This window comes from Pirellulales bacterium (genome assembly GCA_019694455.1).
Lineage (GTDB): Bacteria > Planctomycetota > Planctomycetia > Pirellulales > JAEUIK01 > JAIBBY01.
The window spans coordinates 1-50,355 of record JAIBBY010000037.1 but is presented as its reverse complement, the minus strand read 5'-3'; the positions used below and the strand labels follow the sequence as shown (position 1 = coordinate 50,355).

At 60.0% G+C, this 50,355-nt stretch carries 35 protein-coding genes; 26 read left to right on the top strand and 9 right to left on the bottom strand.

Annotated features, from left to right (window positions below; translation table 11 throughout):
* The coding region (locus tag K1X71_14845; GenBank protein MBX7074421.1) for a sigma-70 family RNA polymerase sigma factor at positions 1-641 on the bottom strand (641 nt) is incomplete at its 3' end.
* A 798-nt stretch (positions 642-1,439) separates the two neighbouring features.
* Here K1X71_14845 and K1X71_14840 point away from each other — a divergent pair.
* The 3 genes from K1X71_14840 (at position 1,440) to K1X71_14830 (ending at position 8,126) form a co-directional block, all read left to right on the top strand.
* The gene (locus K1X71_14840; GenBank protein MBX7074420.1) at positions 1,440-4,925 is read left to right on the top strand and encodes a PEP-CTERM sorting domain-containing protein; all 3,486 of its coding nucleotides are present in this window, start codon (positions 1,440-1,442) and stop codon (positions 4,923-4,925) included.
* Positions 4,926-5,322: 397 nt separating this feature from the next.
* Entirely contained in the window at positions 5,323-6,204 is an 882-nt protein-coding gene (locus K1X71_14835; GenBank protein MBX7074419.1) for a hypothetical protein, read from the top strand.
* Between the two features lie 113 nt (positions 6,205-6,317).
* Positions 6,318-8,126: a redoxin family protein gene (locus K1X71_14830; protein ID MBX7074418.1), complete on the top strand. Its 1,809-nt coding sequence runs from the start codon at positions 6,318-6,320 to the stop codon at positions 8,124-8,126.
* A 15-nt stretch (positions 8,127-8,141) separates the two neighbouring features.
* Here K1X71_14830 and K1X71_14825 read toward each other — a convergent pair whose 3' ends face one another.
* The 4 genes from K1X71_14825 to K1X71_14810 form a co-directional block, all read right to left on the bottom strand.
* Positions 8,142-10,250, bottom strand: coding sequence for a hypothetical protein (locus tag K1X71_14825; GenBank protein ID MBX7074417.1), 2,109 nt, complete (start codon positions 10,248-10,250; stop codon positions 8,142-8,144).
* Positions 10,251-10,324: 74 nt separating this feature from the next.
* Positions 10,325-11,836 (bottom strand): hypothetical protein, encoded by a 1,512-nt coding sequence (locus K1X71_14820; protein ID MBX7074416.1) that lies wholly within the window; start codon positions 11,834-11,836, stop codon positions 10,325-10,327.
* 58 nt (positions 11,837-11,894) lie between these two features.
* Positions 11,895-12,725, bottom strand: coding sequence for an endonuclease/exonuclease/phosphatase family protein (locus tag K1X71_14815; protein MBX7074415.1), 831 nt, complete (start codon positions 12,723-12,725; stop codon positions 11,895-11,897).
* A gap of 59 nt (positions 12,726-12,784) precedes the next feature.
* Complete coding sequence (locus tag K1X71_14810) at positions 12,785-13,786, bottom strand: sugar phosphate isomerase/epimerase (GenBank protein ID MBX7074414.1); 1,002 nt, start codon at positions 13,784-13,786, stop codon at positions 12,785-12,787.
* A 94-nt stretch (positions 13,787-13,880) separates the two neighbouring features.
* Between K1X71_14810 and K1X71_14805 the strand changes: the two genes are divergently transcribed.
* Positions 13,881-14,729, top strand: a complete 849-nt coding sequence (locus tag K1X71_14805; GenBank protein MBX7074413.1) for a class I SAM-dependent methyltransferase — start codon at positions 13,881-13,883, stop codon at positions 14,727-14,729.
* A gap of 2 nt (positions 14,730-14,731) precedes the next feature.
* Here K1X71_14805 and K1X71_14800 read toward each other — a convergent pair whose 3' ends face one another.
* The 3 genes from K1X71_14800 to K1X71_14790 form a co-directional block, all read right to left on the bottom strand.
* Positions 14,732-16,048 (bottom strand): PQQ-like beta-propeller repeat protein, encoded by a 1,317-nt coding sequence (locus K1X71_14800; GenBank protein MBX7074412.1) that lies wholly within the window; start codon positions 16,046-16,048, stop codon positions 14,732-14,734.
* 65 nt (positions 16,049-16,113) lie between these two features.
* Positions 16,114-17,787: an AMP-binding protein gene (locus K1X71_14795; GenBank protein ID MBX7074411.1), complete on the bottom strand. Its 1,674-nt coding sequence runs from the start codon at positions 17,785-17,787 to the stop codon at positions 16,114-16,116.
* A 158-nt stretch (positions 17,788-17,945) separates the two neighbouring features.
* Positions 17,946-19,079, bottom strand: coding sequence for an LptF/LptG family permease (locus K1X71_14790; protein ID MBX7074410.1), 1,134 nt, complete (start codon positions 19,077-19,079; stop codon positions 17,946-17,948).
* 86 nt (positions 19,080-19,165) lie between these two features.
* Here K1X71_14790 and K1X71_14785 point away from each other — a divergent pair, with 86 nt between their 5' ends.
* The 22 genes from K1X71_14785 (at position 19,166) to K1X71_14680 (ending at position 49,648) form a co-directional block, all read left to right on the top strand.
* Positions 19,166-19,963, top strand: coding sequence for a ComF family protein (locus K1X71_14785; GenBank protein MBX7074409.1), 798 nt, complete (start codon positions 19,166-19,168; stop codon positions 19,961-19,963).
* 60 nt (positions 19,964-20,023) lie between these two features.
* Entirely contained in the window at positions 20,024-20,980 is a 957-nt protein-coding gene (hemC, locus tag K1X71_14780) for a hydroxymethylbilane synthase (GenBank protein ID MBX7074408.1), read from the top strand.
* 228 nt (positions 20,981-21,208) lie between these two features.
* Entirely contained in the window at positions 21,209-21,964 is a 756-nt protein-coding gene (locus K1X71_14775; GenBank protein MBX7074407.1) for a flagellar hook-basal body protein, read from the top strand.
* Positions 21,965-21,985: 21 nt separating this feature from the next.
* Positions 21,986-22,795, top strand: coding sequence for a flagellar basal-body rod protein FlgG (gene flgG, locus K1X71_14770; GenBank protein MBX7074406.1), 810 nt, complete (start codon positions 21,986-21,988; stop codon positions 22,793-22,795).
* A 30-nt stretch (positions 22,796-22,825) separates the two neighbouring features.
* The gene (flgA, locus tag K1X71_14765) at positions 22,826-23,902 is read left to right on the top strand and encodes a flagellar basal body P-ring formation chaperone FlgA (GenBank protein ID MBX7074405.1); all 1,077 of its coding nucleotides are present in this window, start codon (positions 22,826-22,828) and stop codon (positions 23,900-23,902) included.
* A gap of 17 nt (positions 23,903-23,919) precedes the next feature.
* On the top strand, positions 23,920-24,600 hold the full coding sequence (locus K1X71_14760; GenBank protein ID MBX7074404.1) for a flagellar basal body L-ring protein FlgH: 681 nt from the start codon (positions 23,920-23,922) through the stop codon (positions 24,598-24,600).
* Positions 24,601-24,622: 22 nt separating this feature from the next.
* A complete protein-coding gene (locus tag K1X71_14755) occupies positions 24,623-25,687 on the top strand; it encodes a flagellar basal body P-ring protein FlgI (GenBank protein ID MBX7074403.1) in 1,065 nt (354 codons plus the stop codon).
* 27 nt (positions 25,688-25,714) lie between these two features.
* Entirely contained in the window at positions 25,715-26,023 is a 309-nt protein-coding gene (locus tag K1X71_14750) for a rod-binding protein (protein ID MBX7074402.1), read from the top strand.
* Between the two features lie 51 nt (positions 26,024-26,074).
* The gene (locus K1X71_14745) at positions 26,075-26,560 is read left to right on the top strand and encodes a flagellar protein FlgN (GenBank protein MBX7074401.1); all 486 of its coding nucleotides are present in this window, start codon (positions 26,075-26,077) and stop codon (positions 26,558-26,560) included.
* 40 nt (positions 26,561-26,600) lie between these two features.
* Positions 26,601-28,298 carry a flagellar hook-associated protein FlgK gene (gene flgK, locus K1X71_14740; protein ID MBX7074400.1) on the top strand — a complete coding sequence of 566 codons (1,698 nt, stop codon included), beginning with the start codon at positions 26,601-26,603 and terminating at the stop codon, positions 28,296-28,298.
* A gap of 31 nt (positions 28,299-28,329) precedes the next feature.
* Positions 28,330-30,975 carry a flagellar hook-associated protein FlgL gene (flgL, locus tag K1X71_14735; GenBank protein MBX7074399.1) on the top strand — a complete coding sequence of 882 codons (2,646 nt, stop codon included), beginning with the start codon at positions 28,330-28,332 and terminating at the stop codon, positions 30,973-30,975.
* 252 nt (positions 30,976-31,227) lie between these two features.
* Positions 31,228-31,668: a flagellar assembly protein FliW gene (gene fliW / locus K1X71_14730; GenBank protein MBX7074398.1), complete on the top strand. Its 441-nt coding sequence runs from the start codon at positions 31,228-31,230 to the stop codon at positions 31,666-31,668.
* A gap of 56 nt (positions 31,669-31,724) precedes the next feature.
* The gene (csrA, locus tag K1X71_14725; GenBank protein ID MBX7074397.1) at positions 31,725-31,976 is read left to right on the top strand and encodes a carbon storage regulator CsrA; all 252 of its coding nucleotides are present in this window, start codon (positions 31,725-31,727) and stop codon (positions 31,974-31,976) included.
* A gap of 632 nt (positions 31,977-32,608) precedes the next feature.
* Positions 32,609-35,023: a flagellin gene (locus K1X71_14720; protein MBX7074396.1), complete on the top strand. Its 2,415-nt coding sequence runs from the start codon at positions 32,609-32,611 to the stop codon at positions 35,021-35,023.
* A gap of 204 nt (positions 35,024-35,227) precedes the next feature.
* Positions 35,228-40,321: a tetratricopeptide repeat protein gene (locus K1X71_14715; GenBank protein MBX7074395.1), complete on the top strand. Its 5,094-nt coding sequence runs from the start codon at positions 35,228-35,230 to the stop codon at positions 40,319-40,321.
* Positions 40,318-42,210: a tetratricopeptide repeat protein gene (locus K1X71_14710; GenBank protein ID MBX7074394.1), complete on the top strand. Its 1,893-nt coding sequence runs from the start codon at positions 40,318-40,320 to the stop codon at positions 42,208-42,210. The genes K1X71_14715 and K1X71_14710 overlap by 4 nt, the downstream gene beginning before the upstream one ends.
* 170 nt (positions 42,211-42,380) lie before the next feature.
* The gene (gene fliD / locus K1X71_14705; GenBank protein MBX7074393.1) at positions 42,381-45,836 is read left to right on the top strand and encodes a flagellar filament capping protein FliD; all 3,456 of its coding nucleotides are present in this window, start codon (positions 42,381-42,383) and stop codon (positions 45,834-45,836) included.
* Positions 45,837-45,867: 31 nt separating this feature from the next.
* The gene (gene fliS / locus K1X71_14700) at positions 45,868-46,296 is read left to right on the top strand and encodes a flagellar export chaperone FliS (GenBank protein ID MBX7074392.1); all 429 of its coding nucleotides are present in this window, start codon (positions 45,868-45,870) and stop codon (positions 46,294-46,296) included.
* A gap of 36 nt (positions 46,297-46,332) precedes the next feature.
* On the top strand, positions 46,333-47,082 hold the full coding sequence (locus K1X71_14695) for a glycosyltransferase (GenBank protein ID MBX7074391.1): 750 nt from the start codon (positions 46,333-46,335) through the stop codon (positions 47,080-47,082).
* A gap of 210 nt (positions 47,083-47,292) precedes the next feature.
* Complete coding sequence (locus K1X71_14690; protein MBX7074390.1) at positions 47,293-48,162, top strand: ABC transporter substrate-binding protein; 870 nt, start codon at positions 47,293-47,295, stop codon at positions 48,160-48,162.
* A gap of 27 nt (positions 48,163-48,189) precedes the next feature.
* On the top strand, positions 48,190-48,450 hold the full coding sequence (locus K1X71_14685) for a hypothetical protein (protein MBX7074389.1): 261 nt from the start codon (positions 48,190-48,192) through the stop codon (positions 48,448-48,450).
* Entirely contained in the window at positions 48,440-49,648 is a 1,209-nt protein-coding gene (locus K1X71_14680) for an amidohydrolase (protein MBX7074388.1), read from the top strand. Before K1X71_14685 ends, K1X71_14680 begins: the two co-directional genes overlap by 11 nt.
* A 37-nt stretch (positions 49,649-49,685) precedes the next feature.
* Here K1X71_14680 and K1X71_14675 read toward each other — a convergent pair.
* A partial coding sequence (locus K1X71_14675) for an NAD(P)-dependent oxidoreductase (protein ID MBX7074387.1) occupies positions 49,686-50,355 on the bottom strand: 670 nt, incomplete at its 5' end.

Genomic DNA, 50,355 nt, shown 5'->3' with positions numbered 1-50,355 from the left:
ACATCGTTGTTGCCCCGTTCCAGTTCCTTGGCTAGGCGTCGCAACGCGCGGACCCACAACATGCGTATGGCGTCGGGCGAACGGTTCAACCGTTGAGCGATCTCCGTAAACTTGCGATTCTGCCGGTGATGCAGCTCAATGATCAGTCGATGCCCCTCGGATAATCGCGCCAGGGCAGCTTCAATGCGCTTAACAGATTCCGGCCGATCGAGGTCCGCACCGAGGGACTCGCCCGCTTGCGCCGCAAGCTCGAACAGCATCTGCTTCGATTCAAACTCGTAGAGCGAAACTTCTTTTGCAATGTCGCGTTTTGTCCCACGTCCATACCGGCGCTGCGTCGCGCGGATTTTGTTCTTCAGTAACTTCCGCAACCAGGTGCGGAGTTCTGCTTCCACAATGATGTTCTGGGCCGCGAACTTTCGGAATGCGAGCGTAAGCGTTTCCTGCACCAAATCCGACGGGGCACACTTTGGCTGAAGCCTCTGGTCTAAACTGCGTCGGGCTATTGCCGTCAGGTAGGCCCGGTAGTAGTCGAACAGCTTCTCCAGCGCGGATTGGCGGCCGCCCCTCGCAGCCGCGAGATACCGGTCGACGGATTGGGCCGTGACCCGAGCTGGCAGAGGCGATGGTGGTCGAGACATGTTTCTCGGCGATTCTAAAGGGCCCATTCCCCCATTGTGCGGGGCGCCCAGTGCCAGAACACTACTGGAGTACTCTAACCCAATGGTCGTACAGGACATAGGGAATCGAGGCACGGCAAAATTTGGCCGCCCCCAAGTTCTTTGAAATTCTGCGTTCGGTTGCCAAGAAAAATGACCCCTAGATGATCAGAGGGCTTTTGGCACTCACTGAACCGATCTTTTGCCTTTGACTCGGAGCAGCTACTGACGCTCTGGCCTCTGTTCGTCGATGGGGGCACCAGTTCCTGGTGAAACCCTCGATCTCGTAACGTCAGATTCCTCGGTTCCTTCGCTGCTCGCCATCATCCGCTGGTTCTCAAGCCAGATTCTCGGATGGGTAAACCTGCCTTGACGGAACCGTTCGTAGGCAGGTTCCTGCAATCTGCCCGGGTTTCTGCATGTCGAGCAATGTTCGCGACGAATTGGGCCGGGACGTGGATTCTCGCAACATTTGAGGTGCTCTTCATGAGATTTTCGCGCATAGCGTCCTTGTTGGTATGGCTCGCCGGAGTGACAGGCGCAAGGTCGCGATCGCAAGCCGCCGACGTTCGTTGGTCAGGTATGATTGAGATTGCTCTGCCCGGTGCAACAGGAAGAAGTACTCGTTGGTTCGCTGAACAGCGGTGTGGTTGCAGCCAGGTACGATATGCTGCCTCCTCCTCTCCGCCCTGCGCATTCTTCTTTCCATTCGTCAGACGCATACTTCGTGCCATCACAGCGATACTTATTTGTGCGACTGTCGAGTCCCACGCATTTGCAGTGGAGCCCAATCCGCACGTCGTGGTGTCATGGGACGTTCCGGCGGGCGGGGTCTTCGATTTCGCTGCTAATTGGGACGGGCAGGTGCCGGACTACAACGATTTCGCGTTTTTTGGGGACCGTCTTGCAACGACCGTTGCCGATCAATTCGTTCTATTCCTCTCAAACAATGCTACTGAAGAGGCGACCGTTGTCAGCGGCAATTACGAATTCCGTTTTGGAAATCCTGGAATCACCTACAACGCTGGCAACATTGTTCGCATTGGTGTTCCGACATCGGTTGCTGGGCTTCCGGATACCGCCCAGCTAACGGTGGATGTGGCGCCCTTTTCTTTCCCGGGAACGGTAGTCTCAAACAATCTATTCATTGGTTGGCCAACGCTTGTTACAGAGGCGCCACGGCATGGTTCGGTGACCCTGACGGACGTAGGCACAGTTTGGGCGAGTTCCAACGTGAATGTTGGGTCGGGTGGGACGTCAGGCAATCTAACAGTCAAGGACGGCGCCACACTCATCGTCGACCAGTTCGCAATTAGCAGTGGGTTTCGAAGCACGCTTCCCGGTGAAGTTCCGTCCATCGATAGTCTCGGCGGTACTGTCGTTGTTACGGGTGACAATGCGCAAGTGGATGCCGGTGCTGTTTATGTAGGCGTTTCTGGACCTGCACTGCTGAGCGTAGAGTCCGGTGGGCAATTGACCGCGGGTCGTATCCAAGTGGGATATCGCTACGATGGATCGCTCGGTGGACCTGCGGTGGAAGGGCACGGTCGCATTGAAGTAGGCGGTGCCGCCAGCATGAACATCGCGAGGATCGACGCCGCGGAACTTGTTTTTGATCGACATGCCGGTGGGCAACTGAATTTGTCAGGCAATGGCGCTGCGGTCATCGCTGATTCTGACCAGCGCCCCGCGGCCATCGCCGGGACGCTATCGATCGGGGATGGCGGGGTCGTCCATAGTTTGCCATTTGGCACCGGTACATTTACCACGACGCCGTACGAAATCCAGGGAGATGTGGTCATCCATCCGGGCGGTACTTTGCGGGGACCGTTGGAGATTACCGGTAGCCTCGAAAACAGCGGACACGTAGCGCAAGTAGGCGGACACCTCTTCGGACACGTCTTTGGACACTTTAATCAAGGCCCTCTGGGAACAATATCGTTATTAGTCAACCCTTCGGTGCCCGCGGGAGATGGAGGCGAATCATTACTCACGCTTGCCGCTGCCCTTACGGATGGCATTGATGCGGCACCGTTGGTGATCGATGGAGACATGACACTGCAAGGAATTGTGGAACTGTCCCTTGCCAGTGGCGTCGACCTCCATGTTGGTGACGACATTCACCTGTTTCGGATTGGGGGTTCCTTTGATGCTATTCAGGCGGTGTTCAACTGGATGAACGGACCCGCCGGTCTAGAATACGAAGCGACCTTCGCCCATGGCGATTATTCTCTGCGCGTCACCGCGGTACCGGAACCCAGCACGCTGGCATTGGCTACACTTGGAGGCATTGGCATCCTGGTCGCAATGCGTCGTAGGAATCCATGGCGTAATCGCCAAGTCGGGCACGGCAGCTGCTGTATTTTGCTTTTCTTACAAGTGGTCTTGTGCAGCGTGGGAAGCTTGCATGCAGACGACGTCCGGTGGTTCGGCAACCAGGGTGGGCAAGTAGCCGTCGGTGGCGTCGGCAGCTTCCACGACGGCATCAACTGGGACGGCTTCGCTCCGCCGGATAGCGACGACCTGGCTCTGCTGGGAACGGGTTCAGCCCCCGTGCTGCCGGGCACACCCCCCAGGTACATCTTTTTCGGCGATGCCACGCTGAATTATCCCTTGGCAGGAGGCGAACATTTCGTCGCCGGTGGCGCCGCCGAAGTTGGTGGAGTGGATGTGCAGAGCGGTGATTGGACACTCAACTTCAACTCTTGGAATACGCCAAACGGTGACACGGGGTCACTCGGGGTGATTAATCATGCTTTCGTTGGCACACCAATGACAGATTTCGGCATGGCGCCGGGAACCGCTGATCTCGTTGTACGGGGCGACGGAGTGTTCACCATTGGAGCGTCGCTTGGAGTAGGTCAGGGAGGGAATGGGGCGTTTACTGTCACAGATAGTGCTGAGGTGGTTCCAGGCTGGGTTGAAGTTGGGTACGACCAGAATAGCACGGGAGCACTCACTGTCACTGGAAGTGGTGCGCTACTTCATGCCAATCTCTACTTGCGAATCGGAGATCAAGGCAACGGACAATTGACCGTGTCGAACGGGGGAGAAGTGCGTGTAAACGATCGATTGCGAGTCGCATCAGGCGGTGTGTCAAACGTCGGGCACGGCGAAGTTGTTGTGGAGAACAACGCGACGTTGCTTGTCGGCGGCCCGCTCACGATCGGTGACGTCAGCTCAGCGTCCCTGACTGCGCGGTCTGGCTCGACAATCCAGGCAGGTTGGACCGACATCGCTTCCACAGAAGCGTCGGGTGTAGCGGAGGTTCTGATCGACGGGCTGGGCACACGTATGCAATCGAGCTTCATTGCTGTTGGACATGCCGGAGAGGGTGTGCTGACCGTGGCCAACGACGCAGTCATCGAATTGAGCGAGAATCTACGCGCAGCCGCCGGAGGCATATCGGGACTTGGCCACGGTCAGATTGTGGTGCGAGATGGCGGCGAGATTTCAGCCGGCCAGAGTTTTTCGATTGGGCGGACAAGCCGCGGAGAAATGTCTGTTCTCAGTGGAGGTAACGCAATTGCTGATACCATCGAGATTGGCTACGAGAACGCCGGAAAAGGAGAGGTGATTGTGCGCGGCGGTGGCTCCACGCTGGCGGCCAATACTCAGCTTGATGTAGGTCACGCTGGTGAGGGACTTCTTGAAGTAACGAATAACGGTTCCGCCGTGGTCGGAAACCAGCTATCCATCGGGGCCTTGGGCAGAGTCGAACTTGCGACGGGCGGAAAGATCAACGTCGGAGCGGGCACATTGGCGGACGTGCCTCTCGATACCCTGCGAGTTGGCCCCGGCGGCACCCTAGGCGGCACGGGCACGATTCTCGGTGACGTGTTGGTCGACGGTGGCTCGGTCTCGCCCGGTTTTTCACCAGGCACCCTGCATATCGACGGCATTTTTCAACAGGGGGCCTTGGGCAGCCTCTTCATGGAGATCGGAGGGGCCCTTCCTGGTGAATACGACCAGCTAGACGTTAGCGGTGATTTGTTCCTCGCAGGGACGGTGCGCCTGACGTTTATTGACGGGTTTGTCCCCCGCTTCGGAGACCAGTTCGAATTGTTTCGCGTCGGCGGAGATTTCGACGCTTCCGGCGCAAGCGTCGTTTCAGACCGCCTCAGTTACGACGCAGCCTTTATGGATGGCGTCTATACGATCACGGTTGTGCCCGAGCCGGGCACATTTCTGATGGCAGCGATTGGGGCGCTGGCGTTGGCGGCAGTTGTTTGGCGCCGGTCATCTGACAGGTCTACGAGCGTATAGGTCTGGGGCGCGCTATTCGGGCAGCCAGAATAGAAATGACAGCCCTGGTTATGGCGAATTCTGTATCAGCGCCGAAAGGCGCGACACCTGAATGCGGACCGAAAAGCGACACCAGCCGAAGGTCATTGATTTATGCCGCTGTGATACGGAATCTGGTGCAGAAACGCTGGTAATCGCCGGGAGATCGCGTAAAATTCGGACAACCGAGCACGCCTGTCGGTCTTGCGTTTTTCGTCGCAACTCGACTCCGAATCGCGAGTTGTGAAGTTGCCGAAGCCCTCGTTTCCCTGCCGGATCGCCGCCTCCGGAGCCGAAGGTTAGTGGTTCGAGCCCACTCGGGGATACTGATCGAACTGCGGTAGGGCGACCAGATTCTCTGTCATCCTGTCCTCGCCCCGTGCCAGAACTGCCAGATATCGCCGTTTATCTCGAAGCGCTCGAGAAGCGCATTCTCGGCCAAAAACTGACTCGCGTGCGGGTCGGCAGCCCATTCCTGCTACGCACGTTTGAACCGCCGCTCGAAGCGGTTCGCGCCAGGCAAGTCGTCGCCCTCCGCCGTATCGGCAAGCGTATCGCCATCGGCCTCGATGGCGACCTGTGGCTAGTGCTCCACCTGATGATCGCCGGTCGCTTGCATTGGAAGATCGCCGGCGCCCGGCTCGCCGGCAAGCAGAGCCTCGCCGCGTTCGATTTTCCACTCGGCACATTGATCCTCACCGAAGCCGGCGCCAAACGTCGCGCGTCGCTGTTTCTTGTGCAAGGCCAAGGCGCCCTCGCCGAACACGATCCCGGCGGCATCGAACCGCTGGCCGCCACGCTCGCCGAGTTCGCCGCCGTGCTGCGCCGCGAGAATCACACGATCAAACGAACGCTCACCGATCCGCGCTTGATTAGCGGAATTGGCAACGCCTTCAGCGACGAAATCCTGCATCGCGCCCGCCTCTCGCCCCTTGCCTTGACGAGTCGGCTAGACGATGAACAGATTGCGCGGCTGTTTGCCGCCGTGCAGGGCTCCCTCGGCGAGTGGATTGCGCGGCTTCGACAACAAGTGGGCGTCGGTTTTCCCGATCAAGTGACCGCCTTTCGGCCCGAGATGGCGGTGCATGGCCGCTTCAACAAGCCATGTCCCGTGTGCGGCGCCCCGGTGCAGCGCATTCGTTACGCCGAGAACGAAACCAACTATTGCGCCCGCTGCCAGACCGATGGCAAGATTCTCGCCGATCGCTCGCTCTCACGGCTACTGAAAGACGATTGGCCTCGCAGCCTCGATGAGTTGTAAACCGCCTACATGAGTTCAAAAATCAGCGTTGCAATTACCCACGCGGGCTGATGCAATAGAGGGTAGTTCCTGAGCCACTTTGAGCGGCGCGAACGTAACCGGAAGACCAAGCTATGCGGATATTCAAATCGTTGGCGGTATTGACAGTTCTTGGCTCCTTGGCGGCTTCTAGCGCGATGGCGGCAGCCCAGATTGGCGATGTGGTCGCCGATCTGCATTTCAAAGACATTCGCTACCTGGAACGCACGCTTGGCGAGTTGGGCGAGCACAAAGGCTACGCGCTGGTCTTCTTGAATTCCGACTGCCCAATCGCCCAGCGATTTGCCCCGCGGCTCAAGGAGCTGGACGCCAAATTTAGCGGGCAAGGTATTCAGTTCGTCGGCGTGTATTGCTCGCCCGGCGAGACGATCATGGAAATGGCCTCGCACGCGCTCGAAAATGGCTTCAAGTTTCCAGTTGTCCGCGACGAGGATCACTCGGTTTGCCAAGAACTCGGCGTTGAGCGCGTGCCGCAGGTCGCGCTTTTGGACGCGCAGCGAAAGCTCGTCTATCGCGGTCGCATTAACGACCAGTACCGCACTGGCGGCGCGCAGCCGACCGCCAGCCGCGAAGATCTGGAAGTCGCCATCGGCGAGTTGCTCGCAGGCAAACCCATCTCCGTTGCAGAGACCCCCGTCGATGGCTGCCGTATCACGCCGCCGCGCGCCGCCACCACGACACTGCCGGTCACTTTTCATGAACAGATTGCCGGCATCATGCAGCGGCATTGCCAAGGTTGCCATCACGCCGGCACCCCGGCGCCGTTCGCCCTCATGACCTATGAAGATGTCGCCGACCATGCCGAAATGGTGGCCGAGGTCGTCGCCGATCACCGCATGCCGCCCTGGTACGCCAGCGCCAAGTATGGCCACTTCACCAACGACCCGGGCATGACCAGCGACGAACGCGATCTGGTTCTGGCCTGGGTCAAGGCCGGCACACCGGCCGGCGACCCTGCCAAGTCGCCGCAGCCATTAGTCTTCGAAGAGTCGAAATGGCGGATCGGCGAGCCCGATCTGGTCGTCACCATGAAGGACACGCACGACGTGCAGGCCGAAGGCTTCGTGCCGTATCAATACGTGTTCCTGCCGTATCTCTTCAAGGAAGACACCTACGTGCAGGCGATCGAAATATTGCCGCACAATCGCAACGTCGTGCATCACTGCAACATGGCCTATGCCAATCTGGCGGCCGGCAAGGCAGGCGCCGAGACCTTCATCACCGGTTACGTGCCGGGCGGCATGCCCATGGATCTGCGGTCAGACGATCCCACCGCGCCGCAGGTGGCCTACAAGATTCTCAAAGGCTCTGCGCTAGTGCTGCAAATTCATTACACCACCACCGGTAAGCCCGAAAAGTCACAAATCTCCGTTGGCTTTCGCTTTGCCAAAGAGCGCGTTGACAAGACCACCAAGTTCTTTGTCTTGGACCCGCGCGGCTGGTCGATCACCCCGGGCGACGGCATGTTCGAGATTGCGGAATCTCGCGAGATCAAAGACGACGCGACGCTGCTGGGGCTCTTCTCGCACATGCACGTGCGCGGTCGCGATATGACCTTCAAGGCGCACTATCCCGACGGCAAGACCGAAACGCTGTTGCAAATTCCCAACTACAATTTTGAGTGGCAATTGGGATATGTCTGCCACGATAAAATTCCGGCAGGCACCAAGATCGAGGCGATCGCTCACTTCGACAACTCAAAGTTCAATCCGTATAACCCTGATCCTGCCCGCGCCGTGCCGTATGGAGACCAGACCTACGACGAGATGTTCAATGGCTTCGTGTTCTGGATCAACGACAACGAGAATCTGAATCTCAAGATCGATCCCAAAACCGGCACGGCCTTGAAAGAACAAGTAACCAAGAAGGTCGCTCAAGACTGATTCGTGGCGCACGCCTCACATCTGCGTGAGGTCATAAACTCGAAAGCCGCGTGATTCAAACATTGGCCGCGACAGCAACTCGCTCGGCCATTGCACATCGTCGCCGGCATGCAGTAAGAACCAGCGAGCGCCGCTTTCTTTGGCGATGCGCCGCACGTTCTCACTGGCGCTTGCCTGCTTGAAAGCTTCTGTCAGCGCGCCCCGCTCGCGATGAATCGCGCTCAGCGCGCCGCTGCCAGGATACGTGTCGGTGGGCGAAATGCTCACCATCGCCCGTCGCTCGGTCAGCGCCGCGGTCAAGAGCGTCGGATCGTTCCGCGAATCCCAAACGACGTCCAGCGGATTGCTCTCGCGATGGATATACCGCGCGCAGTCCGCAAGTCCGGTTTTCACCGGGGAGGACCGGTCAATGAATGTTTGCGTTCCCAACACCAGCGGCACGGCCAATAGTGGCAGTGCGGCCAGGTATCCGGTGCGCCATTTCGGCGGTGTCCATCGATTCCAAAAGGTCACCAGCACGCCTGTCGTCCAAACCACCGCCAACAAGTACACCCACGCAAACGCGCGGTGCTGAAGTTCAAACGGATCGCCGTTGGCGTTGGGCGGCAACAGTATCGCTGATGCCAGATAAAGCCCCAGCGCGATGAGCAGCGCCAACAGCAGCCAGGCGCGCCGGCGATCGATCGCCAATGCAATCATCGCTGCCGCAAGCAACAATAAGCCCCCTTGAAACGTGACGAGTATCACAAATCCGAGACGCGCCAGCGCGCCGCTGGCGCCGCTTTGCATGACGTAAGGCCGCAGTCGCTGCGCCGCCGAATCGGCCGGTGTCTGCGCTGCCAAGATATGATCCGCGAATGCGCTGCCCAGTTCGGGGTCGATGCCAACCGATGGCGCCGAACGCAATTGAGTTAGCCCTACAATTCCGGCCAGGCCCAGCGCCCCGAGCGCCACGGCCGACGGCCACATCCGCTGTGTTCCAAAGCGACGCCATGCCAAGAGGAACAATAGGCAGCCCAGCGGCACAACCGCCACAAACACATTCGCCTTGAAAAAGATCGTCGACGCGGCGATCGCCAACGAAAACCAAACCAGCAGTATCCGCCGACGGCGAATCGCGATTGCCAAAATCCCCAGCGCGACTGCCGCCGCCGACACCGCGTAAGCAAGCGCCGGCATCGCTTCGAGAAAAATGTTGAAGGAATAGAGGTCGATGCCAAATCCCCAAATCGAGGGATCGGGCAGTAGCCGCAAGGCAATCGCGCACCAGAAGCCAGCCCGCGGTCCAAACCACTGGCTCCCCAGAAAGTACGCAGCTAGTCCGGCGAGGAAAGTTCCCAGCGGGTACCACAATGATGTCAGCGCCTCATAGGCCCCGCTGCCGCCCAAGTCGGCCAGTAGCGCCGGATAGGCGAGACTGGCGTAGTGATAAAAAGCCAGCGGCACCCCCGCGAATTGAATCGAGCCGTTGCCAACCGCGCTGCCGGGCAGTAGCAGCGGCGTCACATGCGTCGCGTGGAAGAAGTACTCGACAAATGGCCGGTACACCGTCCAATCTTCCGCTGTCTCCGCGACGGGGCAAAGGTGCCGCAGCCAGAACGTTGAAGCCAACAAACTGGTGAGCGTCACGATAAAGCTGGGCCACTCCGCGCGTCGGCCAGGGTTCCAGTCGCCAATGCGGCGCGCTAGCGTCGCGTACAGCGTTAGTCCGACAATCGCCTGTGCTGTATACAGGTTGGCTAGGTTCATCGGCGTTAGCATGCGCAGCGCCGCCAGCGTCAGTCCCAGCCAGAGCATCCCCACTAAGAGCGCGTGCGAGAACAGCCGCGGCACAAACTGATTCAGACCCGCCAGCGCGAAAATCACTCGTCCCCAAACCAGTGCGCAGATCGTCAGTGACGCCAAAATGCCGATCTGCGGCAAGCTGATCGTGCGGGTGGTCGCCACTGTCCACAGACAAAAGCAGACGCAGCAAGCGATCAGCGATGCAATGTCCGCCGCGCGCAGATGGCGTGTCAAACGGCCGGGGAGGCGATTGCTCGGCTCTAGTCCCGTCGATGGATGCGCCGCCAACCCGGCAGGCTTGTCACCGATATCGCGCGCCTTGGCGGTCGAAGCTGGCATGGCCCAGGTCGTGTCGCAGTGGATTGGAGGTCAGCAGCGCCCCTGCCCATCGTAGTCGGCCGTCGCTGGCTCGCCTATTTCGCGGCCGCTTCAATGGGCAATTGTTCCAAAAACTCGCGATATTCTCGGTCCAACTCGGAGTAGCTCTTGCCTGTCAACTCCGCCAGCGTGCCAGGCCGATCGACGCCAGAGTAGACCGCCGAGATGTAGCCCAACAGCGCGTCGCGATAGAGGCCGTCGTGAAAGTGCATCAGAAAGTGCGTTAACCCCGCCGATTGACTGTACAACTTGGCGATTCGCGGATCGCGTTGCAGTTGCGACATTCCCAAAAGCGTGAGTTGTTCCAGCGGCACATAGAATTGATCCGCCAGCGCGCGGTGTCGCGCTGCGGCTAGTCGCGGCGCGCGTGTGCCGCCGAGTGTGTCGAATCCCCCGTGCTGTGACAGCGATTCCATGTAGCAAGCGATCCCCTCCAAGATCCAAAAGTTCGCTCGCAGTCCAATGTTTGCCACCACGTCGCGCGTCTCGCTGAACAATTGGTGGCTGGCCTCGTGATACAGGGTGCTGTGGTCCTCGTCGTCCGTGGCAAAAAAGTAAGCGGTGCGCATATCGCCCAGATAAATCCCCGTTGTGGCCACATCGCGTGGAATATGTCCCTCCAGCGCGCGATTGTACTCCTCTCGATTGCGGAAATGCGTCACCAGATGGCGTGGGCCTTGATCGCCCCGCCCTGCGCCTCGGCCTTCAAAGAGTCGGAGCAGTTGTTCCGGCGAGGCATAGTATGCGGCGAACGTTTGCTGCCATGCGCGGTATAGCCGCTCCAGTCGCTGTCCCAGCTTTACGCCAGCTTCCAAACTGTGGTTGGTTCGAATCGAGTAATGCTCGGTCTCGACATGCCACGCCCGGCTCATGTCGCTGCGTAGTCGCGTCTCCTCTTCGCGGCTGATCCAGCGCCCATTACAGTAGCGCTCTCCTGCCTCATAGCGCGACACATAGCCGGCCGGCAGCCAGCCAAACTGATCATGCCACACCTGCCCCTTGCGCAACTTCTCCACTTCAAACGGTGTGTGCCAACGGCCCTTGTACCGAATGAAACCCAGTAGCTTGCGCCCCTGCTCGTTGTCGGGATCGACGCGCAACATGGCCAGCACCAACTCGTACCCCAGCGAGGCGTGCTTGGCCCGCATCGCCTGCCGCGCCAGCTCCAACAACCCGGCGGCATGCGCTTCTCCGAGCTTGCGCAATTCGGCTTCCCATTGGCGCGCCGCCGGCGCAGAGGAATCTGATGTCAAGTCTTCGTCGACGTCGCCAGACAACGTGACGACATACAAGGTCCACGGATCGCGCGGGCGGGTGAGCTGCCGAGTCTTGCGGGCTTCGTCGGTCAATCCCTGCGCTTCGCACGTTGCAGCCAGCCGCTCTAGCTGCGCGGCGAATTCCGACTCCAGCCGGGCCCGATCTTGCTGAATGACCTCAAGTGCCCCGGCAGCCGCTTGCGATCCAGAGGCCCAAAGACCGGCGCACGCAATGACCGCGCACACAATCAGCTTGAAGTTCCAGGCGCGCTGCGTACCAATCCACCACATCAAAGCGGGCCTCTTGCCGCGAGATACAACGTCAATTCCCGATCCAGAAGCTGCGGCTCTATTCCAGTCTAAACTCAGCCAGCACCGGATAGTGATCCGAAAGCGGCTTATTCGGATCGGGATATTCCAATCGCCGCCACTTCAGCGGCTTCCAGCCGTCGCCATGATAGAAGATATGATCGATGCGACCGGCCCCTTCCAGCATGGTGCGCACATTGTCGTCTCGCCCGCCGGGCGACGCTTTTTCACATACGGTGTAAGAATCCTTCCAGCCGCCGCTGGTCAGCTTGGGATAATCGCCGCGTTCTTGCTCGGTGTTGAAATCGCCGACAAACAGCATCGGCAGTCCCTCGGCGACAAAGGGCGCAAACTTTTGCTGGCACAATTCCGCCATCCGCACCTGGCTCGGCATGCTGTTGTCGAAGTGCGTGTTGAAGAAATAAAGTTCGCGGCCGCTCGCCTTATGCCGTAGTTTGGCCCACACCACCAATCGCGGCAGCGCGTTTCCAAACCCAATTGACACCCGATCTGGCGTTGGCGACAGCCACCATTCGCCCCTCCCCAGCTCTTCGAATGTGTCGCGCTGATAGAGCAACATGGCGTCGGGATAGCCCTTGTGGAACAGCGCCTCGTATCCCGGCAGCGCCTTCACCAGGTAGGCTGCCTGAGCCGGCGTTGGCTCTTGCAGTCCAATCAAGTCCGCCTTGGTGTCAAGTATCAGCTTCGCGCTCGCCTCACGCCGCTCCTTCCATCGTGGCGCCGGTGGATGGTCGCCAATTTCGACCAGGATATTGAAGGTCAATACTGTGAGGTCAATCGGCTCGGCGGCGCGAATTGCCGCTGCCTGCCAAGCCAATGCCGCCATTGCAAGTAAAACGATGCGCTGCATGAACTAGCTCAATTCAGTGTTTAGGAAGAGTGCCCCCGAACTCGCGATCGATGCCAGTTTCATTGTTGCTTCTGGAACGACGCGTCGAAAGTGACCGCGCTCGGCGCAAAATCGAGCCGCCGCACGAACTCAGCGGCTTCCCGCGCCCCGTGCTCGCGATCCATTCCAGAATCCTCCCATTCCACCGACAATGGCCCCTGATAGCCAATTTGGTTCAGCGCGCGAATAATCTCCTCGAAGTTCACACCCCCTCGACCGGGTGAGCGAAAATCCCAGCCGCGCCGAGGGTCGCCAAAGTTCAAGTGACTCCCCAAGATTCCCGATCGGCCGTTCAACGTCACCGCCGCGTCCTTGATGTGAACGTGATAAATTCGGTCCGCGAACGCCCGCACAAACTCCACGGGGTCGATGCCTTGCCAGTGCAAATGGCTGGGGTCGAAATTGAAGCCAAACTCTTCTCGGCGTCCCACCGCTTCGAGCGCGCGCTGCGCCGTGGGGATGTCGAATGCGATCTCCGTGGGATGGACCTCCAGGGCGAAGCGGACTCCACACTCGCCAAAGACATCAAGAATCGGCTGAAAGCGTTCGGCGAATAGCTCGTAACCCGCGTCAATCGTCGAATCTGGCACGGGTGGAAACGAGTACAAGTACGGCCAGATGCTTGATCCGGTAAAGCCATTCACCACGCTCACACCCATGCGCTGCGCGGCTCGAGCCGTGTTCTTCAGTTCCTCAGCCGCGCGGCGGTTTACCCCTTCGGGCTTTCCGTCCCCCCAAACCGCCGGCGGCAAAATGCTCTGGTGGCGAGCATCGACCGTATCAAGCACTGCCTGGCCCACCAAGTGCGCGCTAATCGCATGGATCTGCAACTCATGGCGTTCCAGCAGATCGCGCCGATTGGCGCAGTATCCAGGCTCATTGAGCGCGCGATCGACTTCAAAATGATCTCCCCAGCACGCCAACTCCAGCCCGTCGTAGCCAAACTCGCGCGCGCGGCGAGCTAGGTCTTCGAGCTTCATGTCGGCCCACTGGCCCGTGAACAACGTGACTGGCCGTGGCAATGGACGCTCCTTCCTTGTGCGAATTTGTTGGGAACATTCTGACAGAATGCGCCCCGGTCGCAACGGATTGCCCAGGCAGCTATTCTGTTTCGCTATGACGCAAGCACTGGCGCAAGGTGATTACGAATTGCTCGATTTTGGCGACAGTCGCAAGCTGGAGCGATTCGGCCAGGTAATCGTCGATCGCCCCGCGCCTGCTGCATCGGTCCCGCGGCGCGATGAACATCTCTGGACCTATGCGAACTTGGTCTACTCTCGCGAAAGCGCTAGTCAAGGCAAATGGAACATCCATACTCCGTCCCCTGATCCGTGGATCTGGCAGTACCAGACGATGCGGCTCGAACTTAAGCCTACCGCCTCGGGACAGATTGGAGTTTTTCCCGAGCAGCGCGACAACTGGGATTGGATCAGTCAGCAATCGCGCCGCGTGTCGTCCGGCTGCGCCGTCTTGAATCTTTTCGCCTACACCGGCGCCAGCACGATTGCAGCGGCGAGCGCCGGGGTAACCGTCACGCATGTCGATGCCGCGCGCTCCGCCGTCGGCTGGGCTCGCGATAACGCTCGACTGAGCGGTTTGGCGGATTGTCCGATTCGCTGGATCGTCGACGACGCGCTCGGTTTTGTGCGACGCGAACAGAAGCGGGGACGGCGGTATCGCGGCCTGGTGCTCGATCCTCCCAGTTACGGACATGGCGCCGGTGGAAGCGCTTGGAAATTGGAGCGCGACCTTGAGCCGCTCCTTCAGTTGTGCGCGTCGCTGTGGGAATCACCCGGATTCATGCTGCTTTCTTGCCACACGCCTGGCTGGAATGCTGATCGTCTGGCGATGCTAGTTGCCAGGTATTTCCGGTCCCCTGCAATGGAAGCAGACGAGTCTTGGCTGACAGCCAACGATGGGCGGCGTCTGCCGACCGGCCACTACGTCCGCTGGACCGCTGAATAGAGCTATTTGGCGCTCAAATCGGCACACACAATCTCTTCGTCGCTGCGGGCGAAGACATGGCGATTCGCGTACGCAGGGTGCGCCCAGCATACCCCCTTGCCGCGCCGATTTAGCTGCAACACCGTCGGTTCAATCAACTTGGCGCGGCTGATCTCGTGGAATCCATCAGGGGCGAGTCGTGCGATGACGATCTCCCCTTGTTCGTTGACCATGAAGTACCGATCGCCATGCTTGACGGTGTGGATGGTGGCCCAGCGATTCTTCGGCACCGCCTCCAGGCTCTCCCAAATGCGCTCGCCCGTCTTCGCGTCCAGGCACCGCAATTCACCGTAGCTATCAACGCCGTACACATGATCGCCATCAAGAACCGGGGTGCTGATGATCGAATGCAGGCTTACGGTATGCTGCTCGTCCTTACCCAGCTTTCGCCAGATTGGCTCAACGGCGAGACGATCGGGATCAACCCGCAACATTAGTGAGCCGTCGTAAAACGAAGATACGAATAGCCGATTGTCGTTGAAAACCGGCGTGGTGATGCCGATCACCATCCGTGTCGGCTTGAATTCGTGTTGCCAATATAAGTCGCCGGTCTTTGGATCGAGGCCCGCCACGTGATCGCCCGTCCAAACTACCAGCACATCCTTTCTGGCCTGTTGAATTAAAATCGGCGCCGAATACGACGCTCGGTCGGCTAGCGCCTTCCATCGTCCAACGCCTGTTGCCTTGTCGAGCGCCACGACGCACGCGCCTTCGCCGCCAATTTGCGTGATGATCAAATCGCCATAGATCAGGGGCGAGGCGGCGATTCCCCAGATCGGCATCTCAATTTTGAAATCCGCGTTCAAGTCACGCTGCCAAATCACACTCCCCGACTTGGCGTCGAAGCAGTGCAAGTGCCCCATGGCGCCCAGTGAGTACGCCTTGTCTTCGTCAATCGAGACAGAAGCTCGCGGTCCCGCGTCGTAGCCCACTCCCACATAGGTGCAGTCGTAATTGTGCGACCAAACCTCAGAGCCGGTCTCCGCGTCGAAGCAATGCACACGCTCGATTTGCTTCGGCTCCGTCATACGGTCGGTGACGTACACCAGTCCGTGCGCCACCGTCGGGCCGCTATAGCCGCCTGCGATCTTTGCGCGCCACTTGATGGCAAGTTGTGGTGACTCAAACTTGTCGACAATGCCCTTCTCACTCCACACGCCGTCGCGGCCGGGCCCTCGCCACTGCGGCCAGTCGTCGGCCGTAGCGGAGCGAAGCACACCAAACCAAAGTCCCAACAGGCCCCAAACTACCCAACGCTGCTTGCTCTTGCCGTGTTTCATCTTATGCCTCGATCGGTGTTCGCGCCGTTAGCGGTGGTAGTCCCTGGTGGAGTCGATTGTCGCCATTACGCCGTTTTGGGCTGCACCAGGTTCAACTCGGCGATCATCAATTCGCGAATTTTGAACTTCTGTATCTTGCCGGTGACCGTCTGCGGGAACTCGTCCACAAAGCGCACATACCGCGGCACCTTGTAGTGCGCCAATCGCGATCGGCAGAACGCCAACAATTCGGCCTCGGTCACGGTTGAGCCGCGCTGTAGCTTAACCCAAGCGCAAAGTTCCTCGCCGTACTTTGGGTCGGGAACGCCCACGACAGACGCCTGTTCCACCGCGACATGCGTGAACAAGAACTCTTCAATCTCGCGTGGATAGACATTCTCGCCGCCGCGAATCACCAGGTCTTTGATCCGCCCGGTGATGCGATAATAGCCCCCCTCTTGACGCAGCGCGATGTCGCCAGAGTGCAGCCAGCCATCCGTGTCGATCATCTTCGCGGTCGCCACAGGGTCGTTGTAATATCCCAACATGACGCCGTGACCTCGCGTGCAAAGTTCTCCTTGTTCCATGTCCCCCAATTCAGCCCCGGTCCCCGGATCGACGATCTTGACTTCCAAGCCGGGCAACGGCCTGCCGACAGTCTCCACGCGCAGTTCCAAGGGATCGTCGGCAGTTGTCTGCGTGATCACTGGCGATGCTTCAGTCAGACCATACGCAATCGTCACCTCCCGCGCTCCCATGCGGTCCACTACCTGCCGCATCACTTCAATTGGGCAAGGGCTGCCCGCCATGATGCCGGTTCGCAAGCTGCTTAGATCGCGCCCTTCCAACGAACTGTCCTGCAACTGGGCGATAAACATCGTCGGCACACCATAGATCGACGTCGCGCGCTCCCGCTCAATGGTGTCCAGCGTGGCGGTCGGCTGAAACGACTCCGCGGGCACAACCATCGCCGCGCCATGCACCACCGAGCAGAGCACCCCCATCACACAGCCAAAGCAGTGATAAAACGGCACGGGAACGCAAATCCGGTCCGCTTCGGTAATGCGCTGGCACTGGCCTACGTAATAGGCGTTGTACAGCAAATTCCGATGCGACAGCGTTGCTGCCTTCGGGAATCCCGTCGTTCCCGAGGTGTATTGGATGTTGATCGCGTCGCCCGGAGATAGTCCCATTTCGCGTTCGGCCAGGGTTTGATCAGAAATAGCGACGCCTTCTTCGATCATCGCATCCCACGACAAAGCGCCAGCCGGCGTAGCGCCGCTCAACGAGACGACGGCGCGAAGGCGCGGAAATTTGTCGGTATGCAACCGGTTCGGCGTGGCGGCGGACAACTCCGGGCAGACTTCGCCCAGCATGGCGAAGTAATCCGACGTTTTGAAGCGATCGACCAGAAACAGCGCCACGGCGTCGCTTTGCCGGAGCACGTATTCCAGCTCAAAGGCGCGATATGCGGGGTTGATCGTCACCAGCACTGCCCCGATTCGCGCTGTGGCAAGTTGCAGTAGCGGCCATTGCGGCACATTGGTCGCCCAAATGGCCACATGCTGCCCTCGTTCGATGCCCAGCGCGACGAGTCCCTTCGCGCAGCGACTCACCTCGGCCTCCAACTCGCGATAAGTGCGGCGATAGCCGCTTGCCGCAAACACGAGCGCTTCACGATCCGGAAAGCGCTGGCTAGTTTTTCGCAGCGCTTGTCCGATGGTGAGGCCATCAACCCAAGGTGATTCGACGTGAGGCATCGTGATTGTGTCCGTCCGCGAGAAGTTGTGTTAGTTGACAGATTGTTAATCGCCGACGCGCATGTAGCAAGCAATCTCACGCAATGAGCTGATCACACTGCGATCTGCGGTACTGGGTCGACCGTGGACACGCGGACGAACGCGCCAGAAAGGCGTCGTCAACGCAGTAGTGGGTCGGCGGTCACAGCCGCCCAAGGGACAAAGATCACCAGCGGCGCCCAGGCGGCCAGTGCCGGGCTGATGAAATAGATGGCCCCCAAATACTGGCAGGCCAGCACGATCAGCATAAAAACGGTGACAATCGCGATGCACAGACCGATCGCCACGAAGATATTGCGGTTTTCACGCCCTACGATCAATGGCAGCCCTAACAGCAAAAGTGTCGCGTCCAGAAATGGCTGAACAAGTCGGGCATGTATCGCCACGCGCACGTCGGCGCCATAATCCAGGCTCGGGTTGCGTAAGCCACGAATCAATTGCCACGTTGACGCGAACTGGCGACTCTTTTGCCCGCTGGTGAGCTGCCGAAAGTCCATGTTGCTCACCACAAAGCACTCGCCTACTTCAAGCCAGCGCGCGTCCTTGGGAGTGATCAGCACCAATCGGCTGCCACGTTTGAGCGAATCAAGCTCGCCGATGTGGGACGGCTGCTCGACGCCTTTCAGCAAATATCCGCCCGGATGCTCCTGGTTGGCGGGCTGATAGTAGGCGTCTTTCGCCGAGAGTTGCTTGCCATAGGTGTCCAGGCCGGCCGGCAAGAGAAAGCTCGGCTGAATGATCTTGCGATCCTTGAAGACAGTTTCTTGGCCGCGAAATAGCACATCGGTTTCCAAATCGTAACGCGGTTGCAGTTCCGTCGCTTTGTCGCCACTCAGATTCTTGGGATCGCGGCTCAGTTGCGTGCTCAACTGCGGAATCACCACTTCGCGACTAATAGCCGCCACAACGCTGATCGCAAGCGCGGCGACAATGACCGGCCGGATGACGCGGCTCGTGGCGATGCCGGCGGCCGATAGCGCGGTCAGCTCATTATTTCGCTGGATCCACGTCACCGTGAACATGGCCGAAATCAACGCCAAAATGCCGCAAGTGCGGTCGAAGAAAAACACGCTGCGGTAAGCGTAGAATGTCCCCAGTAGCGACAAGAGATTGCCCTCCTTCTCAGCCGCTTTGGCGAATTCGTCCAAATTGCTGAAGGCGTCAAAAACGATGTACAGCCCGGTCAGACTCGTAAAGCAAATGATGAACACCTGCACGAATTGACGGAGCAAATAACGATCGATAATGCGCATCTGAGCTAGCCAAGAACGCTGGCGCCAACGGAAATGCAGCGGATACTAGGGAAGTGAAAAAGTTCGGTCAAGACGAGCATCGCGCCATGAAACCCGCTCAGGTAGCTCCGAAAGCCACTCCGATGCGGATGCTGCCGCGATGGCTCCGCGGCTTGGGCAACCGTACGGGCGATTTGCTGTTTCCGCCGCTCTGCTCGTTTTGCGGGGTGGATTTGCAGCATGCGACCGATCGGCTGGGGCTCTGCGAGACGTGCATCGCTGCCATGCTGCCGCCGCCGCGCATTGTTTGTCCCCGCTGTGGCAGCGTGCTCGGAGTGGTTGGCCAAACTTGTCTCGCGTGCGCCGAACGCCGCATGCGCGTCGACGCGGTGATCACGCTGGGCGATTATCACGCGGAACTGCGCGAGGCAGTGCTCAGAGCAAAGTGCGCGCGCGATTTTGTTTTGGCTCGTTCTCTTGCTCGGCTCCTGTGGCGACAGCATGGCCCCGAGCTGGCGGCTTGGCGCGCCGACGTGGTGGTTCCTGTTCCAATGCACTGGCTCCGGCGCGCCTGGCGCGGCGTAAATAACCCCGAGGCGATGGCAACCATTCTCGCCAACCAACTTTCCGTGCCCGCCACTAATCTGTTGAGGCGGCAGCGCCGCACCCCTGCGCTGGGGCCGCTCAGCGCTCCGCGTCGCCGCCTGGCGATGCGCGGCGCATTCCGCCTGCTACATCCAAGCGACTTTCGCGGCGCCAGAGTGCTCCTGATCGACGATGTCGTCACCTCGGGCGCCACCACTAGCGCGATCGCTCAGCAGTTTCGCAAAGCGCGCGCGGAGTTTGTCGCCGTCGCTGCAATTTGTCGCACGCAAACCCCCGCTTCGCAGGCGACTAGTGTTTGACCTAGTAGTCGCGTCGCATCGGCGCGCCCGCTGCTAGACGGCGATGCGGCGAAATGTTCAATTAGCCTTCAGCGCACAACCCATCATACTGAGACAATCGTGAAGCTTCGGATCGGCACTCGCGGAAGTCTGCTGGCGCGCTGGCAAGCCGATTGGGTGGCCAGTCAGTTGCGCACACTGGCCGGCGCCGAGGTCGAAGTCTTCGAGATTCGCACGCAAGGCGATGCGCGGACCGAATCGATCAGCGGTCTGTCAGGCCAGGGAGTTTTTACTCGCGAAATCCAACTGGCGTTGCTCGATCACCGCATCGATTTGGCGGTGCATAGTCTTAAGGATCTGCCGACAGATGTTGTCGAAGGGTTGCAGCTCTCGGCGATCCCAGTTCGCGAATCCGTTGCCGACGCCCTGATTTCAGTCGCTGGAGCCAGCTTGGCGAAACTTCCCGCTGGCGCGACCATCGGCACTGGCAGCATCCGCCGCCGCGCCCAGTTGCTGCACGCCCGTCCCGACCTGCGGATGGCCGATATCCGTGGCAATGTCGACACCCGTCTGCGTAAGCTTCGCGACGGGGAGTTTGCCGCCATTGTGCTAGCTGAGGCAGGTTTACGACGTCTCGGTCTGGATGGCGAAATCACCGAAGTGCTACCCCCTACTTTGATGCTGCCAGCAGTGGGGCAGGGGGCGCTTGGCATCGAAACGAGAGTCGACGATCCACAAACGATCGCGGCGGCAAAGCACTTGAACCACTCGCCTTCACAGATGGCCGTGCTGGCCGAGCGTGCGCTGCTAGCAGAGCTTCGCGGAGGATGCCTGGCCCCCATTGGCGCCTGGGCGCGTTTGGAGGGCGCAGCGCTGCAACTCTCGGCTGCGGTGCTCAGCGCAGACGGTCGAGAACGCCTGCTTGCCCAGGCTTGCTCCGAGCCTGACCAAGCAACGGAACTAGGGCATCGAGTCGCAGCACAACTACGAGCGCAGGGCGCCGATCGTCTCGTGGAGCAATCTCGCAAGGCCCCTTAGCGGCGCGTCGGATCGGCAGTAGTTGCCGCTCGATCGGCAACCCTAGCGCGATCAGCAACTTTTGCCGTGCATCGGTCGCTATTGTTCGACTCGACCGATGCCGATCGCTAAGTCTCGGAAACTCCTCACGTTGCATCTCTCCCGCAAGCGAATTTCATTCTCCGCCACAACGTTTGGCATCCCGATTGCTTTCAGCGGGCGACACACAACGTCACCGGATCGAAAGCAATGCCGTACGGTCTCTACATCTCCGCTGAAGGCGCCCGGGCTCAAAGCCGGCGGCTGGAAGTCATCGCCAATAACATGGCGAATGTCGGCACAACCGGCTTCAAGCGCGACTTGGCGATCTTTCAAGCTCGCTATGCGGAAGAGACGCAACAAGGCCTCGACTCGCCGGGCTCGCGCTCGATCAACGACATTGGCGGCGGCGTGGAGTTCCGAGAGACCGTGACGACCTTCAGTCCTGGGCCGCTAGATCCCACCCACCTGCCAAACGACCTGGCTATCGAAGGCGAGGGCTTCTTCCTGGTCCGCAAGGATGGTCAAGACTATCTCACGCGGGCCGGAAATTTTGTCATCACTCCCAATGGTGACCTGCTTACCCCAGATGGCCATGCGGTGATCAATGCCGATGGCGAACCAATGAACATCCCGCCCGAACGCGGCGCCCATCGTTGGACCGAGGACGGCGCCGTGGTTCAGCCGGGCACCAAGCAATTTCTGGCGATCGTCAAACCGCCGGCCCTTGGCGATCTGGCGAAGGCCGGCGAATACCTGTTCTCGAGCCTGGCCGAGGTCGAACCAGTTGACCCGCCGAAGCGCAACGTCAAGCAAGGTTTCCTGGAAAAGTCCGCCGTGCGGCCGACGCAGGAAATGATGCACATGATCGAGGCGTCGCGCGTCTTCGAGGCCAATGTGAATCTCATTCAGAACCAAGACCAAATGTACGGCGCGCTCATTACCCGAGTGCTGCGCACTGCTTAATCCACGGATTGCGATACCGCCATGAGTGTTCAAACGCTTTACACCGCTGCCACCGGTATGGATTCGCTCCAACAGCGGCTCGACACCATCGCCAACAACCTGGCCAACATCAATACCGATGGCTACAAGGCGTCGCGGGCAAACTTCCAAGACCTGTTCTACCGACAGGAAATGTTGCCCGGCATCCAAGACCAGCAGGGCAATTTCACTCCCACTGGCATTGCGATCGGCCTCGGAGTCCGGGTCCGCAGCACGCAGACCGACTTTTCTCAAGGCGCTTTCAAAGAGACAAACCGCCCGCTCGATGTAGCGATCGTCGGCGAGGGGTTTTTTCAGGTGCTCGACCCGCCGACTGGGCAACTCATTTACACTCGCACCGGCAGCTTCAACCTCAACTCCAACGGTCAAATGGTAATCGGCTCCGCCTTGGTCGGACGCCAGCTTGAGCCCGCCATTACCATACCGCCGGATGCCACCAATGTGACGATCGGGCCCAACGGCATCGTCTCAGTCTTGCAGCCCGGCCAACAGAACCTGACGCAAGTCGGACAGATTCAGCTCGTCAAGTTCATCAATCCCGAGGGACTGCTCAAACTGGGCGAAAACCTCTACCAGCAGACCGACGCGTCCGGACCTCCGGTGCTCACCGACAATCCGGGCAATCAAGGGCTGGGAACGCTGCAGCAAAACGTCATCGAGGCCTCCAACGTCGAGCCGGTCAGCGAGTTGATCGACCTGATCACCACCCAGCGCGCCTTCGAACTCAATTCGCAAGTCGTGCAGGCCGGCGATCAAATTCTGCAACTCATTTCCACGCTCCGCCGGTTCTAATTGGATAGCGGCATCGCGCAAGGACGCAACATGCGGCAAGTAGTTCATGTCACCGGTTTGCTCGTAATTTGCCTGGCGCCGATCGGGCCGGTCGAAAGTGGCGAAGTTCGCTTTCGCGCCGCCTGCACGACCGCAGGCAGCTTGATTCGATTGGACGATCTGGCCGAAGTGATTGGCGACGACGACGCCACACGCCAACTGGCGAAAGCTGAAATCATGCCGGCCCCCGCGGCCGGCGAGAAAGCGGCGATCTCGGCACAAGAAGTTTGCGACCGGCTCCGCCTCAAGGGGGTTTCACTGGCCGGCCATGCCATATCTGGGGCAAGTCGAATTCTGCTCGCTGGCGAAAGCCCATCGACGCCCGTATCGCCGAAACCGACTCGCGCCCCCGATACCCTCCGCCGACAGGCGGAGGCGCGATTGACTGGCGCCATGGTCGAGCATCTCTCGCAGTTCACCGCGGCAACTCCGGCCTGGTCGTTTCGCTTTGAACTCAGCGACGAGCAGGTGCGCACCGTCTGCGGCGCCTCCGTGAAGCCCAAGGTAACGGGCGGCACGTCCCCTTGGACTGGGCCCCAACGCTTTCAGTTCTCCTTGGGCGATGCGATGGAAGTGCGTCAGTTCGAACTTGCTGTGGAGGTGTCGGCCGCGCAGCCCATCGTTGTGGCGGCCCGGGCATTGGGGCGTGGCGTCGTGCTCAGCCGAGCCGACCTGCGACTCGAAACCCCCGCCACGGCCAATGCTGCCACCGACGCCTTGGTGCGGCTCGAAGACGTCGTCGGCCGAGAGACTCTCCAAACGCTTTCGGAAGGTCAATCACTGACCGCGGCGCTCTTGCAGGCGCCGCTCCTCGTCCGTGGTCGCGATATCGTGACGGTATTTGCTCGTTGCCCCGGTGTTCGCGTTCGCACCACCGGCCGCGCGCTGGAAGACGGAGCACTGGGAGCCCTGGTGACCATCGAATCGCTGGCCGACCGAAAATCGTTCTTCGCACGCGTCTGCGGGCCGCAGGAAGTTGAGGTGTTTGCTGGCGCTGGACAGGCTGCGGCAATTGCCAGAACCTCGGGTGGCGACAAACTCCAATCAGTGTCCACGAGGGCGAAGTAGTCATGGCGCGCAATTTGGTGCGGAAAATTCGACGCCGATTGTGGGTGGTGGCGGCCCCGGGCGTCGCCACGTTGGCTCTCTCCGATTTGGCCTTTGGCCAAACCTCCAGCTTGCACAAGTTGGGCACGGTCACTGCGCAGCCACTCACGTTGGAAAACACCTCCTTCACCTACGTCAAGCTGGAGCCGCCCCGCGAAATCAAGATCAACGACATCGTCACGATCATTGTCGACTACAAGACGCAACACCTCAGCCGCGGCAACTTGCAGCGACGCAAACGATCGAACATGGCGGCCATTCTCCAGCGTTGGATTCAGTTCGAAGGCGGCAATCTCGCCCCCACTCCGATGGGCTTGGGCACGCCAAGCATCGAAGCGCAGCTTAACAATCAGATGCAAACTCAGGTGCAGTTGGACTCCGGCGACACGGTCAAATTCCAAATCGCCGCCACGGTCGTCGATATCCGCCCCAACGGCAATCTGGTGCTCGAGGCGCATCGCCGCATCGAAAACAACGAGGACACGTATGAGCAGCGCTTGAGCGGCATCGTCCGCCGCGAGGACGTCTTGCCGAACAACACGATCCTCAGCGAGGACGTGGCCGAGTTGAACATTGAGAAAGTAGAAACCGGACACGTGCGCGATGGTTACAAACGCGGCTGGCTGCTGCGATGGCTCGACAACGTTGGCCCGTTCTAATTGCTGCTCGGAGATGACCCCCATGCGTGGTTGGTGGATCGGTATCGTCACTGTCGCCTTAGCCTTGGCCTTCGCGCCGTCGGTCGATGCCGGCACGCGTCTCAAGAACATTTGTCACATCAAGGGCCAGGAAGAAAATACCTTGCAAGGGCTGGGTCTGGTCGTCGGACTCAACGGCACTGGCGATGGCGGCGCCTTTCTGCCCGCGATCCGCAGCCTAGCCACCGCGCTGCAATTGATGGGCAATCCTGTCGGCCGTGGCGGCGCGCTGGAATTGAAAGACGCCCGCAATGTGGCCATTGTCATGGTCACCGCGACAGTGCCTGGGGCCGGCGCACGCGAAGGCGAACTCTTGGATTGCCAGGTCAGCTCAATCGGCTCCGCCAAGACGTTGGCTGGCGGCCGACTGTTCTTGACGCCGCTTACCGGACCAGTGGTCGAGAACACCCGCATCTATGGTTTTGCGTCCGGAGCCATCGAACTCGACAATCCGCGCTTTGGCGCCACGGGCCGAATTCACCAGGGTTGCCGGCTCGAAGAAGACTTCTTTAACGCCTATCAGCAAGACGGCGCCATTACACTCGTGCTGGGGCAGAACCACGCCGATTTTCAAATCGCGCAAATGATCGGCCAGCGCATCAACGAGCATTTCGATCTGCAAACCGGCGGAAAGGCGATCGCGCAGGCCCTGAATCAAGGCAATGTTAAGGTGCTGATTCCGCCGCAGAACCAAGAGGACCCGGTCGACTTCATCGGCGAGGTCATGGGGCTCGAAGTGCTGCTCGAGGCCGAGATCGTTCCCCAAAGCCGCGTGGTCATCAACGAGCGAACCGGCAGCATTGTCATCGACGGCAGCGTGAAGATCGGGTCGGTGGTCGTCTCGCATCGCAACATTGTCGTGGAGGCAGGCTACGAACTGCCCGACGAGATGTTTGTCGCGGTGAATCCTGCCAGCGAGCAGACCGCCGAACTGAAGTCGCTCGTCGAGGCGCTCAACGCGGTCAAAGTGCCTACCGACGACATCATCGACATCATCAAAGGTCTGGAGCGCAGCGGTAAGCTGCACGCTCGACTGATTATCGAATAACTCGCGGCGATTGTTAGGAGAACTCGTATGGACATTCGAGCCACCATGATCGGATCGCAGCCGGCGTCGCAACCGTTCGGCGCGCTCTCCAAGCCCAATGCAGACGACTCCGAAGTCCGCAAAGCGTTCGACTCGTTCGTCGGCGAAACCTTCTACGGCCAAATGCTCAAGTCGCTGCGCAGCATGAACGGCAAGACGCCTTATTTTGACGGCAGTCAAGCGGAAGAGATCTTTCGCAATCAACTCGATCAGACTCTGGCGCAGGACCTAACCAAATCAACGGCCCATGAGTTCACCGGGCCCATGTTCGATCTGTTTCAATTGCAACGCGGCTAGTCGGCACTACCTGTCTTTCGGTCGGCTCGCATAGAAAACATGGAACGCGCGATGAACGCAACGTGGGAATCAGAACTGGGTCAATTGCTGCGCGATCTCTCGACAGCGCAACAAGAACTGCTCGATGTCCTCGCGGAAAAGCGCCGCTGTCTCGCGGAGTTCGACGTGCCCGGCATCGCCGCCCTGGCCCCGCGCGAGCATGAACTAAGCGAGCGGTTGGCCGCCTGCCAGCAGCGCCGCTTAGCGATTTTGGCGGGCGCCGCGCAGCGCGGATTGCCGGCTGAGAGCCTGCGGTCGCTGGTCGCCTCCCTGCCGCGCGGCGATCGGCAACCACTGGTGCAAGAAACCCGCGAAGCGACGCTTCGCGCCCGCTTGCTAGCACATCAATCGCTAGCCAATTGGGTGGTTGTCCAGCGCACGATACTGCATCTGTCTCAGCTCTTGGAGATTATCGCCACTGGTGGCAAGCTTCAGCCGACATATGGAAAGGAGTCGGCTTCCGCGGCGTCTGGCTCGTTCGTAGACCAGGCGGCCTAGCCAATCGGCGCAATTTCGCGACTCCCAGGCAGGCTGACCTATGTCGTTATTCAGCTCCATCCAGTTGGCCAACAACGCGCTTAAAGCGCAACAAATTGGCCTCCAAGTCGTTGGCCAGAACATCGCCAACGCCAACACGCCAGGGTACATCCGCGAAGAAGTCAAGCTGGCGCCAGCAGCGACTCAACAATATGGCGGCTTGCTCCTCGGCCTGGGTGTTCAGGTCGTCAGCGTCAAACAAAAAATCGACCTGTTTCTCGAACAGCGCCTGCGCAATTCCACTTCCGATCGCGCGCGTGGCGAGGTCAAGGAGCAATCCTACCAGCAACTCGAGGCGATGGTGAACGCCTTGGGAGACAACAACCTCAGCACTTCGCTCAATAACTTCTTTTCCAGCATTGCCCAAGTCCTCAATCAGCCAGAAAGCGTCGCGGCTCGTAATCTAGCGGCTCTCAAAGGCCAAACATTGGCGCAAGACATCAGCTCGCTCTCGACGCGCGCCCGACAAAATCGTTCTGACATGAACGATCGCGTCACCAAGATGTCAGACGACATCAATCGTCTCGTGGAGGAAGTTCGCTCGCTCAATCAACGGATCACGCAGGCCGAAGCGGGCGACAGTTCAAAAAGCGATGCGGTCGGGCTCCGCGATCAGCGTTATAAAGCGCTCACGTCGCTCTCCGAATTGATAGATATTCGCGTCGACGAGCAGAACAGCGGCGCCGTGAACGTCTACAACGGCGGTAGTTACCTGGTGTTCGAAGCCCTCAGTCGCAAGGTGGAGGTGGCCCAGTCGACCGACCGTGGCCTGACCATCTCAAATCTGCAGTTCGCCGATTCCAAGGCCCCCATCGACGCCAGCGGTGGCGAATTGTCCGGGCTCATCGAGTCGCGCGACCAAATCATTGGCGGATTTCTCGATCAACTCGACGATTTTGCCCATACCTTGGCCTTCGAGTTCAATCGTGTTTATTCCTCGGGGCAAGGCCTGAAGGGATTCAGCGAACTGACGTCCAACAATCACGTCGCCAATACAGATGCTCCATTGGACGCCGCCGGGCTGAGCTTCACACCGGTCAACGGTTCATTTCAGGTGAAGGTTTACAATCGCCAAACGAAGATTACGCAAACGACCGACATTCAAGTCAAACTGAACGGCCTTGACGACGACACCTCGTTGACCGATCTGGTTGCGCAGATCAATGGCATCAACGGCTTGTCCGCCTCGTTAACCGCGGACAAGCGGTTGAAGATCGTCAGCAACGCCAGCAACCAGGAATTCGCCTTCGCCGACGACACCAGCGGCGCGCTGGCGGCGCTGGGAGTCAATGTGTACTTCACTGGCAATTCGGCAATAAGCCTTGGTGTCGACCAAGGAGTGCTTGACGATCCGGCGCGATTTGCGGCGAGCACCAAGGGAATCGGCTCAGACACCGACAACGCCACCAAACTGGCGGCGTTCCTCGATCGTCCATTGGAGTCGAAGAACAACTCCACGCTCGCCGACCTCTACGACAAGTTGGCCGGCGATCTAACGCAGGCCTCCAGCGTGGCCAAGGCCGACGCCGATGGCTTTCGTGTCTTCGAGCAAACGCTCGTCGGCCACAAAAACGCCGTCAGCGGCGTCAGCCTCGACGACGAGGCCGTCAATATGCTGGCCTATCAGCGAGTGTTTCAAACGTCGGCCAAATACATCGCCACGCTCAATGAGTTGCTCGGAATATTGGTCAATCTCTAGCGCCGGATAAGAAAGCACACACGGATCAGTCATGGGCGCGATCGTACCTATCCCCACCACTCGGGTCAGCGATATCCTGGCTCGGCAACGATTGCAAACCCAATTGCAGTCCGATCAACTCGATCTGCTGCGACTGCAAGATCAGCTCAGTACCGGCAAGCGCATCACGGTCGCAAGTCAGGACGCGCCGGCGGCCCTACGCGCCATGAGCATTCAACGGCTATTGGAGCGCAAAGACCAAGTTCGCAAAAATATCACGGCCAACGAACTGTATCTCAAGACCACCGACACCGCGCTCAGCAATTCAGCGAACTTGCTGGCTGAAATTCGCGCCAGCGCCCTGGCGGTCGTCGGCAGTTCAAGCAGCGACACACAGCGTCTGGCGGTCGGCCTCGAAATCGACAACGCCATTCAAGAACTGATCGATTCCGGCAATCAACAAGTCAACGGACGCTATTTGTTCGCCGGCTCGCAAACAGCGCAGCTTCCCTTCGAGCGCGTCAACGACTCGGTGCGGTACAACGGAAACGCCACGAACTTAGAGAGCTACGGCGATGTCAACCTGCTCTTCGAAACAAACTTAACCGGAGACCAGGCGTTCGGCGGCATGACTAGCCAGGTTGTGGGCGCCGCCGATTTCAATCGCGCGCTGTCACGCGACACGAAACTATCCGATCTTCACGGCGGCGTCGGCGTTCGACTAGGCAGCATCTCCATCTCCGATGGCGCCAACACCAGTCTCGTCGACCTGAGCCGCGCAAGCACAATTGGCGATGTGGTCGACAAGCTCGAAGCCGGCGCCCCGCTCGCGCGCGCTATTCGCGTCGACATCACCGCGACCGGGCTCAATCTTCAAATCGACTCCGCGGGCGGAGGCAACCTTCTGGTTCAAGACATTGGCGACGGTTCGACCGCCAAGGACCTCGGCATCCTACGAACGATCCCGGCCGGAGTGGCCCCCGTCATCGGCGGCGACCTCGATCCTCGCGTCACGCTCACGACGCGCCTGGACGACATCTTGGGTTCGCGGGCTCGCGCGTTCATTGCGCCTGGCGGCGCCAACAACAATCTCGTTGTCACCGCGGCCAATCGCGGCGCTCAATTCAACAACGCAAACATTACATTGGTCGATGGCGGATTGGGTGTCGCCGGCAATGAATCGGTCGCCTACAACAGCGGCACGAATACGCTCACCGTCACCATCGAAAGCGGCGTCTCCACCGCCAATCAAATCATCAGCGCCATCAACGCCGATGGGACGTTCAACGCGACGCTCGATGCGCACGAACTCGAAAACGACGGCTCCGGATACGTGCAAGCCACCGTTTTCGATCCGCTTGCCGCCGGCAGCACTGCCGGGGGAAGTGGAATTGAACTTGATCTCGCAGCAGGCCTATCGGTCACCAATGGTGGATCGACCACCGTCATCGATCTGTCGGGCGCGGAGACCATTGAAGATCTGTTGAACGCGTTCAACGGCGCCGGATCAGGCCTTGCGGCCGAGATCAACTCCAGCGGCAACGGGATCAACGTCCTCAGCAAGATCAGTGGCCAGAATTTTCAGATCGGCGAGAATGGTGGCCAAACAGCGACGCATTTGGGGATTCGCAGCTTCACTGCGGCCACACAACTCAACTCGCTCAATCACGGTCGGGGCGTGCAAACCACCGCGGGGACCGACATGGTGATTGAGAGACGCGACGGGACGCGACTCGAGTTGGATCTTGACGGCGCGCAAAGTGTTGGCGACGTATTGGATTTGATCAACAATCATCCCAACAATCTCAACCCGACCACCAGAGTGGTCGCGCGTTTGGCCCAGACTGGCAATGGCATCGAACTCGTCAACGACGATCCGACCGGAGCCGGCGAACTGCGGGTATTGCGCGTGCCTCAAAGTCAGGCCGCAGAGGACCTCGGGTTGATACCGGTTGCCGCCAACGGCAGCGCGCCAGCCAATAGTCCCGCTGTCGCTTCGGCGACGCTCAATGCCATTGGAGCCAATAACGACATTGTCATCTCAGGGATTGACCCAGGCACGCAGTTAAATGGGGTCGCAATCTCGTTTGTTGACACCGGTCTGGGAGTCGGCAACGAAACGGTCACCTACAACGCCGTCGCCGGCACGCTGGTGTTCGACATCACATCAGGGGCCACTACCGCCAACGCGCTGGTCAATCTGGTCAATTCCGATGCGACGACCAGCCTGGTATTTAGCGGCGCGCTGGCGCCGGCCGATGGCGCTCCGAACAACGGAAATGGCGTATACACGCTTGCCCCAACCGCCAACCTCAGCGGCGGCACGGCACAAACGCTCACCGGGCGAGACGTCAATCCGCAAGAAGTATCTGGCGTGTTCAACGCGCTGCTGCGCTTGCGCGCCGCGCTCAATAATAACGACTCCGCCGGCATACAGCGCGGCATTGAGCTCTTGGACGACTCGGCGTTCAAGATCAATTTCGCCCGGGCCGATTCCGGCGCCCGGCAGCAAGCGTTGGACATGTTGAAGCAACGCCTAGAATCAGAAGATACGGAATTGAAACAGGCGCGGTCCAACGATATCGACGCGGATTTCACCACGGTTGTATCAGAACTAGCGGCCAGGCAGGCGGCCCTCCAAGCGGCCCTGCAAACCACCGCGCAAACCTTCAAGCTGTCGTTGCTCGATTATTTGTAACCGGCCCGCCGCCTGAGACGCTGCTGCGCCGCCTCTCCCCGTACGACGCGCATAATTCGCACGTCTTTCCCCCTGTCGATTTTGTTGCGGATGGCCAACGGCCTGCGCCGATGCTGTCTATGCGCGCCAGCATTTTTCGCCGCCGCGTTGCTGCGATCCAGTTCCGAACTGCTGCCCGAGTTCGAGCCAACCGCCGATTTTGGCGAGTTGGCGCAATTTACAGGCAGTTCCACGGAAGGTAGGCCTGACACGATGTTGATTCGCACCTCCCGCTTTGGACAGGTTGACGTCCAACCAGAGGACATTCTCCGCTTTCCGGAGGGGCTATTCGGATTGCCAGAATGCCGCCATTGGGTGCTCTTGGCCGACGCCGAAAACGAGGCTATCGGCTGGCTGCAATGCACCTCGCGCCCCGATGTTGCCCTCGCGGTCGTCAGTCCTCGCCGCTTCGTCGCGGGCTATCAGTTGCGTATCCCGCGTTCCGAGGCCCAACGCATGGCGTTAGCAGATCCAAAGGCCGCCCAGGTGCTTGTCATCGTCAGCAAGCACGAGGGGGGAATCACCCTCAACCTGAAGGCGCCGCTGGTGATTCATCTCGGCCAGCGCCTGGGACGCCAAACGATCAACAATGCCGATGTTCCGGTTCGCTTTGTGTTGCCTACCGCGCAACCGGCGCTGCGCAAAACCGCGTAAATCATTCTTAATCCAGCCAATAGTACATACTTTCCAGCATATAGAAGGAGCCGACGATGCTTGTCTTGTCGAGACAACGCGACGAAAGCATCATGATCGGTGACAACATCGTTATCACCGTGGTGGATATCCGAGGCGACAAAGTGCGGCTGGGCATCAATGCCCCGTCCGAGGTGCCGGTACATCGCCAGGAAGTCTACGAGGCCATCCAGCGCGAGAATCTGCGCGCCAGCCGATTAGAGCCGGAAGACGCTCGCGAGATCGGCAATACGCCGATGCGCCGCACGCGGCCCGGTTCCAAGGGTTAGTAGTCCGGGAAGTTATGCGCCGGGCTGCGTAGAATTCCGGACCTAATTTGATCGCATCGCCAGATCCAGCATGATTTGGCGAGTCGCGGTAGCGACTCAGCGCTCGCGGCGCGTGGCAACCGACGCGCGGCTTTCTTCTCCGGCAAGCAGCCAATAATCCGACTGTAGCGATTGTAGGGCACGTCGCATTTCAGGGGCGCATTCTGCGCGCTCGTTCGCGCCAATTTCACTGTCCTTTGCGGGCATTGACGGCCGAACAGGAATTCAAGGCAGGCTTTGGCGAAACGGAAGGGGCAGCCCCATTTTACCTAAAGCCCTTAGCTGACCGTTCCGATGTAAATGCGTAGTTGGAGAGCTGCCGGACCAAGCGTGTCGGTGTACGGACCGCCGCAAGGTCGCTGCCAACGGTTGACGGCAACCGAAAGCAACGGCTAGCCCTGGACTGGACTAGGTGCAGGCTCTCAAGAGGGGAGCGCGGAAGCGTACACCAGCGGCGGATTGTTACTTAACCACAACACGATGCCCAAGCTCGCCAATACCCGCGAGGTGAGCGAACGGCAAGCTGGCCAGGATCGAATGCTCCAATCTCCGGCCGAGCTTAACTTGGTCCTTATTTAGGGGAGTCTCTCGGCATGACTCGTATTAACACAAATGTCAGTTCGTTGATTGCCCAGAAGAATCTGGCACGATCCAACGACCAGTTGCAGGAAGCGTTGACCCGGTTGAGCACCGGTCTGCGCATCAATACGGGCAAGGACGATCCGGCCGGTTTGATCGCTAGCGAAGTGCTGCGAAGCGATATTACCAGCACACAAAAGGCCATCACCAACAACGAGCGCGCCAACCAGATCATCAGCACTGCGGACAGTGCCTTGGGTCAGGTCAGCTCGCTGCTCAATGATATCCGCGGACTTGTTTCCGAAGCCGCCAACACAGGCGCTCTGAGCGCCGAGCAGATCGCCGCCAATCAATTGCAGGTCGATTCGTCGTTGGACTCGATCGATCGCATTGCCCGCGTCACGTCGTTCCAAGGCCGCCGCCTGTTGGATGGCAGCTTGGACTTCATCACCACGTCGCCAGGCACGATCGAAACCACCGCCGCCGCGCTGTTTGGCACGACTGCCAATGCGAATGCTGCGACGACAGTCACCGCCAACGTGGGCGGCACCACCGGGGGCGATATCCGCTTCACCGCCATTGGTTCGGCCGCAGCGGCCGGAAACGGCATCACCGTCAATTTCATCGATGGCGCCCGCGGCGGTGCGGTCACTGCCACCAAGGTCGGCAATTCGCTCACCTTCGTGATCAATAGCGGTACAACCACCGCCAACCAAATTCTCACTGCCTTGAGTGCCTCGTCGTTGACAACCGCCGTCAGTGGCGCGTTGATCAACGGCTCCACCGGCTCGGGCACATTTGCCGGCGGCACGGGATTCACCGATGCCACCGCCACAGCGGGCACGGCCTTGGCCATCACGGCCAAGGGATATGCTGGTACCAGCGGCAACGGCATCACCGTTAGCTTCGCGCATACCGGAACTGCTGGCGTCACGCTTGTTGGTTCGTCGCTCGTGTTCACTATCGATAGCGGCGTCACCACGGCGAGCAACCTGATCTCGGTCCTGCAAAGCTCGTCACTCTCGGCGTCCTTCACCGCGGCGATCGCCGGTGGCAGCTCGGGCGGCGTGACCCTCGGCAGCGCCTTCCAGGACGACACCTTCGGTGGCGGCGTCAACGGCGCGACCACTGCGGGCGTTACCTCGGGCGGTGTGAACGGAAATCAGATTCAGCTCAGTGCCACCACGGCTGGCGCCACGCTCAACGGCGTGACGGTTCGCCTCCAAACCGGTGGATCGGCCGGCGCCGAAATCGCCTCGTACAACGGTACGAGCAAGACGCTCACAGTCACCATCCAGGATGGTGTTTCCACGGCCGCGCAAATCGCCACGGCGATCACGTCGCAGGGCTTGTTCTCCGCCTCGGTCGCGTCGGGCAGCAACGGCCTAGGCGCCTACGGAAGCGGCGCCGCGGCGCTGACGACAACTGCTCTGACCGTCGGCGGCACCAGCAACGTCAACCTGCAAGACATCAACATCGACCAAGCAAACTTTGGCACGCTGAGCCAGATTGGCGTCGAGGTGTTGATCGATCAGCAGGCCAAGAAGGCCAAGCTGATCTATTCGGCCCAAACTCTGACCAACTCATTGAACCTTGAGATTGGCGGTAAGAACGGGTTCCAGGTGTTCAATCTCGGTGGTGGCACGACCATCCAGCAGATGTCCACCGCCATCAACTTGGTGTCCGATGCCACTGGCGTCGAGGCCACGGTTGTCGGAACCAATCTGGAACTGACTTCCACCGAATATGGCTCCAAGGCATTTGTTCAGGCACGAGCGCTGAACACCACCCTGGGTGGTAGCTTCATCACCAGTGATTCGGCTGGCACGCAGACTACGCGTACGGCCGGCCAAGATGTGCGGGCTCGCATCAATGGCGTACAGGCCACGGGCGACGGCCTCCGCGCGTCGATCAACACTGCGACTCTGACTATGAATTTCAATGTCGCCAAGGACTTGTCCGACGGCGCCAGCTTGAGCTTCAACATCACTGGTGGTGGCGCCAACTTCCAGTTGGGGCCCGATGTGGTGTCGAACCAGCAGGCCCGTCTCGGCATCCAAGGCGTCAGCACCGCCACGATTGGTGGTGTCAACGGGACTTTGTTCCAATTGCGTTCTGGTAACAGCAAGGCGCTTTCTACAGACGCCACCGCCGCCGCCGCCGTGGTCGATGAGGTGATCTCCAAGATTACTCAACTACGCGGTCGGTTGGGCGCCTTCCAGCGAACGACCCTGCAGTCGAACATCCAGACGTTGAACGACACGATCAGCAACTTGTCGGACGCCGAGGCCACCATCCGCGACGCCGACTACGCCGCAGAGAGCGCCAAGCTCACTCGGGCGCAGATTCTGGTGCAGTCCGGCACGGCGGTGCTCGGCATCGCCAACACCCGGCCGCAGCAGGTGCTCCAACTCCTGCGAGGAATCTAGTCCTAGTCGGACAAGTTTCCGCCGACGAAAGCTGAAAGAAAAACGCAGCCGCCGGTTCACCTATCCGATCTTAGATAGGTGAATCGGCGGTTTTTTCGTTTTGTGACGATCGTCACGCCGCCAGCACCTCGGGCTATCACATTGGCGCAAGCAGCTCATATTGCTGCCGGCCGCGCGATGACCTTCTGACGCAAGGGGACTGCCGTGGCGCTTGCCGATTTGATTCAAGAACGCAAGCACGTTGAGCTGCTCAGCCAGGCAGTCAACTGTCACCAACAGGGCGATCTGGCCAACGCGGCGGAAATTTACCGGCGGATTCTTGCGCGTGACCCGCGGAACTTCGACGCCTTGCACCTCCTCGGTGTTATTGAGCAACAACGCGGACGCCCCGAACAAGCGATCACGCTCATTCGTCAAGCCATCGAACTGGCCCCCAACCGTTGGGCGTTTCATGCCAATTTGGCATGTGCGCTCGACGAGGCAAAGCATTACGCCGCGGCGATCGAATGCTATCGCCGCGCCATCGAGTTGGGCGGAGAGTCCGCAACGCTCGTCAGCAATCTGGGCGCCACTTTTCACGCGCTTGGCAACCAAGCTGAGGCTGAACAGCAATATCGCCGTGCCATTTCGCTCGATAGCAAACATGCCGAGGCCCACTACAACCTCGGCAATCTGTTGCGCGAGGCAGGGCAGATCGAGTCATCGATCGAATCATACGACAATGCCCTGCGCCTAAATCCTCAATATTCGGCCGCCCTGGGAAACTTGGCCAATTTGCTCCTCGATCAAGGGCGCGTCGAAGAATCGCTCCGGCTCTTCGCGCGCGCATCGGAACTCGACCCCGGTAATGCCGAATGGCATTACAACCATGCGCGCGCTCTCAAGGCCGCTGGACGCTATTCCGCTGCGCTCGCGTCCTATGAAAAAGCGATTGCTCTTGCGCCCGATCATGCAGCGGCGCACATGCTGCGCGGTCTGATCTTGTTGCGGCAAGGAAAGTTCTCCGCCGGTTGGCAAGAATACGAGTGGCGCTGGAAAAAGAAGGACGAGCTTCCGCTGCGCGAATTGCCGCAGCCGCAGTGGCGTGGTGAGCCCACCTCGGAGCAAACGCTGTTCATCTACTCCGAACAAGGCGTTGGCGATGAGTTGATGTTCGCCTCGTGCCTGCCGGACGCCATCCGCGATGCACGACATTGCGTCATTGAATGCGATCCCCGACTGACCGCGCTCTATCGTAGATCATTTCCCACGGCCACTGTCCATTCACGCGAAGGCTGGTATGCCCCGGCGTGGCTCGGTCAGGTGCGTCCCATCGACTGTCAGACGCCCATCGGCAACTTGCCGCGGTATCACCGCCCGACACTCGAAAGCTTTCCACACCGCAATTCGTACTTGCAAACAGACCCAGCGCAGGTTGCCAAATGGCGCCAGCGCCTAAATCAACTCGGACCCGGGCTCAAAATTGGCATCTCGTGGCGCGGACGCAGTGACCACGAAGAAAAGTATCGGCGGTCCATTCCGCTGGGCGAATGGCGATCGTTGCTCACTTTGGACAACGTCCATTTTGTGAATCTGCAATACGGCGACGTCCGCCGCGAAGTCGCTGAAGTCGAACGAGAACTCGGCATCGAACTCCATGACTGGGAAGATGCCGATCCGCAGAACGACCTCGATGGTCTCGCCGCGCAAATGGCGGCCCTCGACCTGGTGGTCACCATCGGCAACACCAACGCCCACCTGGCAGGCGCCATCGGCGCGCAGGTGTGGACGTTACTTCCCCATTCTCCCAGTTGGCGCTGGATGGATCACCGCCAGGACAGCCTGTGGTACCCCACCATGCGACTGCTTCGTCAGCGCGCCGAGGCCGATTGGCCCGTGCTGATCAACGCCGTTCGCGATGCGATCGTGGCCAATAGCTCTGCCGATTGTTTAGCGAACGCCAATATTCCGCCGATTCGCGACGCCGCTGACCATCAACTGAAACGAAGTCGCGCGACTATTTCCGACGTCCGCTGGCGACTGGTCGACGCTAATCTGAACGACGCGTTCGCCCGTGGAGTCGAATTCGCAAAAGCCGGCGAGCCGCATCACGCCGAGGGCATCTTTCGTGAAATTCTGCGCCTGGCGCCCAAACACGTCGACGCGCTGCATCGACTGGGCATGCTCCTCAAGCAGTCCGGCCGGCGCGATGATGCCTTGAGGTTATTGAACGAGGCCGCCACAATCGCCCACGCGCGAGCGAATGTGCAGTTCGATTACGCCGTCGCGCTAACCGAGGCCTTCAAGAACGAAGAGGCCGAGCGCGTCTTGCACCGCGTAATCGAACTAGATCCCAATTCCGGACCCGCCTATGTGAACTTGGGAGTCATTTGCGAGCGTTTGGGCAAACTCGATGAGGCGCTCGCAATCTGTCATCGCGGTGTGAATTTAATGCCGCAAAGCGCTCAAGCCATCTACAACCTGGCTAATGTCTACTTGAACCAAGGCAGCTTGAACGAAGCTTTGCAGAGCTACGATCAGCTTCTTCAGCTTGACCCCCAGTTCGCTCGTGGCCACTGGAACCGTGGTCTCACCTGCATGTTGAAAGCCGACTTCATGGGCGGTTGGGCCGGCTATGCCTGGCGTGAAAAAGCAGAGCAAGTCAAGCTCGATCATTTCGACCTGCCGCTTTGGGATGGCTCATCCTTAGCCGGAAAAACCCTGCTCGTGCATGCCGAACAAGGCGTGGGCGACGAAATCATGTTCGCGTCGTGCCTGCCCGAGGTGGTTCAGCGCGCCAGGCATGTTCACGTGACATGCGACCCGCGCCTAGAAAAGCTGCTACATCGTTCATTTCCCAGCGCCAGCGTGCATAGCGTGGTGCGCGGCCCGACCTTTCAATGGAAGCCGCCCGCCGATGTCGATCTCTATACACACGCGGGCACGCTGCCGTATTACTTTCGGCAAACATGGGAGCAATTCCCGCGGCAAGAACGCTTTCTGGCGCCGGAACCAGAAACCGTCGCCTTGTGGCGTGATCGATTCGACGCGCTGGGACCTGGCGCCAAGATCGGCATTTCCTGGCGCGCCGGCGGGCATTCCAGCGAACAACGTCGCCGCACCTCTTTGCTCGATCATTGGCAACCCCTGTTTCAAATTCCAGGAGTTCACTTCGTCAACTTGCAATATGGCGAATGGTCAGAAGACCTGGCAGCCGCGCGGGCGCGCTGGGGCGTGACGATCCACGATTGGGAAGACGCCGATCCGCTCAGCGATATCGATGGGTTTGCCGCGCAGGTTGCTGCGCTGGACGCCGTGGTCTCCGTCGGCAACACGACGATTCACGTTGCCGGCGCCGTGGGCACGCCCACCTGGACCGTGTTGCCACGCGTTCCCGGCTGGCGATACTTGCTCAATCACGATTGGATGCCCTGGTATGGCTCGGTTCGCCTGCGCCGACAAACAACCTCTGGCGACTGGGACGAAGTCTACGCCCGAGTCGCTGAGGAAGTGGAGCAGCATCTGCTTCAAGTTCCCCAGCGGAAGGCGCGGCGCATGCCTCTCGTGTCGCCGCCGCCGGCCGCAACTTCGTCTCCAACATCGACTGGCGTCGGCATATTGCCCAAGGAGAAGATCCCCGAGGCGTTTCTCGGAGCGCTAAAGCAGCATCGCGCCGGTCGGCTGACGGAGGCCGAACGCACCTACCACCAGATACTGGAACAAGATCCACATCACGGCGATGCCTTGCACCTGCTGGGCGTGCTCGCTCACCAGACGCGGCGATTCGATTTCGCGATTCAATCAATCGGCGCGGCGGTGCGAATCGATCCCGCGAATAGCATTTATCATTACAACCTGGCGAGCGCGTTGCGCGATTGCGGTCAGGTCGACGCCGCCATCAGCCACTTGCGCGACGCGGTTCGGCTCAACCCGCATCTCGCCGAGGGGTTTCTCAATCTCGGCACGTTGCTGCAATCGCAAGGACACTATGACGACGCTATTTCCGCCTACGAACAGGCCCTCGCGATGCGTCCCGATTACGCCGAAGCCCACAACAACATTGGCAGCGCGCTGCGCGATCAAGGAAGGCTGACGCAAGCGGTCGAATGTTATCGCCGCGCTGTCTCGGTGCGTCCCCAATATGCCGACGCCCATTTGCACTTGGCCGGCGTGCTGCGCGAACTGGGGCAACCGACCGAGGCGCTTGTCAGCTTTGATCGCGGTTTGGAGCTCGCGCCGCAAAATGCCGCGGCGCACGCAAATCGCGCCATGTTGCGCATTCAGCAACAGATGTTTCCTGAAGGATGGGAAGAATGGGAATGGCGCTGGCAAGCCGAAGGTGGCCCGCATGCTCGCCCCTTTACGCAACCGCTCTGGCAAGGGGAATCGCTGGAGGATAAGTCGGTGCTTGTCCACATGGAGCAAGGGGTCGGCGACGAAATCATGTTCGCCTCCTGCCTGCCCGACCTGGCGGCGAACGCTCGTCGGTTAGTCGTCGAATGCGAACCACGCTTGGTGTCCTTGTTTCAGCGCAGCTTTCCGGGCGTGGAGATTCACCCGCGCGAAAGCTGGGACCGCGCCGATTGGCAAGGCGCGGCGGGGACATTTGATGTGCAGACGCCCGCCGGCAGTTTGCCTCGCCGACTCAGATCGCGACTGTCAGACTTTCCTCGCCAGCGTCAATTGCTCGTGCCAGACGCGTCTCGAGCGCGCTATTGGCGCGACATCGTGTCGGAACTTGGTAGCGGACTCAAGGTCGGGATCTCGTGGCGAGGAGGATTCAACAACTACGAAGGCCGTCAACGTTCGACCACCTTGGCCGACTGGCAAACGCTCGCCGGACTCGATGGCATCGAATGGATTAACCTGCAATATGGCGACACTGCGGCGGATGTTGCCGCGTTCGAAGCGGCCTGGGCGCGCCCGTTGCATCAACTGCCGGGCTTGGATTTGCGCCACAACTTGGATGACCTCGCGGCCGCCGTGTCCAATCTGGATTTGGTGATTGGAGTAAGCAATGCGACGGCCCATTTGGTAGGCGCCGTTGGCACTCCCATGTGGCTCCTGTTGTGCGCCGCTCCCAGTTGGCGCTGGTTCCATGGACTTGCCGAATCGCCATGGTACCACAGCGTGAGTTATGTCCGTCAGCGTGTTCGCGGTCAATGGGACAACGTCTTTGGCCAGGTTCGAGCTCAATTGCTGAAGTTGCGTCACGAGCGAAGTGCTGATCGCGGCGCGGCGCCCGCGCCACATTTTCGATTTGCGAGCGGGTCCTCTCCGCTCGCCATCGACATGCATTCAGACGGCGCGATGTCATGAACGTCGCGATTCAGAACGCCCTGGCGGCGCATCAGCATGGAGACTTGATCGCGGCAGAGCAGGGGTACCGTAGCGTGCTGGCCGTCGAAGCCGGCAATGTCGACGCGATACACTTGCTCGGTCTAATCGCCAAACAAAATGGACGCGTCGACGAGGCGATCTCGCACATTCGCCGTGCCGTGAGCTTGGCCCCCTCCAGCGCGATTCTCCACTACAACCTGGGCGACGCCCTGGCTGCGGCGGGAAGAATTGGCGATGCGGCCGACTCCTACCGCACATCGGTTCGGCTTCAGCCAGAACTTGTCGAGGCCTGGCAAAACCTGTCGGCAGTCCTTGAGCAGTCCGGCGACTTGCCTGGATCGCTCGAAAGTTGCCAGCGCGCTTGTGAACTGCGCCCTCATTCGCCGGAGCTAAAATGCAATCTTGCCAACGTGCAGAGCAAAGCAGGGCAATTTGAGAAGGCTCTCGAAACGCTCCAGTCGGCGATCCAACAGTCGCCGTCGCATGCGCCCGCCTACTGCCAGCTTGGCCTCTTGCATTGGCGACTGGGACAGTTCGATCGCGCTCGACAGTCGTTCGAGCAAGGACTGGCGATGAACCGATCCGACGTGGCGCTGTGGATCAACTTCGGGCGCTTGTCGCACCGGCAAGAGCGTTACGAAGACGCCGCCGCTGCCTATCAGACCGCGCTTCATGTTGCGCCGCATTCTTACGAAGTCCTGGTCAATTGGGCTACGCTTTGCAAGGACCTGGGTGAATACGAGCAGGCCATTGCACTTTTCGAGCGAGCCATCGCGTTGGCGCCCGCTCGGCTCGAGGCCTGGCATAATCTGGGAAAAACGTACGAAGAGCAGGGCGACCTTCAATTGGCCATCGCCAACTACGAGCGAGCGGTCGCCATCGATCCGCGGCACGGCGAAGTCCGCCTCAATCGCGCGCTGGCATTGTTGCAAGCGGGCGATTTTGCCAATGGCTGGCGCGAGTATGAATGGCGCTGGTGTACCAACGATGCTCCCACTCGGCCCCAACTGCAGGTTCCCACGTGGGACGGCGCCTCATTGACCGACCATTCGATGCTCGTCTGGGGAGAACAAGGAGTCGGCGACGAGATCATGTTCGCCTCCTGTTACCCAGACATTGTGGGGCAAGCCCGCCGCGTGGCCGTGATTTGCGACGATCGACTAGCGCCCCTCCTGCAACGCTCATTTCCGCAGGCTTGCGTCATCGGTGCGAAACGCGGCCAGGAACAATGGGATCAATTGACGCCGCACGGGATCACTTGCCAGATTGCCGCGGGTAGCCTGCCTCTACATGTGCGACAGCAAGAACGCGAATTCGGCGATCGTGGCCCCTATCTCGTTCCCGATCTGTCGGCGGTACAGCGCTGGCGCGATCGTTACTCTGCGCTAGGGCCGAGTCTCAAAGTGGGCATTTCTTGGATCGCCGGCACGACACCCAAGCATCGCCGCCACCGCACCACGCGACTGGCAGATTGGTTGCCGCTGCTCCATTTGCCGCAAGTCGATTGGGTCGATCTCCAATATGGCGACACTGCTCTTGAGCGCGACCAACTGCCCGGCGAGGTCCGACTGCATCATTTCACCGAATCCGATCCACTACGTGATCTGGACGATTTCGCGGCCCAGATCGCGGCCCTCGACTTGGTGATTTCGGTCGGCAACGCCACCGTCCATTTGGCCGGCGCGCTCGGCGCCCCCTGCTGGGCAATGCTCCCAGCGCATTGGGGTTGGCGCTGGCTTGCCGATCGCACTGACACCCTTTGGTATTCAAGCGTGCGGCTCTGGCGCCAGCAGGTGGCGGGAGACTGGCCCACGCTGTTCGCGCAAGTCGCCGCGCAGTTGCTCAAAATTGCGCATTCCGCGAGTTAGTCGCCTGCTAGCAGTCGCTCGCGACGAAGATGCCGCTGGCAACGGTATTGCCGGCGCGCAATTTCTGAACCCGAGCTAGCAAGCCTGACGATTAGATAAAGGCTAACACTAGTTTCGCGTTGGAGTTCGACCACGCCCGATCAGGGGCGCTAAGCGGCAGTCGTTCACATATGGGTAGAATTGGGTCGAACATCGGGCTGATCACCGGCTTTCCCATCGCGGATACGGTGGACAAGCTGATTGCAATTGCCGCCAAGCCGCGCGACACCCTGAAGTCGCGTGTCGACGATCTGACCGTCGAGCAAAACAGTTTCACGGTCCTAAGCGCTGGTTTGCTCAAGCTACAGCTCACTGCGCTCAAGCTGAGCAATACGAATATCTTTGATCAGCGCACCTCCAGCAGCAGTGATGACTCGCTGATTCGCGTCAGCACCACAGGCTCGCCGGCGGTTGGCACGTATCAATTCACTCCGCTGCAACTGGCGCAATCGCAGCAATTGCTCAGCTCCGGTTTTGCCAGCAACACCGCTCCAATCGGCGCGGGTAAGCTTAACCTGCGCTTTGGCGGCGCCATCGACGAGGGAATCAGCCTCGGCACGCTCAACGGCGGGCTGGGAGTGGCGACCGGCAGTATACGCATTACCGATCGCAGCGGCGCGAGCGCGGTGGTCGATCTCCGCGCGGCGCGAACCGTCGACGATGTGATCCACGCGGTGAACACCAACACCGCGATCAACGTTCGGCTCGAGACCCGCGGCGACAAATTTGTCCTGGTCGACAAATCGGGTCAGATGCAATCGAATCTGCGCGTGCAGGAAGTTGGCGGTGGCAGCACTGCGGCCGATCTGGGATTGCTGGCAATCGATGCCGCGGCAAACACCGCCGACGGCCAGGATGTAGTTCGATTGGGGCGCGATGTGCTGCTGTCGTCGCTCAATAACGGCAACGGCCTTCGCTTCGACGCGTCTGGCGCCGATCTGCGAGTTAACTTCCGCGATGGCAGCGCCCCCTTAGATGTCGATTTCTCAACCCCCGCCGTCGAAGGCTCGAAGGCCACCGCCACCACCAATGCCGCGGCCGGGCTCAATGGCCAACTGGTCTTCTCGGCGCTGAAGGCGGGCCCCGAATTTGGCGGAGTGCAAATCCGGTTCAAGCACGAACCGAGCATGATCAAGGGAAATGAGTCCGCCACCTACGACGCCAACACCAAAGAACTCGTTTTCAAAATCAGTGAAGGCGTCACCACCGCGTCAGACATTATTCAAGCGCTCGGTCGCAGCCCCGACGTGGCCGCCAAGTTTACCGTTCGCCTGGCCGCCGGCAGCACGGGCAACGGACTGGTCACATCCACCGACAGCGGCATCATGGCCGGCCCGCCCGGCTCCGTGACTACGCCAGGCGTTCAAGGCCCCAATAGCCGAATCAAAATCCAAGCCCTGCGCGAGGGCAAAAACTACGACGGCGTGACGGTTCGGTTCGCCAACGATCAGGCAGCTCGCGGCACGGAGTCGATCACCTACGACGACGTCAACAAAAAACTCACCTTTCATGTCGCCATCGGCCAATCGACCGCCAGCGACGCCGTCGCGGCGATTGCTAACAGTCCAGTGGTCGCCGAACTGTTCAAGATCGAACTGGCCGACGGCAGCGATGGCACGGGGCTAGTCGATCCTGGCGACGAGGTGCAACTGACCACCGGCGAATTGATCGACGCTGTTCCCGCAAAGACGGCGCGAACCGTCGGCGAAATGCTCGATACCTTGAACGCTGCCGACCCCGCTCGCCTCAAGGCAAATATCTCCGCCAGCGGCGACTCGATCGAATTGGTCGATCTGACGGCCGGCGCCGCCGCGTTCTCCGCCGCCGACCTGGGCGCTGGCCACGTCGCGACCGATCTTGGTTTCGCCGCGGCAGACGGCAATGGCGTAATTGCCGGCAAGCAGGTCCTCGCCGGGCTCAAGACGGCGCTCTTGTCGAGCCTTGGAGGGCGCGAAGGCCTGGGAGATCTCGGGCTGGTGCAGCTTACCGATCGCAGCGGCGCAAGCGCAACCGTCGACTTATCGGCGGCTGTCACGCTCGACGATGTGATATCCGCGATCAACGCTGCCGGAATCGGCGTCTCAGCTCGGGTAAACGACGCGCATAACGGCATTCAACTCACCGACACCACCGGCCAAACCGCCAGCAATCTTGTGGTGGCCAATGGCGACGCTACCAACACGGCCGACGCCTTGGGCTTGGCCGTCAACGAGGCCGTGAGCACGGCCGGGTCGGGCAGCCTGAATCTGCAAACGGTCAACGAGAACACGCTGCTCTCCAGCCTCAACGGCGGCGCTGGCATCACCAAAGGCAGCTTCAAGATCTTCGGCACGGCCTCGGCGCAAGGCTCGATCGACTTGGCGCAAGGCAACATCAACACCGTAGGCGACCTGATTCGCGCCATCGACGCGCTGCAAATCGGCGTCGATGCTCAAGTTAACGAGGCCGGCGACGGCATCGAGTTGATCGACACCATTGGCGCCGGCGGCACGCTCCGCGTGGAGGAAGGCAGCAGCACCGCCGCCCGAGAGTTAGGCCTTTTGAATGCGGCGACGACCCGCGAGATCAACGGCGAAGATCGACAGGTCATCGACGCCTCGACAACCTACTCCATCGACATCGCCGCCACCGACACGCTCACCGACCTTGCCGGCAAGATCAACAACCTCGGAGTCGGCATCTCGGCGGCCGAGTTCAATAGCGGCGCCGGCGTCAATCCATATCGTCTTACCATCAACAGCCAACGGTCGGGCGCCATCGGCAATCTTGTGTTCGACACCTCGCAAGCCGGCTTTTCGCTGCAAGAAACAGCACGAGGGCAAGACGCGCTGGTGCGTTTCGGCAACCCGGTTGGAGGCACACTGTCGGCCTCCAGCACCAACCAGTTCAACAACATCCTGCCAGGCGTCAATTTGCAACTGGTCGCCGCATCGACGACTGCTGTAGATGTGTCTGTCTCGTCCAGCGGCCAGGGCGGCGCCGACGCGATTCAAGCGCTGGTCGATTCCTACAACCAGGTTCGCGCCCAGATCGCCGAAGCCACCAAGTTCACCCCCGCCACCGACGATGGCAAACCCGCCACCACGGGGCCGTTGTTTGGCGACTCGTCGGTGCTGCAAGTCGATACGGAACTGGCGAGCCTGTTTTCGCGGCGAGTCTTTCGCGCGGGCTCGCTCCAGAGCTTGCAGTCGGTGGGATTGAGCCTGGAGAAAGATGGTTCGCTTAAGTTCGACTCGGCCAAGTACGACGACAAGCTGGCCACCGATCCCCAGGCAGTGAAAGATCTGTTCTCCACCAAACAGTTTGGACTGGCCGATCGGATTCGCTCGATGACCGATCGCCTCTCGTCCGGCGAGCATGCCCTGCTCATCAATCGCATGGATGCGATCAATGTCAACATCCGCACGGCGAACGCCAAGATTGAAGACTGGAACAAGCGACTGGAAACGCAAAAGAACGCGCTCTTGCTCAAATTCTATCGCATGGATCTCGCCATCGCGAAGATGCAAGACAGCCTCAAGGTCATCGGGCAGTTGCAAACCATTTCGAATGGATCGTTCACTAGCGCCAACGGTTCGGCAAGTTAACGAACTCGTCTAACCGTCTCAGGGAGGAATCATGCAAACGCAAGCACGCGACGCCTATTTACAAACCGAGGTCATGACCGCCACGCCACAGAAGCTACAGCTCATGCTGATCGACGCGGCAATTCGCTTTTCGCGCCAGGCGTTGGTCCATGGGCAAAACGATCAACACGAAGAGGCTGGCGAAGCCATTATTCGAGCCCAAGAAGTGGTGGCCGAAATCTTGGGCGGCCTGCGAGTCGATCGCGATCCTCCGCTCGTCCGCCGCGTGGCCGGCATCTACACCTTTGTGTCGCGCCAACTCACGGCGGCCCATACCGCCAAGGACGTTAGCGCCATCGAGGGTGTTATTCGCGTCTTGGAGATCGAGCGGGCCACCTGGCAACAGGTTTGCGAGCAACTCGGCTCACGAATCGACGCGGCTCACCACCAGTCGCCCTCTGGCGCCGTCTTCACCGCCTGATTCCACCAAATCTCTCACAGCTAGAAAGGGACTTCGATGCTGCGAATCTTCATCGGTTGGGATTCTCGTTTTCCAGAGCCGGCCGAGGTGCTGGCATATAGCCTGCGCAAGTTTTCCTCCATTGCGCTCGATATTCGATTTCTCCGCCTGGCCGAACTCGATTTCGACCGCCAGCACGATCCGCTGCAATCCACCGAGTTCACTTACACGCGTTTTCTAGTGCCGCATCTTTGCGACTTCGCCGGCACGGCGCTGTTTATGGACAACGACATGCTCTGCCTGGGCGATGTCCGCCAATTGGCTGAACTCGACATGTCGCGTCATGCGCTGCGCGTCGTGCAACACGACTACCAGCCCACCAACACGGTGAAGATGTACGGCTGCGCACAAACATCGTATCCGCGCAAGAACTGGTCCAGCTTCATGCTCATGCGCTGCGATCGGCTCAAGTTGTGGTCCAAGGAGGTGGTTGAATCGCAAACCGGCGCCTACTTGCACCGCTTCCAGGACATCGACGACAGCCAAATCGGCGAGATCCCCAAGACCTGGAATACGTTGGACTGGATGGACGAGTCGACACAACTCATCCACTACACCAACGGCGGCCCGTGGTTCGAGGAATACCGCGATCATCCGCATGCCGACGTTTGGTATCAAATGCGCGACGAAATGCGCGCCGTTCGCAAGGCGGCCAGCGCCGGCATTCCCAATCGGGGGCGCAATCGTCCTGGCCTGCGTGGCCCCATCGCACGCGGCACGTCGCTCGACTCCCGCCAGAACGCCTAAGTCCGCACTGCCGACTCAATTCGCACGGGCCTGAAAGCGCTGCTTCCGGGCCCGTCTTCGTTTTCGGCGGACGTGCGTATCCATGCTCCGGTGGTTGCCCCTTGCCGCTCGTCGGCGAATTCGGGACACTGGCCCCAGCGGCCACGTTGCCGCCTTGCGGCCCTCCGGGCCGCCATTTCTCTTGGTTCAACGATACCGATTGGTTGCCTGATGACTGCGACAACTACTGCGAAAGTCCTGATTCGAGTTGGGCACAGCCCCGATCCTGACGACGCGTTCATGTTTCATGCGCTTGCCAACGACAAGATTGAAACGGGACGCTACCAGTTCACGCACGAATTGGTCGACATCGAAACGCTCAATCGCCGCGCTTTTCAGGCCGACCTCGAACTGACTGCCCTGTCGCTGCACGCCTATGCGTACCTGGCCGACAAGTACATCCTGTGCCCTTGCGGCGCCAGCATGGGAGACCAGTACGGTCCCATGGTGGTGGCCAAGCGGCCCATGTCGATCGCCGATCTCAAAACCGCCCGCATCGCCGTCCCGGGCACCCTTACCACAGCCTATTTGGCGCTGCGACTTTGCGTTGGCGCCGATTTCCCTTTTGTCGTAGTCCCGTTCGATCAAATCCTCGAGGTCACCGCCCGCGGCGAGTACCAAGGTCAGTCGGTCGACGCCGGATTGATTATTCATGAGGGGCAATTGACGTATGGCGATCACGACTTGAAGTTGATCGTCGATACCGGCAAATGGTGGCATGAAGTAACCGGGTTGCCGTTGCCGCTGGGCGCAAACGGCATCCGCCGCGACCTCGGCGCCGAAACGATTCAAGACGTCAACCGGCTGCTCAAAGAGAGCATTCAATATGGTCTTACGCATCGCGGCGAAGCCCTCGATCACGCCTTGAAGTACGGTCGCGATTTGGATCGCCAACAGGCAGACCAATTTGTCGGCATGTACGTCAACGATTGGACGCTCGATTTTGGGCCGCGCGGCCGCCAGGCTGTGACCGAGTTGCTCCAACGTGGGCACGCGGCTGGCGTGATTCCCAAGCTGGTCCGCCCAGAGTTTGTGGACTAGCCAAATACAAACCCGAGCGCGGTCCCTATGCCCAAGGAATCTCAGTCGTCCTCCCAGGGATCGATTCTGGCGCTGTCGCTCACCGGGTGTCTTTCGGTGATGGCCGCGATCGTTTTGGTCTTTCTGACCGTTGGCATCGCCGGCAATCTGATTGGCATCGTCGCTGCGCTGTTCGCGTTTGTCGCAATGCATTATTTGTTATGGGGGCGCTGGCTAAGCGACAGCATTCGCGCCGAGGTGGAGGCGGAACAATCGGCCTCCGCGGGAGACAAACCGCATGACTCGTGATTGGAGGCTCGCGCTCGACGCCGAGATCGCCCGCGTCACGCCGCAGTTGATCGAACTCCGGCGCCAAATGCACGCGCATCCCGAACTGAGCGGAACAGAGCACGCTACCACCGAGCGAATCGAACGCGCCCTGGCTGCCGCCGGCATTGCCGGGCGCCGTGGACCCGATGGACGCGGACTGATCGTCGATTCGCCCGGCGCCTCCGCGGCGCGCGTGGCGCTCCGCGCCGATATCGACGCGCTTCCCATCGCCGAGGCTCGCGACTGCGACTATCGCAGTCAATCGCCGGGCATCATGCACGCCTGTGGACACGATGGCCATACGGCGGTGGTGCTTGGCTGCGTCTTGGCGCTACATCAACTGCAAACGCAGGGCGCCTTGCCCGGCGGCATTGCCTGGCGAGCCCTCTTTCAGCCCGCCGAAGAGACGCTACTGGGCGCCAAGGAAATGGTGGCCGCCGGCGCGGTCGAAGATGTCGCGACAATACTCTCCATGCACATGGACCCAACCCGCGAGGTTGGCCAAATCGGTGTGTGCGATGGTCCCTTCACGGCCCATTGCGATACGCTCAAGGTCACGCTGCATGGCCGGGGCGGGCATGGCGCCAGGCCGCATTTGGCCATCGACCCTCTTGCGGCGGCCGTGCAACTAGTCAACACGCTTTACGCTGTCATTCCGCGCCGCCACGATAGCTTGGACGCCGTGGTGATCTCATTCGGCCAATTCACCGCCGGCGACGCCGCCAACGTCATTCCTTCCGTCGCGGAGTTGCGTGGCACGCTGCGCACTCTTGATCGCCGCGTCCGCGAAGCGACCAAAATCGAGATCGCGCGCATCATCGAAGCGGTCGCTGCTGCCACGGGCACTCGCGCCGAGTTCGATTGGTATAGCGGTATCGACTCGGTCGTCAATGATCCGGCCGTCACCAATCTCGTGCGCCAAGCCGGCGCCGAGGTCCTTGGTCAGCAGAGCGATGTCCAGGAGATTCTGCGGCCTAGCATGGGAAGCGAAGACTTTGCCTCGTACCTCGAGCATGTCCCGGGCAGCATGTTTCGGCTCGGTTGCGCCTCCCCGGCCGTCGGCAACAGCGGATTGCACACGCCCACTTTCGATCTCGACGAGCGCGCCATCCCCATTGGCGCCCGTATTTTGGTCCGCGCCGCCGTGCTCTCGAGCGAGCAGCCGTCCCAGGCCTGACCGCCCAACTCTCAAGTGATTCGGTGGCGCGCAAGCGCTAGTCGAGAAAGAAATCCTTCTGTAGCGCGCTGCCCGGCTTCATCGCGTACTGCTCAAAATCCGTGACGCCGCGTTGCGTTAGCAGCGCCTCGTCCACAAAGAAGTTCCCCGTGCATTCGCGACTGTCGCTCGTCAGGATCAGGTAGGCCGCGTCCGCTAGGATCTCCGGACTGCGGCAGGCGTCCTTGAGCGATGCGCCCAGCACATTTTCCACCGCTGCCGTCCAGATTGCCGTCTCGGGCCATAGCGCATTTACCCCGATCCGCTTGGGCTTGAGTTCGGCGGCCATGCCCAACACGCACATGCTCATTCCATACTTTGCCATCGTGTAAGCCAGATTGCCCATGAACCACTTGGCCGACATGTTCAAGGGTGGCGATAGGTTCAAAATATGTGGATTCGCGGCCTTCTCCAAGTACGGGATGCACGCCTGAGAACAAAGGTACGTGCCGCGCGCATTAACCTGATGCATCAGGTCGTAACGCTTCATCGGCGTTTCCAGCGTGCCCGCCAGGAAGATCGCGCTGGCGTTGTTGATGCAGATGTCGATGCCGCCAAAGGTCTCAACTGTCTTGGCGACCGCCGCCTGCACCTGCTCGTCGTGGCGAATATCACACACCAGTGGCAGCCCACGTCCGCCAGCTTCGTCCATTTCTTTGGCTGCCGTA

Coding starts and splice junctions, on each gene's coding strand:
- K1X71_14830 (MBX7074418.1), top strand. CDS start 6,318: ATGCGGATATTCAAATCGTTGGCGGTATTGACAGTTCTTGGCTCCTTG.
- K1X71_14825 (MBX7074417.1), bottom strand. CDS start 10,250: ATGCCAGCTTCGACCGCCAAGGCGCGCGATATCGGTGACAAGCCTGCC.
- K1X71_14820 (MBX7074416.1), bottom strand. CDS start 11,836: ATGTGGTGGATTGGTACGCAGCGCGCCTGGAACTTCAAGCTGATTGTG.
- K1X71_14815 (MBX7074415.1), bottom strand. CDS start 12,725: ATGCAGCGCATCGTTTTACTTGCAATGGCGGCATTGGCTTGGCAGGCA.
- K1X71_14805 (MBX7074413.1), top strand. CDS start 13,881: ATGACGCAAGCACTGGCGCAAGGTGATTACGAATTGCTCGATTTTGGC.
- K1X71_14800 (MBX7074412.1), bottom strand. CDS start 16,048: ATGAAACACGGCAAGAGCAAGCAGCGTTGGGTAGTTTGGGGCCTGTTG.
- K1X71_14795 (MBX7074411.1), bottom strand. CDS start 17,787: ATGCCTCACGTCGAATCACCTTGGGTTGATGGCCTCACCATCGGACAA.
- K1X71_14790 (MBX7074410.1), bottom strand. CDS start 19,079: ATGCGCATTATCGATCGTTATTTGCTCCGTCAATTCGTGCAGGTGTTC.
- K1X71_14785 (MBX7074409.1), top strand. CDS start 19,166: ATGAAACCCGCTCAGGTAGCTCCGAAAGCCACTCCGATGCGGATGCTG.
- K1X71_14775 (MBX7074407.1), top strand. CDS start 21,209: ATGCCGTACGGTCTCTACATCTCCGCTGAAGGCGCCCGGGCTCAAAGC.
- flgG (MBX7074406.1), top strand. CDS start 21,986: ATGAGTGTTCAAACGCTTTACACCGCTGCCACCGGTATGGATTCGCTC.
- flgA (MBX7074405.1), top strand. CDS start 22,826: ATGCGGCAAGTAGTTCATGTCACCGGTTTGCTCGTAATTTGCCTGGCG.
- K1X71_14755 (MBX7074403.1), top strand. CDS start 24,623: ATGCGTGGTTGGTGGATCGGTATCGTCACTGTCGCCTTAGCCTTGGCC.
- K1X71_14750 (MBX7074402.1), top strand. CDS start 25,715: ATGGACATTCGAGCCACCATGATCGGATCGCAGCCGGCGTCGCAACCG.
- K1X71_14745 (MBX7074401.1), top strand. CDS start 26,075: ATGAACGCAACGTGGGAATCAGAACTGGGTCAATTGCTGCGCGATCTC.
- flgK (MBX7074400.1), top strand. CDS start 26,601: ATGTCGTTATTCAGCTCCATCCAGTTGGCCAACAACGCGCTTAAAGCG.
- flgL (MBX7074399.1), top strand. CDS start 28,330: ATGGGCGCGATCGTACCTATCCCCACCACTCGGGTCAGCGATATCCTG.
- fliW (MBX7074398.1), top strand. CDS start 31,228: ATGTTGATTCGCACCTCCCGCTTTGGACAGGTTGACGTCCAACCAGAG.
- csrA (MBX7074397.1), top strand. CDS start 31,725: ATGCTTGTCTTGTCGAGACAACGCGACGAAAGCATCATGATCGGTGAC.
- K1X71_14720 (MBX7074396.1), top strand. CDS start 32,609: ATGACTCGTATTAACACAAATGTCAGTTCGTTGATTGCCCAGAAGAAT.
- K1X71_14710 (MBX7074394.1), top strand. CDS start 40,318: ATGAACGTCGCGATTCAGAACGCCCTGGCGGCGCATCAGCATGGAGAC.
- fliD (MBX7074393.1), top strand. CDS start 42,381: ATGGGTAGAATTGGGTCGAACATCGGGCTGATCACCGGCTTTCCCATC.
- fliS (MBX7074392.1), top strand. CDS start 45,868: ATGCAAACGCAAGCACGCGACGCCTATTTACAAACCGAGGTCATGACC.
- K1X71_14695 (MBX7074391.1), top strand. CDS start 46,333: ATGCTGCGAATCTTCATCGGTTGGGATTCTCGTTTTCCAGAGCCGGCC.
- K1X71_14690 (MBX7074390.1), top strand. CDS start 47,293: ATGACTGCGACAACTACTGCGAAAGTCCTGATTCGAGTTGGGCACAGC.
- K1X71_14685 (MBX7074389.1), top strand. CDS start 48,190: ATGCCCAAGGAATCTCAGTCGTCCTCCCAGGGATCGATTCTGGCGCTG.
- K1X71_14680 (MBX7074388.1), top strand. CDS start 48,440: ATGACTCGTGATTGGAGGCTCGCGCTCGACGCCGAGATCGCCCGCGTC.